This window comes from Paenibacillus ginsengihumi DSM 21568 (genome assembly GCF_000380965.1).
GTDB lineage: Bacteria > Bacillota > Bacilli > Paenibacillales > NBRC-103111 > Paenibacillus_G > Paenibacillus_G ginsengihumi.
This window is the reverse complement of record NZ_KB905553.1, coordinates 78,102-135,772: the sequence shown is the minus strand read 5'-3', so window position 1 is coordinate 135,772 and position 57,671 is coordinate 78,102. Positions and strand designations below refer to the sequence as shown.

48 protein-coding genes (1 of these 48 only partly in view) are annotated in these 57,671 nt (G+C 58.5%); 7 read left to right on the top strand and 41 right to left on the bottom strand.

What is annotated here, in order from left to right:
• The 3 genes from F591_RS27445 to F591_RS0105330 all read left to right on the top strand — a co-directional run.
• On the top strand, positions 1-174 hold the 3' portion of the coding sequence (locus F591_RS27445; RefSeq protein WP_019533559.1) for a hypothetical protein. The gene continues 48 nt to the left of window position 1, outside the view; 174 of the gene's 222 nt are visible here — the last part of the coding sequence; its start codon lies beyond the left edge, outside the window; its stop codon occupies positions 172-174.
• On the top strand, positions 149-1,033 hold the full coding sequence (locus F591_RS0105335) for a YitT family protein (RefSeq protein WP_019533558.1): 885 nt from the start codon (positions 149-151) through the stop codon (positions 1,031-1,033). The genes F591_RS27445 and F591_RS0105335 overlap by 26 nt, the downstream gene beginning before the upstream one ends.
• 166 nt (positions 1,034-1,199) lie before the next feature.
• Positions 1,200-2,474, top strand: coding sequence for an ATP-binding protein (locus tag F591_RS0105330; protein WP_245580983.1), 1,275 nt, complete (start codon positions 1,200-1,202; stop codon positions 2,472-2,474).
• Here the strand turns inward: F591_RS0105330 and F591_RS0105325 are convergent.
• The 10 genes from F591_RS0105325 to alaS all read right to left on the bottom strand — a co-directional run bounded on the left by F591_RS0105325 (position 2,468) and on the right by alaS (position 14,811).
• Positions 2,468-4,279: a peptidoglycan D,D-transpeptidase FtsI family protein gene (locus F591_RS0105325; protein ID WP_019533556.1), complete on the bottom strand. Its 1,812-nt coding sequence runs from the start codon at positions 4,277-4,279 to the stop codon at positions 2,468-2,470. The two genes, F591_RS0105330 and F591_RS0105325, sit on opposite strands and share 7 nt — an antisense overlap.
• A 309-nt stretch (positions 4,280-4,588) precedes the next feature.
• Positions 4,589-6,757 (bottom strand): methyl-accepting chemotaxis protein, encoded by a 2,169-nt coding sequence (locus F591_RS0105315; protein WP_026326385.1) that lies wholly within the window; start codon positions 6,755-6,757, stop codon positions 4,589-4,591.
• A gap of 438 nt (positions 6,758-7,195) precedes the next feature.
• On the bottom strand, positions 7,196-8,491 hold the full coding sequence (locus tag F591_RS0105310; protein ID WP_019533553.1) for a peptidase U32 family protein: 1,296 nt from the start codon (positions 8,489-8,491) through the stop codon (positions 7,196-7,198).
• Between the two features lie 37 nt (positions 8,492-8,528).
• The gene (locus F591_RS0105305) at positions 8,529-9,476 is read right to left on the bottom strand and encodes a peptidase U32 family protein (RefSeq protein ID WP_019533552.1); all 948 of its coding nucleotides are present in this window, start codon (positions 9,474-9,476) and stop codon (positions 8,529-8,531) included.
• A gap of 37 nt (positions 9,477-9,513) precedes the next feature.
• Positions 9,514-10,623, bottom strand: coding sequence for an endolytic transglycosylase MltG (gene mltG / locus F591_RS0105300; protein ID WP_019533551.1), 1,110 nt, complete (start codon positions 10,621-10,623; stop codon positions 9,514-9,516).
• Between the two features lie 95 nt (positions 10,624-10,718).
• Positions 10,719-11,027: a DUF1292 domain-containing protein gene (locus F591_RS0105295; RefSeq protein ID WP_019533550.1), complete on the bottom strand. Its 309-nt coding sequence runs from the start codon at positions 11,025-11,027 to the stop codon at positions 10,719-10,721.
• A gap of 13 nt (positions 11,028-11,040) precedes the next feature.
• Positions 11,041-11,352 (bottom strand): DUF1292 domain-containing protein, encoded by a 312-nt coding sequence (locus tag F591_RS0105290; protein WP_019533549.1) that lies wholly within the window; start codon positions 11,350-11,352, stop codon positions 11,041-11,043.
• 7 nt (positions 11,353-11,359) lie between these two features.
• Positions 11,360-11,776, bottom strand: a complete 417-nt coding sequence (gene ruvX, locus F591_RS0105285) for a Holliday junction resolvase RuvX (RefSeq protein ID WP_019533548.1) — start codon at positions 11,774-11,776, stop codon at positions 11,360-11,362.
• 15 nt (positions 11,777-11,791) lie between these two features.
• Entirely contained in the window at positions 11,792-12,055 is a 264-nt protein-coding gene (locus tag F591_RS0105280; RefSeq protein ID WP_019533547.1) for an IreB family regulatory phosphoprotein, read from the bottom strand.
• Positions 12,056-12,180: 125 nt separating this feature from the next.
• The gene (gene alaS, locus F591_RS0105275; RefSeq protein ID WP_019533546.1) at positions 12,181-14,811 is read right to left on the bottom strand and encodes an alanine--tRNA ligase; all 2,631 of its coding nucleotides are present in this window, start codon (positions 14,809-14,811) and stop codon (positions 12,181-12,183) included.
• Positions 14,812-15,354: 543 nt separating this feature from the next.
• On the opposite strand from alaS, the gene F591_RS0105265 reads away from it, so the two are divergent.
• Positions 15,355-16,008 carry an SGNH/GDSL hydrolase family protein gene (locus F591_RS0105265; RefSeq protein WP_019533544.1) on the top strand — a complete coding sequence of 218 codons (654 nt, stop codon included), beginning with the start codon at positions 15,355-15,357 and terminating at the stop codon, positions 16,006-16,008.
• Between the two features lie 218 nt (positions 16,009-16,226).
• Here F591_RS0105265 and F591_RS0105260 read toward each other — a convergent pair whose 3' ends face one another.
• From F591_RS0105260 to cymR, 5 genes are all read right to left on the bottom strand, one after another.
• Positions 16,227-17,297 (bottom strand): AI-2E family transporter, encoded by a 1,071-nt coding sequence (locus F591_RS0105260; protein WP_019533543.1) that lies wholly within the window; start codon positions 17,295-17,297, stop codon positions 16,227-16,229.
• 223 nt (positions 17,298-17,520) lie between these two features.
• Positions 17,521-17,721, bottom strand: a complete 201-nt coding sequence (locus tag F591_RS0105255) for a hypothetical protein (protein WP_019533542.1) — start codon at positions 17,719-17,721, stop codon at positions 17,521-17,523.
• A 10-nt stretch (positions 17,722-17,731) separates the two neighbouring features.
• Positions 17,732-18,253 carry a PRC-barrel domain-containing protein gene (locus tag F591_RS0105250; RefSeq protein WP_019533541.1) on the bottom strand — a complete coding sequence of 174 codons (522 nt, stop codon included), beginning with the start codon at positions 18,251-18,253 and terminating at the stop codon, positions 17,732-17,734.
• Between the two features lie 73 nt (positions 18,254-18,326).
• The gene (locus F591_RS0105245) at positions 18,327-19,481 is read right to left on the bottom strand and encodes a cysteine desulfurase family protein (protein ID WP_019533540.1); all 1,155 of its coding nucleotides are present in this window, start codon (positions 19,479-19,481) and stop codon (positions 18,327-18,329) included.
• A 45-nt stretch (positions 19,482-19,526) separates the two neighbouring features.
• A complete protein-coding gene (gene cymR, locus F591_RS0105240; RefSeq protein ID WP_019533539.1) occupies positions 19,527-19,946 on the bottom strand; it encodes a cysteine metabolism transcriptional regulator CymR in 420 nt (139 codons plus the stop codon).
• Positions 19,947-20,131: 185 nt separating this feature from the next.
• On the opposite strand from cymR, the gene mnmA reads away from it, so the two are divergent.
• Positions 20,132-21,244, top strand: coding sequence for a tRNA 2-thiouridine(34) synthase MnmA (mnmA, locus tag F591_RS0105235; protein WP_019533538.1), 1,113 nt, complete (start codon positions 20,132-20,134; stop codon positions 21,242-21,244).
• Positions 21,245-21,538: 294 nt separating this feature from the next.
• Here the strand turns inward: mnmA and F591_RS0105230 are convergent, their stop codons facing one another.
• From F591_RS0105230 to F591_RS33370, 16 genes are all read right to left on the bottom strand, one after another.
• Positions 21,539-22,891: a hemolysin family protein gene (locus tag F591_RS0105230; protein WP_019533537.1), complete on the bottom strand. Its 1,353-nt coding sequence runs from the start codon at positions 22,889-22,891 to the stop codon at positions 21,539-21,541.
• A gap of 1,111 nt (positions 22,892-24,002) precedes the next feature.
• Positions 24,003-25,328 (bottom strand): replication-associated recombination protein A, encoded by a 1,326-nt coding sequence (locus F591_RS0105220; protein WP_019533536.1) that lies wholly within the window; start codon positions 25,326-25,328, stop codon positions 24,003-24,005.
• 337 nt (positions 25,329-25,665) lie between these two features.
• On the bottom strand, positions 25,666-26,418 hold the full coding sequence (locus F591_RS0105215) for a tRNA threonylcarbamoyladenosine dehydratase (RefSeq protein ID WP_019533535.1): 753 nt from the start codon (positions 26,416-26,418) through the stop codon (positions 25,666-25,668).
• 27 nt (positions 26,419-26,445) lie between these two features.
• Positions 26,446-28,227, bottom strand: coding sequence for an aspartate--tRNA ligase (gene aspS / locus F591_RS0105210; protein ID WP_019533534.1), 1,782 nt, complete (start codon positions 28,225-28,227; stop codon positions 26,446-26,448).
• A gap of 54 nt (positions 28,228-28,281) precedes the next feature.
• Positions 28,282-29,535 (bottom strand): histidine--tRNA ligase, encoded by a 1,254-nt coding sequence (gene hisS, locus F591_RS0105205; RefSeq protein ID WP_019533533.1) that lies wholly within the window; start codon positions 29,533-29,535, stop codon positions 28,282-28,284.
• Positions 29,536-29,983: 448 nt separating this feature from the next.
• On the bottom strand, positions 29,984-31,960 hold the full coding sequence (locus F591_RS0105200; protein ID WP_040741126.1) for an FAD-dependent oxidoreductase: 1,977 nt from the start codon (positions 31,958-31,960) through the stop codon (positions 29,984-29,986).
• A gap of 64 nt (positions 31,961-32,024) precedes the next feature.
• Positions 32,025-33,560 (bottom strand): coproporphyrinogen III oxidase, encoded by a 1,536-nt coding sequence (locus F591_RS0105195; RefSeq protein ID WP_019533531.1) that lies wholly within the window; start codon positions 33,558-33,560, stop codon positions 32,025-32,027.
• Positions 33,561-33,966: 406 nt separating this feature from the next.
• A complete protein-coding gene (locus tag F591_RS31250; protein ID WP_169445837.1) occupies positions 33,967-34,191 on the bottom strand; it encodes a hypothetical protein in 225 nt (74 codons plus the stop codon).
• Positions 34,192-34,245: 54 nt separating this feature from the next.
• The gene (dtd, locus tag F591_RS0105185) at positions 34,246-34,686 is read right to left on the bottom strand and encodes a D-aminoacyl-tRNA deacylase (protein WP_019533529.1); all 441 of its coding nucleotides are present in this window, start codon (positions 34,684-34,686) and stop codon (positions 34,246-34,248) included.
• A 57-nt stretch (positions 34,687-34,743) separates the two neighbouring features.
• Positions 34,744-36,942, bottom strand: a complete 2,199-nt coding sequence (locus tag F591_RS0105180) for a RelA/SpoT family protein (RefSeq protein ID WP_019533528.1) — start codon at positions 36,940-36,942, stop codon at positions 34,744-34,746.
• Positions 36,943-37,094: 152 nt separating this feature from the next.
• Complete coding sequence (locus F591_RS0105175) at positions 37,095-37,607, bottom strand: adenine phosphoribosyltransferase (protein WP_026326383.1); 513 nt, start codon at positions 37,605-37,607, stop codon at positions 37,095-37,097.
• Positions 37,607-40,075: a single-stranded-DNA-specific exonuclease RecJ gene (gene recJ / locus F591_RS0105170; RefSeq protein WP_019533526.1), complete on the bottom strand. Its 2,469-nt coding sequence runs from the start codon at positions 40,073-40,075 to the stop codon at positions 37,607-37,609. The genes F591_RS0105175 and recJ overlap by 1 nt, the downstream gene beginning before the upstream one ends.
• A gap of 33 nt (positions 40,076-40,108) precedes the next feature.
• Positions 40,109-41,059 carry a cation diffusion facilitator family transporter gene (locus F591_RS0105165; RefSeq protein WP_019533525.1) on the bottom strand — a complete coding sequence of 317 codons (951 nt, stop codon included), beginning with the start codon at positions 41,057-41,059 and terminating at the stop codon, positions 40,109-40,111.
• Between the two features lie 86 nt (positions 41,060-41,145).
• On the bottom strand, positions 41,146-42,060 hold the full coding sequence (gene secF, locus F591_RS30045) for a protein translocase subunit SecF (protein WP_019533524.1): 915 nt from the start codon (positions 42,058-42,060) through the stop codon (positions 41,146-41,148).
• Positions 42,050-43,282: a protein translocase subunit SecD gene (secD, locus tag F591_RS30040; RefSeq protein ID WP_019533523.1), complete on the bottom strand. Its 1,233-nt coding sequence runs from the start codon at positions 43,280-43,282 to the stop codon at positions 42,050-42,052. Before secD ends, secF begins: the two co-directional genes overlap by 11 nt.
• A gap of 173 nt (positions 43,283-43,455) precedes the next feature.
• Positions 43,456-44,241 carry a post-transcriptional regulator gene (locus F591_RS33370; RefSeq protein WP_019533522.1) on the bottom strand — a complete coding sequence of 262 codons (786 nt, stop codon included), beginning with the start codon at positions 44,239-44,241 and terminating at the stop codon, positions 43,456-43,458.
• Between the two features lie 175 nt (positions 44,242-44,416).
• On the opposite strand from F591_RS33370, the gene spoVB reads away from it, so the two are divergent.
• Complete coding sequence (gene spoVB, locus F591_RS0105150; RefSeq protein ID WP_019533521.1) at positions 44,417-45,976, top strand: stage V sporulation protein B; 1,560 nt, start codon at positions 44,417-44,419, stop codon at positions 45,974-45,976.
• 95 nt (positions 45,977-46,071) lie between these two features.
• Here spoVB and F591_RS0105145 read toward each other — a convergent pair whose 3' ends face one another.
• A complete protein-coding gene (locus F591_RS0105145) occupies positions 46,072-46,797 on the bottom strand; it encodes a YetF domain-containing protein (RefSeq protein ID WP_019533520.1) in 726 nt (241 codons plus the stop codon).
• A gap of 210 nt (positions 46,798-47,007) precedes the next feature.
• Between F591_RS0105145 and F591_RS0105140 the strand changes: the two genes are divergently transcribed.
• The gene (locus tag F591_RS0105140; protein WP_019533519.1) at positions 47,008-47,367 is read left to right on the top strand and encodes a TIGR04086 family membrane protein; all 360 of its coding nucleotides are present in this window, start codon (positions 47,008-47,010) and stop codon (positions 47,365-47,367) included.
• Positions 47,368-47,697: 330 nt separating this feature from the next.
• Here F591_RS0105140 and yajC read toward each other — a convergent pair whose 3' ends face one another.
• The 9 genes from yajC to F591_RS0105095 form a co-directional block, all read right to left on the bottom strand.
• A complete protein-coding gene (yajC, locus tag F591_RS0105135; protein ID WP_019533518.1) occupies positions 47,698-48,018 on the bottom strand; it encodes a preprotein translocase subunit YajC in 321 nt (106 codons plus the stop codon).
• 42 nt (positions 48,019-48,060) lie between these two features.
• On the bottom strand, positions 48,061-49,200 hold the full coding sequence (tgt, locus tag F591_RS0105130) for a tRNA guanosine(34) transglycosylase Tgt (protein ID WP_019533517.1): 1,140 nt from the start codon (positions 49,198-49,200) through the stop codon (positions 48,061-48,063).
• Between the two features lie 124 nt (positions 49,201-49,324).
• On the bottom strand, positions 49,325-50,386 hold the full coding sequence (gene queA, locus F591_RS0105125; protein WP_019533516.1) for a tRNA preQ1(34) S-adenosylmethionine ribosyltransferase-isomerase QueA: 1,062 nt from the start codon (positions 50,384-50,386) through the stop codon (positions 49,325-49,327).
• A 9-nt stretch (positions 50,387-50,395) separates the two neighbouring features.
• Positions 50,396-52,582, bottom strand: a complete 2,187-nt coding sequence (locus F591_RS0105120; RefSeq protein ID WP_019533515.1) for a SpoIID/LytB domain-containing protein — start codon at positions 52,580-52,582, stop codon at positions 50,396-50,398.
• Positions 52,583-52,695: 113 nt separating this feature from the next.
• Positions 52,696-53,700, bottom strand: coding sequence for a Holliday junction branch migration DNA helicase RuvB (gene ruvB / locus F591_RS0105115; RefSeq protein WP_019533514.1), 1,005 nt, complete (start codon positions 53,698-53,700; stop codon positions 52,696-52,698).
• Between the two features lie 15 nt (positions 53,701-53,715).
• On the bottom strand, positions 53,716-54,357 hold the full coding sequence (ruvA, locus tag F591_RS0105110) for a Holliday junction branch migration protein RuvA (RefSeq protein WP_019533513.1): 642 nt from the start codon (positions 54,355-54,357) through the stop codon (positions 53,716-53,718).
• Positions 54,354-54,857 carry a crossover junction endodeoxyribonuclease RuvC gene (gene ruvC, locus F591_RS0105105; RefSeq protein ID WP_019533512.1) on the bottom strand — a complete coding sequence of 168 codons (504 nt, stop codon included), beginning with the start codon at positions 54,855-54,857 and terminating at the stop codon, positions 54,354-54,356. Before ruvC ends, ruvA begins: the two co-directional genes overlap by 4 nt.
• Before the next feature lie 1,308 nt (positions 54,858-56,165).
• Entirely contained in the window at positions 56,166-56,864 is a 699-nt protein-coding gene (locus tag F591_RS0105100) for a BofC C-terminal domain-containing protein (RefSeq protein WP_019533511.1), read from the bottom strand.
• 115 nt (positions 56,865-56,979) lie between these two features.
• Positions 56,980-57,671, bottom strand: a 692-nt coding sequence (locus tag F591_RS0105095; RefSeq protein ID WP_040741125.1) for a hypothetical protein, incomplete at its 5' end; no start/stop codon positions are given.

The window sequence follows — 57,671 nt, the reverse complement described above, 5'->3', positions numbered from 1 at the left end:
CTCGTCATACGCAAAAAAACGCTGCAACACCAATGCTCGTCTGCCGAATTCAAGGAGCAGCAGCATTTCCTGGCGGGCCAGAAGGCAGCGATCGATCTGATTATATCAGAGCTTTGCCTGGAATTTGATCTGAAGGAGGAGGATGCGCATGAGTCCGGAAGCACTGCTCAATAAACAGCACCTGCGCTTGACCCGCGCCAAAGTGCTCAAGCGGGTGCTGCTGATGACGATCGGAGCGGCCCTCGTATCGGTCGGTCTGGAAATTTTTCTAGTCCCGAACAAAATTATCGACGGCGGCATCGTCGGCGTCTCCATTATTTTTTCTCACTTGTTCAACATTCCGCTTGGCATTTTTCTTACCTTACTGAATCTGCCCTTCCTGTTCCTTGGCTATAAACAGATCGGCAAGACGTTCGCCGTCTCCACGCTGTTCGCCGTACTGGTCATGTCCGTCGGCACCTCGCTGCTCCATCCGGTAGATCCAATCACGATCGACCCGCTGCTGGCGGCGGTCTTCGGGGGCATCATTCTCGGCGTCGGCGTCGGCCTCGTTATTCGCTCCGGCGGTTCGCTCGACGGGACCGAGATTGTGGCTATTATGGCGAACAAGAAGTCCCCTTTCTCCGTCGGCGAAATCGTGATGTTCATCAACGTGTTCATTTTGTCGAGCGCCGGCTTCGTCTTTGGATGGAACCAAGCGATGTACTCCTTGATCGCCTACTACATTGCCTATAAAATGATCGACATCACCATCGAAGGCTTCGATGAATCGAAGTCGGTGTGGATCATCAGCGACAACCACAAGGAGATCGGCGATACGATCATGTCGCGACTCGGGCGCGGCGTCACCTATCTGAACGGCGAGGGCGCCTTTACCGGCGACTCCAAGCGCGTCATCTTCTGCGTGATCAACCGCCTGGAGGAAGCGAAGCTGAAGTCGATCGTCGAGGAGCTCGACCCCGCTGCGTTTCTGGCTGTCGGCAATATCCACGACGTCAAGGGCGGCCGCTTCAAGAAAAAGAATATTCACTAAGAGCAGGGCTGTCTCTAAAGCCATCGACATGACTTTGGAGACAGCCCTGTTTCGTTCATAGATATATTTTTCATCACTGCGATAGGAAAGTAGCAAAGTTTGTCGAATTAAGAGAAGGAAGTTTACATGACATGCAAGCGTTGAAAGGTGATCGATTTTGAGTCTTGTGAATCAACTGCTGCTGAACACATTGATCGTCATAACCCCGATTTTGCTCTATCAGGTGTTATGGATCGACCGCCAGGAGCATCCGGGCCAGTTTCACAGCGCCCGCATCATTACCGCTGCCTGTATGGTTGTCTCACTGCTGTGCATGGCTTGTCCGTTCGAGCTGTACGAAGGGCTGCAGTACGACTTTCGGCTCGTGCCCCTGACGATCTGCTTCCTGTACGCCGGTACGTTTCACGCGCTCGGGGTAGCGGCAGTCATTGCGCTTTATCGCCTGGTGCTGGGGGGGACTGGCGCTTATCTTCAGCTATTGCTCCTGCCGCTCACCTGTCTGCTGCTGTTCGCAGCGTCGCGGTGGTACTGGAGCGGGGACAAGCGGGAATTGGCGAAAAAAGCGTTTATTCTCGGGGGCGCGCTGTCTTTGGTATCGGTGCTTGCTACCTGGTTTATCCGGTGGTACGAAGGCAGCCCGCTGCTCCCGGCATTTTACGTGTATTTTCCGCTATTCTGCCTGCTGCTGTCCGGCACGCTGAGCCTCGCTGTCCTGCTGATCGAACAGATCAAGAAAAACATAAGGCGCAGAAATCTTTATCACCGGGCCGACAAAATGAACGTGCTCGGCGAGCTGGCCGCATCATTCGCGCACGAGATTCGCAACCCGCTGACGGTCGCCAAAGGTTTTATGCAAATGCTGAAGCACAACGAGCTGCCCGAGGAGAAGCGCAAAATTTATAGCCAGATGGTGCTCGAGGAGCTCATCAAGGCGCAGTCGATCGTGAACGACTATATGACGTTTGCCAGGCCTCAGCTGGAAGCTGTCGAACGGCTCGACGCCAAGCCGCTCATTGAGAAGGCGCTTAAGACGCTGGAGTCGTACGCCCGCCTGAGCAACGTCAGCCTCGATATACAGCTGGACGAGAAGCTGATGATCAATGCCAACAAGGAGAAGTTTATCCAGTGCATCGTCCACCTGTGTCGCAACGGCATCGAAGCGATGCCCGGAGGGGGATGTCTTAAGGTCATCGGCGCCGTGCACAGCCGCAGCGTCTGTATCGACATCATCGACCAGGGCGTCGGCATGACCGAGGAAGAGATCCGCCGTCTCGGCACGCCATACTACACGACCCGCGGCAAAGGCACCGGCCTCGGCATGATGGTCACGTACCGGACGATTCAAACCTTCCACGGGCGGATCGATGTGACAAGCCAGGTCGGCAAAGGAACGTGCTTCTCCATCATGATCCCTTCCGTTCAAAGCGGCTCGTATCATTGAGCGCGGGCGAGCGCATCCATGACCTCGCGAAACAACTTGACGGCCAAATGGCCCGAGGCGTTCTCCGGCCGCTCAGTGACGACGACGGAAACGGCATATTTCGGGTGCTCGGTCGGCCCGTAGCCGATGAACCATTCATTGACGCCGGGCGCGCCATTCTTGAGCTTCACCTGGGCGGTGCCCGACTTGCCTGCCGTATGCCATATGGCGCTTCGCAGCTCCTTGCCGGTACCGTGGTCGACGACCGCTTCCATCCATTCCAGCAGCAATCGGGCCGTCGCCGGCCGAATTCCTTCGGGAGCGCCCTGCAGCTTTGCAGGAGGGAAGCCCTTAAGCAGCCTGTCGTCGCGGAAGCGGATCTCCTTGACGATGCGCGGCGCTGCCGCCTCGCCGCCCCGCAGCAGCGTCACGACCAGATTGGCCGCCTGCAAAGGCGTAACCCGCACGTCTCGTTGTCCGATCGAGGTCTGCACGAGCACGCCGTCATCGGCCGGGTTGGTGCCGCGGCCGTACACCTGCCCGCTGTCCTCGGCATCCCACTGCCGGAAGCCCGCCTCGCCCGGCACGTCGCCTACCCAACCGACCTGCGCCGCCAGACCGAGCTTGCGCGCATACTGCTCCAGCTTGTCGCCGCCGAAGCGGCGCGCCGCTTCGGCGAACGCGATATTGCACGACTGAGCGAACCCTTCCGCGAACGTAATCACTCCGTGCCCGCCTTCTTTCCAGCAAGTAAAGCCGTATTGTCCCAGCTCGCTGCTGCACTCGAACGTATCGTCCGGCTTCACCGCCTTCTCCTCCAAGGCCGCGGCCGCTGTGACCGTCTTAAAGATCGAGCCAGGCACCGCTTCCTTCAGCGCCCGGTTGCTCCAGGCTCCGTCCTCCAGATGAACGTGCTGCGGATCAAAGGCAGGCCTGCTCGCCATCGCGATCGTATCCGCCGTCTGCGCATCCAGCACGACGACCGCGCCGCTTGCAATATGCAGCCGCTCCATCGCCTGCTCGACCTGCCGCTGAATGTCTGCGTCCAGCGTCGTCATCACCTTCACCGGATAGTTAGGATTGGCCGGCCCGCTCAAGCGCAAACCAAGCCCCGGCAGCGTCCGCTTCATACCGTCGGTATACAGCGTCGCTGTCGTCGGTCCGATGCCCGCCAGCCATCGCTCGAACGTCTTCTCCAGCCCGGCGTTGCCGATTTGGCTCGTCAGCCTAAGCTCGCCCTGCCGGAAGCGGTCGGCGAACTGCCGGGCGATGCGCTCCGGATTTTGCCCGATGTAGCCGATCACCTGGCTGGCCGCCTGCCTGGGCCCATATCGCAGCCGGTAATCGATCACGCGGAGGCGGTTCGAGCCGAGCGAGCCGATGCGCTGCGCCTGGTCAGGGGTCAAGGCGACGGGCCGCCCAGCCTCGCTCCACAAGCCGGGGCCGTGCAGCCCTGCCTCGAAGGCCAGCCATCGTTCCTCGGCAATGCCCAGTATGGCCGAAACCGCACGGGCCTGCCGCCGCCGCTCTGCTTCGCCCTCCGCCCCCGCTTCCTCGGCAGGAAAGACCGCAAGGGCCGCGATCGTCTCCCCGGTCAGCGGGCGGCCTAACGCATCGTAGAAATCGCCCCGGCCGCTGTCGGCAACGATGCTTTGTCCCCGCTGAAGCACGGAGTTTTCGACCAGATCGATCTCGCGGCTCGTCCAGCTGCGCGATGCGGCCACCTGGACCCAGAACAGGCGAATATTCCACGCGGCAAGCACTGCGGCAATGATCAGCAGCAGCCAAAAGATGCGCTGCTGGATAGCGCGGCTGTCTTCCTTCATGATGCATGCCTCCTCTGCGACTTCTTCCTTTCAGTATGGACCTGGATCGGTCGCAGCAAACGTCCGGACGCGGTCTCTCCTTTCGCCACGCGCAACTCCCGGCGCGCCCGGTTTGCTGCATGGCGGCGGTCAACCACATGCCGGTCAGCAAACCGGCCATTGCCAGCCGGCCATTGCCGCAAAAGCGCGGTATGGTTCCCTTCAAGAGAAAAAGACCGCCTGCCGCGCATGAAGCGCAGCAAGCGGTCCGGTCGGATTCGCTGGTAATGTATCAGCCGATGATATATCCATTAGAATAAGCCGTTCCGGCTACACCTGGAATTTGGACAGCGTTTCTTTCAAGGAAGTCGACAACTCCTCCAGCTTCTCGGACAACCTGACCAGCCCGGAGCTGATGTTCAGCTGCTCGGAGCTGAGCGAGGCGACCTCCTGCGACGTGGCCGACGATTCCTCGGCAACCGCGCTGACGTTGGACATCGCGTCGGTGAGCACGACCTGCGACGATTCAAGCTGGCTGATCGATTCCGTGACCTCGGACAAGCGTCCGATAAAGCCGCTCATCTGCGACTGCACCTGCTTGAAGATCAGGTCGGTCTCCTTGACCGAGTCGATCTGCTCCTGGAATATCGGATACGCCTCCGACAGCACCTCGACCGTCTCGTCGATCTCCCGCTGAATCGTCTCGGTAATCGAGCCGACGACCTCGATCGACTGGCGCGATTGATCGGCCAGCTTGCGGATTTCGTCGGCGACAACCATGAAGCCTTTGCCTGCCGCGCCGGCCCGCGCCGCCTCGATCGTCGCGTTCAGCGACAAGATGTTCGTCTGCTTCGTAATATTGTTGAGCATGTCCAATATTTTGCGGATCGACCTTGTGCTTTCTTTGAGCTTGTCGACCTTCTCTACCATCGAGCGGGTCATCGTCTCGGTCGCGTTGGTTTTGCTGATGAGCCCCGACATGTAGTCGATGCCCTGCTCGCTCGATTTTTGCACTTCGGCCGCGGCTGTGCCCATCTCGACGTTCGAGCGGACGACCTCTTTCATCTGCACGCTGATATGACCCGTCAGCTCGTTGCCCCGTTCCGCTTCGACCGCCAGGCTCGTCGCTCCTCCGGCGATCTGCTCCGTCGCGGCGGCAATCTCCTGGGCCGCCGTCTTCGTTTGCTTGGATGCGTCCGACAGCTCCGCCGCCGTTAACAACACTTCCTGGGCGGAATGGTTTGTTTGCTGAACAAGCGCCGTAATTTTCTCCATCATCTCATTGAAGCTGAGGCCCAGCTGGCCGATCTCGTCCTGGCGCGTGACGCTCATCCGCACGCGGAGGTCGCCCTCTTCCCCCTGCTTCATCAACGTGCGCAGCTGGCCCAGCGGCCGGCCGATCATGCGCGCCACGAAGAAGCCGATGACGACGGCCAGCACCGCCGCAACGATCGCAAATACCCAGGTCATGATGTAGATAAGCCGGGCGTCCTTCACCAGCTCCTCCACCTTCATCGCCCCGACCAGATACCATCCGTTCTTCGCGGATTGATAATAGACGAGCTGCTTGTCCTGCCGGTCGTTCAACAGCCGGCCCGCCTCGCTGCTCAGCTGCTCCTTGGCAATGCCGAGATCGCTGTCCTGGCCAATCGCTTCAGCATGTTGGGAATAGATGGTCTTCAGCTCCGGCGTAACGATCATCGTTTCGCCGCCATCTCCCATTTGCACGCGCTCCAGCTCCTGAGCGATGGAATCCAGGTTGATCTCCATCAGCAGCGCGCCCTGAACTTCGTTCGACAAGCCGTTCTTGAGCGCGCGGCCCAGGCCGAATACGGCTGTTCCGCGAGAAGAATCTTCCGTATAACCGGATGCGCTGCTTTCCAGCCAGACCACCCTGCCGTTCTCCTCCAGCATCTTGCCGAACCAAGGCTTGTCCTTGACATTGGCCGTGCCGCTCGTCCCCCCGCTGGAGGCGATCACCTCTCCGGATGGACTCATTACATGGATCGCTCTGATCGTTTTGTTCGAATAGGAATAAATATTGAGCTTTTCGACGATCTTTTGGCTGATCTGCAGAAAATCGTATGTGCCTTTGGTCGCGGCAGCGCTCTCCCGAAGCAGCGTCATCAACGACTCGTCAAGCAAAATTTGCAGCGACAAATCCTCGTACACCGCATACATCAGATCCATCTTCTCTCCGGCCTGAACGATCGTCTGCTCGGAAGCATCGCCCACCTTGTTTTGAATGATGCTCTTCGATATATTGTAAGAGGCCAGGCCAACGGTGAGCACGAAAAACAAAATGCTCGCAAAAAAGATAATGAACAGCTTGCCCCCGACCGACTTCATCGGATTGCCGACAGCAGCAAGCCCCGTCAGCTTCCCGCCGCCGGAACCGGGAGCTCCCTCCGGCTTCGCTTGACGGGAAGCCCATAACCCGGCCACCGCTCTCCCTGCTCTCGCCATTCTTGATGTTAACGCTTTCCATCGTTCCCTCACAGGAAGCACCACCCTCATGTGCATTTTTCTAAAAAATGGAATATCGGACCTGGAAATTATCGTGTTCGACACATTTTGTCCTATCCCTTTTTATATCGACAGCCATTCCTCAAAAAATTAGCAACTTTTTACCTACTGGACGAAAATTGCGAAAAAATTTTTTCAAATTATAACAAATAGGGGGCTTATGTCTCTATTGTCAGCGGTCGTCCTAGGCCTATCGTCCTTCGCCATTCTCCCTGTCCGCCGCATTGGCGGGACGAATGACGGGGGCGGCTGCATCAGATCGTTCGGGGAAATGCGCCGAGCAGCTAAAAAAAGCTTCCTCCCGCTCCGTCCGGCCCTGCCAGAGCCGTCCGGTTGACGAAAAGGAAGCTTTGCTGCTTCGATTCGGCACGTTTATCCTGCTAATCGAACCTGCTTATTTCCGCTTTACTCCTACTTTTGTTTCTGCTTTTGTCCGATCTTCTTGCGCATCATATCGAACGGCTTCACCGGCTGGTCGACCTTCATGCGGATCAGCTGCAGCGGGTGACGGGCCGCATCGAGCAGCTGCCCTGCCTCATCGCGCAGCTCGCCGACCGTCTGCTTGAAGAAGGTGCCGCCGGGACCGAAAAACTCCACTTCCTGACCCGGCTTGAAGTGGTTGCGCTGCTGAATGAGCGCCGTGCCGGCCGCTTCGTCATACTCCTTCACGACGCCGACGAAATCGTACGGCGCCGCCTTGTCCTCGGGCTCGAAGATATGATCTTCGTGCCCCGGCATGTCATAGAAGAAGCCCGTATTCAGCGGGCGGTTGGCCGCCTTCTGAATTTCGTACAACCACTGCGGGTCCATCGTATAGCTTTCCGGGTCGGCGAAGTAAGCGTCGATCGCCTGGCGGTACGCGTTGACGACCGTAGCGACGTAATGGACGCTCTTCATCCGCCCTTCGATCTTGAAGCTGTCAACCCCGGAGCGGATCAGCTCCGGCAAGTGCTCGATCATGCACAGATCCTTGGAGCTCATCGAGAACGGATGGTCCCCGTCTTCGAACAGCGGCAGCTCGCGGATGCCTTCCTTGGCATCCTCCGCGGAGACGAACAGATCGTACTTCCAGCGACAGGATTGGCAGCATCCGCCACGGTTGGAATCGCGGTCCGTAAAATGATTCGACAGGACGCAGCGGCCGGAGAACGAGCTGCACATCGCGCCGTGCACGAACACCTCGATCTCCACATCAACATGCTTCTTGATGTCCAATATTTCCTGCATGCTCGCTTCCCGGGCCAGCACGACGCGGTCCACTCCCTCCTCCTTCCAGAACTGCACCGCCTGCCAGTTCAAGGTCGACTGCTGGGTGCTGAGATGAATCTCCAGCTCCGGCGCCACGCGGCGGCACGTCTCGATAATGACCGGGTCGGCGACGATGATCGCTGCCACTTTGGCGTCGGCGATGCCGCGCAAATATTCCTCCAGCCCGGCGATATCCTCATTGTGCGCGAAAATATTGGTGGCGACGAACACCTTCGCACCGTACCGCTCCGCGAACCGGACGCCTTCCCTCATCTCGTCGAACGTAAAGTTGTCGGCATTCGAGCGAAGCCCGTACTGCTGGCCTCCGATATATACCGCATCGGCTCCGTAATGGACGGCGAACTTCAGCTTCTCCAGGCTGCCCGCCGGGGCGAGCAGCTCCGGCTTCTCCAGTCGCACGCGCTTGCCGAGCAGCGCTTCTTTCGACAGCAATGTCATCTGGTCACACCTCGCTTTTGTTTATTATAGGCTAGGATTAATAAACCTGCTCTTTGTAAAAGAAACCGTACGACAGCTCGCGCCGCGGGTCCTGCAGACGGCGAATATCGTCCAGCCACGCTTCCTCGAACGCGTATGCGCTCGGATCGGCGGCGTACGCGTCGATGGCCCTCCGGTACGATCTGAGCACAGTCTCGTTATATTCCGGAGATTTCAGCAGCGCCTCGATCATCAGACTGTCGATGCCGCCCTCCATGAGCTCGTTAAGTGAATCGAGCATGCAGATGTCGTCAGCGCTCATCATATGCGTTCCGTTAGCGTCCTCATATACCGGAAAACGCTCGTTCGGGCGCTCCGGCTCCATCAGGAACAGCCCGTCCTCCGCGGAGCCGCGGACGGAATGGACCCAGGCGTCCTCCGCGCGCCCGAGATGTTCCTTGTAATTGGACAGCAGCCGCCGCTTGGAATGATAAATGTTGGTCATTCCGTGCACCTGCACCTGCGTTTCCATGCGGCCTTCCAGCCGGCGCTTGATCTCCAGCGTTTCGTCCAGGTTCAGCTCGCGCGCCAGCACCACGCGCGCCGCGCCCTTCGAAGCCCAGTAGGAGGCGGTCGCATAGTTCGTCGACGTCATTTCCGCGTTCCAGTGCAGCCTCATGTCCGGGGCCGCCTGCCGGACGGCCATCAGAACCGCCGGATCGCCGAAGACGAGCGCGTCGACGCCGATTTCGCGCAGCTGGCGAATATAGTCAGACAACTCGCCAAGCAGCGCATTGTCCATAATTTTGTTGACCGATACATACACCTTTGCGCCTCGTTCGTGGGCCCAAGGCACCGCTTCGCGCAGCGCCTCCGGAAGGACGTCCCCCGGCAGCCTCATGCCGAAGCGGGCGTCGCCAACCTGCACCGCGTCCGCCCCCGCTTCCACATACCGTCTGATTTCCTCGAACGAGCCTGCGGTGATCATAAGTTCCGGTTTTTTCATCCGTGTCCCCCCGCCTTCGCCAATTCCGATCGTTGGATCATTGCCCTGTCTTCCGGGCGGCGTTCTTGTTGCTTGCTTCAATATTATTCAAATGCTGGTCGTACGTCTCGGCGAACAAATGGCCGTTGCTGCCGTCCTTCTTCGTGACATAGAACAAATAAGGCGTATCCGCCGGATACAGCGCCGCGCGGATCGCGCTCAAGCCCGGGCTGGCGATCGGCCCTGGCGGCAGCCCGGAATGCAAATACGTATTATAAGGGCTCTCCATCTGCAAATCTTTATGATACAGCCGTTCCTTCGGCGTCTCGAACAAATATTGCACCGTCGCATCGATCTGCAGCGGCATATCCCGGTTCAGACGGTTATAAATAACGCCGGCGATGACCGCGCGCTCCTCCTCCAGCACCGCCTCCCGTTCGATCAGGGAAGCGACCGTCAGCAGCTCGTGAAACGTCAGCCCCCTCTCCTCCATCGCGCTTTCCCAGCCTTCCGGCAGCGACTCGAGCTTGCGGTCCAGCTCCTCGAGCATGCGCTGAACGATCTTGCCGGGAGCGGGAATATCGTCCTTGGCCCACTCGTACGTCTCCGGGAACAAATAGCCTTCGAGCCTCACCCGCAGCCCTTCGTCCGCCGGCACCGAGGACGCTCTTCCTGCGGTATAGGACTTCGGCTGCTGGGCCGCCTGGATGAACGCCGCGGCATCGACGCCGATCTCCGCCAGCTTCGCGGCGATCTGGTCTGCCGTGAAGCCTTCGGGGATCGTCACCCGGACCATCTCCTTCTTCACCGTCTCTCCGCGGTTCAGCTGCGAGATGATCTGCGCGTGCGTCATGCCGGGCTTCATCTCGTATTCGCCGGCCTGGAAGCGCCCGCCTTCTTTCTTCCATTTCAAGTACAGGACAAATGCCGACGCGCTGCGGATGATTCCTTTCCGCTCCAGCTGCTCGGCCAAGGCGACGATGCCCGATCCGGGCGGCAGCGATACGCGAACGGCCGTATCCTGCACCGGCGTCGGCAGCAATAGCCGCGAGGCGTACCAGCCGGCGCCCGCCAGAGCGCACAGCGCGATGAGGACGAGCAGCGCCAGCGCCTTGAGCAGCGGCCTTCTTCTGCCTCTATTGGGATGATTCGGTATCGTCTCGTGCAAAATCAGTTACCTCCACGACAACCATAATTGACAGCGGCTCAAAACGAAAAGGAGCGGATCAGCTCCGCTCCGTCAACTTCGCTTCAAGTTGTTCGTCACAACGTTCCGTCGTTCGGAAAAGTCATCTCGTCGTATAACTCGGAGACGGTCTCCCACTCGTCGTCGTCTTCGATTGTCTCCAGCTCCAATTCGCCGGACGAATCGCCGGTGACACGGTAGATTTCCGGCTCGTCGTCGTGGCCCGGGGCTCCCTTCTCAACGACGGCATAATGGTTCTCTCCTAGCATAAACTCCGACAAGATCCGATAAACGACCGACTCTTCGCGCTCATCAAACAAAATAATATCATCTCCGTATGCTTCGCGCAACCGGTTCGTCGGCCGGACATCCGAAAGCTGGTACACCGCAAGGTCCTCCTTACCTGGACTCCTCGTCCTCTTCCTCGTCCATTTCGTCCATCAGCGTGTTGAAGGTTTCCTCGACGATATTCCATTCCTCTTCGTCGTCGATCGTATACAGCTGCAGGTCGTCGCCATCTTCCTCGTAGCGGAAGGCGTACACTTCGTCGGATTCCTCGTCCGCGTCGACCGGAACAACCATCATGTACTTTTTGTCCGAGCCATCCACTTCGAACTTCATGATCACTTCAAATTCCTCTTCGTTGCCTTCGTCGTCCGGAATATAAATGATTTCCGGCTCTTCTTCATGCAGTTGTTCCTCTTTGGACATGTGCCCTTCACCTCTTCGATTGGGAATCCATGTATCCTTGCAATATGAGGGCCGCGGCCATCTTGTCAATCACCTGCTTGCGCTTCTTGCGGCTCACATCGGCCTCCAGCAATGTACGATTCGCCGACACGGTCGTCAGCCGTTCATCCCACAGCCGTACCGGCAAATGTAGTATTTCATGCAAAGTTTCGGCAAATGCCTGACAAATCTCTCCACGCGGACCGATCGTGCCGTTCATATTTTTCGGCAGCCCGACGACGATCTCCGTCACCCCATAATCGCGGACGATCTCGCTTAGCCGCTCGAGATCCTTCTCGGCGCTGCTCCGGCGGATGACCTCCAGCCCTTGGGCGGTCCAGCCGAGCTCGTCGCTGATGGCGACGCCGATCGTCTTGTCCCCGTAGTCCAACCCCATTAACCGCATCGCGCTTCTCCCGGCTCAAGATTTGTGCTGCTGCAGATAGGCGCGAACGAGTTCCTCGATCAGCTCGTCCCGCTCCCGCTTGCGGATGATGCTTCGTGCGTTGTTGTGCCGCGGAATGTAAGCCGGATCGCCGGACAGCAAATAGCCGACAATCTGGTTGATCGGGTTGTAGCCCTTCTCCTGCAGCGCATCATACACCGCCAGAATGATCTCTTTGGGTGAAGATTCGATCTCCTCAGCTTTGACGTTGAACTTCATCGTTTTATCCAACGAACTCATCCCAACACCCCCCGCAAATGCTGTCTTTACTCACATATTCGCCGTCTGCCCGAAAATTCCTGTTGACACGAGGAAAACTTAATAATTTCCTTCTCTCCCGTCCGGCTTGCGGCTGACCGCCTTGGTCAAGCGTTCGGCGCCTTCGCCCGGACGAAGGCTTCCACCTGCTGCAGCGCCTCCTGCAGCTTGCCCGGCTCCTTGCCGCCGGCCTGGGCCATGTCGGGCCGGCCGCCGCCTCCGCCGCCGCAGATCGCTGCGGCCTCCTTGACCAGCTTCCCGGCGTGATAGCCGCGGGCAGTAAGGTCCGGCGTCACCGCGGCGACAAGGTTGACCTTGCCTTCGCTGGCCGCGCCGAGCACGATGATCGCGGAGCCCAGCTTCGCCTTCATCTGGTCGACGATATTGCGCAAGCTGTCCATATCCGCCGCGCTGACCTGCGCCGCCAATACGTTCACGCCGTCCACGGAGCGCACCTGATCGGCCAGCGCTCCTGCTTCGATGCTGCCGAGCTTCGCTTTCAGCGACTCGTTCTCCCGCTGCGCCTCCTTGAGCTGGGCGAACAGCGCTTCGATCCGCTTCGGCACCTCGGCAACATTCGATTTAAGCAGCGCGGAGGCGTCCTTCAGCAGCTGCAGCTGGCTTTCCAAATATTCGTACGCATGGCGTCCGGTGACCGCTTCAATGCGGCGAACGCCGGAGCCGATGCCCGATTCGCCGACGATTTTGAACAGGCCGATCTCGCTAGTGTTGCCGACGTGGCAGCCGCCGCACAGCTCGAGGCTGTAGTCGCCGACGCGCACGACGCGGACGATGTCGCCGTACTTCTCGCCGAACAGCGCCATGGCGCCCATTGCTTTCGCTTCGGCAATCGGCTTGTAGGATATATCGAGCGCTGTGCCAAGCCACACCTGCTCGTTGACCCGGCGCTCGATCTGCTGCAGCTCCTCGGCCGAGATGCTGCCGAAATGGGAGAAGTCGAAGCGCAGCCGTTCCGGAGCGACCAGCGAGCCCGCCTGATTGACATGCTCGCCGAGCACTTCCTTGAGCGCTTTATGCAGCAGATGCGTCGCGGTATGATTTTTGACGATGTCCTCACGCACATCCTTGGCGACAGCCGCCTGCACCTCGGCGCCGTTTCTCAGCACGCCGGATTCCACAACGACCGTGTGCACGTGCTGGCCGTGCGGAGCCTTGCTCACTTCCTCGACCTTCAGCACGAGCTGGTCGCCGGTGATGACGCCGGGATCGCTGACCTGACCGCCGCTTTCCGCATAGAACGGAGTCCGGTCGAGCACGACCTGGCACGTCTCTCCGACGCCGACGAGATCGACCAGCTCGTTGTCGTGAATAATGGCGACCACTTTAGTATTCGTTACCAATTCATTATATCCAACAAACTCGCTTTTAACCGTCAGGTTCGAGAGCGGACCGCCCTGCACCTTCATGCTTTCCGTCTCCTGCCGTGCTTTGCGGGCCCGTTCGCGCTGCTCCTGCATAGCGCGGTCGAACCCTTCGCGGTCGACGGCAAGCCCCTGCTCGGCGGCGAAGTCTTCCGTCAAATCGAGCGGGAAGCCGTACGTATCGTAAAGCTTGAAGGCGTCCGCCCCGGTAATCTGGCTGCTGCCTGCGTCGCGGGCTTTCGCCACCATCTCGGACAAAATCGCCAGCCCGTCGGACAGCGTCTCGTGGAATCTCTCTTCCTCGTTGCGAATCACCTTCTCGATGAACTCGCGCTTTAGCACGATTTCCGGGTAGTACACGCCCATGATGTCGCCCACGACGGACGTCAGCGTATACAGGAACGGCTTCTCCATGCCGATCGATTTGCCGTACCGGACGGCGCGGCGCAGCAGACGGCGGATGACGTAGCCGCGGCCTTCGTTCGAAGGAATCACGCCGTCGCCGACGGAGAAGACTACAGTGCGAATATGGTCGGCGATCACCTTGAGCGCCACATCGTGCTCTTCGCTGCGGTGATACTCGATGCCAGCCAGCTCGCACGTCCGCTGAATGATCGGCTGGAACAAGTCCGTATCGAAGTTGGAGTCCACATCCTGAAGAATGGAAGCGAACCGTTCCAGGCCGGCGCCGGTATCGATATTTTTTTGCGGAAGCGGCGTGTAGCTGCCGTCCTTGTTATGGTTGAACTGCGAGAAGACGAGGTTCCATACCTCCAGGAAACGCTCGTTTTCCCCGCCGGGATAGCATTCCGGGTCGTTCAGATCGCCGTACTTCTCGCCGCGGTCGTAGAAAATTTCCGTACACGGTCCGCACGGGCCTTCGCCGATATCCCAGAAATTGTCCTGCAGCTTGTAGATGCGCTCTTCCGGCAGACCGACGCTCTTCCACAGCTCGACCGCCTCCGTATCCTCCGGATAGACGGTGACAGACAAGCGGTTCGGATCGAAGCCGATCCATTCCGGGCTGGTCAAAAATTCCCATGCCCAGGTGATCGCTTCCTTCTTGAAATAATCGCCGATCGAGAAGTTGCCGAGCATCTCGAAGAACGTGTGGTGCCGGCGCGTCTTGCCGACGTTCTCGATGTCGTTGGTCCGTATGCACTTCTGCGAGTTGGCGATCCGCGGGTTATCCGGCGCAATGCGCCCGTCAAAATAAGGCTTGAGCGGCGCCATGCCCGCATTGATCCACAGCAAGGACGGGTCGTTGTGCGGAACGAGGGGCGCGCTCGGCTCGATCATGTGGCCTTTGCTCTCAAAGAACTTCAACCATTTGGCGCGAATTTCACTGGCTTTCATCTGTTTTCGATCCTCCTTGAAAATAAAAAAGCCCCTGCGAAAACAGGGACGATTGTTGACAATCGCGGTACCACCCTGGTTATTGCGCCCTGTCTGGCTAGGCGCAATCCCTCTGCAGACGGACGATAACGGGTCCGGGGCCGGCGGATTTTGTCCGCGCTCCGAAATGAGCTTCGGTCATTCTTCATTATAAAGGCTCTCGCAGCCGGCCCCGCGCAATCTATAGAATCGCACTGGACCCGAGCCTTCTCTCTGAATAATGGGCTATGACCTACTGAATTTCATCGACGCTTTACTCGTCTTATTCAAAAGAAGCTTATTCCAGAAAATTATAGCGTTCAGCCGCATCGATGTCAACTTCGCCAGCTTCTTCTGCTTGAATCCCAATTAGCGGCTCGCTTCCATCAGCGCTGTTATTTCCCGGGCAATTCTCGACTTGATCCGACAAGTTGTTAAAATAGCAGCTCCGTTTGGCTGTAGCCGGAAATGAAATCGTTTGCTAGAATGAATGGGTAACAACAAATGGGGAGGAGAAAAGTACATATGCTTCTGGAACAAAACGACAAGCTGGTCATGATCGGCGACTCCATTACGGATTGCGGCCGCAAGCACCCTGTCGGCGAAGGCAGAAACGAGGATTGGGGCAAAGGCTATGTCTCCCAGGTTCATTCCCTGCTGCATTCCTTTTATCCGGAGCTCGGCATCCGCGTCGTCAATATGGGCATTTCGGGCAATCGGGTCCGCGATCTGAAAAACCGCTGGCAAACCGATGTGCTGGATTTGCAGCCGCAGTGGGTATCGATCATGATCGGGATCAATGACGTATGGCGCCAATTCGATCAGCCTTTGCAAACAGAAATTCATGTGTATCCCGACGAATACCGCGAAACGCTGGGCGAGCTGGTCGAACGAACGCTTCCGCGCGTCAAGGGCATCGTGCTGATGACGCCGTTTTATATCGAGCCGAACAAGAACGACGCTATGCGCCGCATGATGGACAGCTATGGCCAAATCGTCAAGGAAACGGCCGAGCGCCACGGCACGGTTTTTGTCGACACGCAAGAAGCGATCGACCGGCTGCTCGCGCATTTGTATCCGGCCACCTTGGCCTGGGACCGCGTGCATCCGAACGCCATCGGCCATATGACGCTGGCCCGCGCGTTCCTAAACGGCATCGGGTTCGACTGGAGCCGCTAAACAGCCACACTGGAGCTGGCAACGCCCAGCGATGCCTCCCGCTGCTCGCGCCGGCGGATCTGACAGCGCCCGGCGATGCCTCCCGCTGCTCGCGCCGGCGGACCTGACAGCGCCCAGCGATGCCTCCCGCTGCTCGCGCCGGCGGACCTGACAGCGCCCAGCGATGCCTTCCGCCGCCCGCGCCCGGCGGACCTGCGGCATCCTCGCCATGCCGGAAGCTAAACCGATTTGCGATGAATGTAGTACATGAACAGATGCTGCAAAATCACCTTCATTACCGCAACGAAAGGCACGGCCAATATTAGCCCGAGCACCCCGGCAAGCTCCCCCCCGACAAGCAGCGCAAAAATGATCAACAGCGGATGCAGCTTCAGCGAGCGCCCGACGACCTGCGGCGAAATGACATTGCCTTCGAGGATCTGGCACGTGAAATTGACAAGCAGCACCAGCAGCACGAGCTTGACCGAAATGGTCGAGGCGACGATGAGCGCCGGGGCGGCCCCGAAGAACGGCCCGAGATAAGGGATGATGTTAAATACGGCCACGACGCAGGCCAGCAGCAGCGCATAGGGCATGTCGATCAGCCAATATCCGATGTAGGCCAGCAGGCCGACGATCATGCAGACGAGAAACTGCCCGCGAATATAGTTGCCGAGCGCCGTATCGATGTCGACCAGCAGCTTGACGATCTGCTTGCGATGCTCCTTCGGCACGACGGCAAGCGCCGTTCTCTCTATAAGCTGAAAATCTTTCAAAATATAAAACGCCACGAACGGGACGATAAAAGCGACGAACAGCATGTTGATCGTGCTGCCGATGCCGTCGATATATTGCGAAACCGCCAGCGTGATGCCGTTCTCCAGCTTGGCCAGCGATTGATTCACCGCCGTGCGGATGCTGTCGGGAACGAATTTCAGTTGATTCATATTGTCAACGAAGCTCTGCGCCTTCACGGCCAAAGCCGGCAAATGCTCGTTCAATTCCTGCAGCTGCTTCATAAACAGCGGGATCAAATTCATCAGGATGACCGCGGAAGAAATGATGAACAGAGCGTAGATCAAGAGCACCGACACCGTGCGCGGCACTTTCCGCCTGCTCAGCAACGTGACTACCGGATTCAGGACGTATGAGATGATCATGGCGATCAGGAAAGGCATCGATATTTCCTTTAAAAATCCGTAAATGCCGGCAAGCAGCGGCCGAATTTGCAGCAGCATGTACAGGATGAGCAGGCTGAGGAGCGTATAGACCATGCCAATAAACAGACGGCTCTTTGTGAATTTGTCCACTTAAGCCCACCCCCTCAAGATGAAAATGTTACCGGACTTGCTTGTTACAGTATATGTACAACCTGTCCGTCTTAACCCTGTTCGTCAGCTGGGCATGCCCGCCGCCTTCGCTGCGCCGCTCTCGCCTCCTAACGCAAAACGGCGCCGCCCCTCTCGCTTCCCGTTTCCTTACCGGAACACGGGCGCGAAGGGGCGGCGCCGCATATCGCCTGCAGCCATGCCCTCAGTTCGCATGAACCTGAGGCATTTCTTCTTCGGGGAAGAACAAATCGTCCAGCGAACTGAGCGTGCCGTCCTCCTCTACTTGAAAGACGGACATCTTCTCGCCGTTGACGGTCAATTCAATGAAGCATCCCCAGCAATAAAATTGATGGGAACCGATTTTGCCAATGTCCTTGGAATTGCAGTTTGGACAACGTAACATCCTGATCACCCTATTCTTCATTAGATACGAAGATTTCGTCCAACCGTTCGCCACAGCCTGCAGGCACAATTACCGCATCTTCGCCGATCGTCACCGAATCCGGCAAAGGCAGCCGCTTGCGGCCTTCCCGCAAATCGGAGATAAAACCCTCCGTCAGTTCAAAACCTATTACCTGTTTACCCTCTCCGGGTTCCAAATAAACGTCTTCGATCAATCCTAGCTGCATTCCGTTAGCCGTGAGCACCGGCAAGCCTCTCAGCTTTCGCGGCCCGTCCAGCAGCGTCGCTCCTTCCGCCACGCTTTCGAGCGGCTGGATCGCTTCCTCCTTGCCGATCATGACCGCATCGTCGCCGATGGCGCGTATATGCTCCCAGCAAATGCATGCCGGGCCGGAAAACCACTGCTTCGGTTCCAGCACTATAGCAACGGCCTGCCATTCTTCGCTGAGCAACAAATCTTTGGCTGTCCCGACCTGTTTGCCTGTTGCGGAGCAAACGACCGGCAGTCCGATGATATCTCGGGCACGTTTCAAACGGAACCTCTCCTACGGCAAATGTTATTTTTACGAAATAGGCGTGCCAAGGTTCAGTTAAATAAACATTTGCTTAAACTCTACTACGTAGACGGGCGCAGATCGTTTCAATGATGGTTACAGTTTTCACAATTTGTTCAAGATTAGTGTCTCTACCAAAGCTGAACCGGATGGCGGAAGCCGTAACCTCCCGCGGCAGCTTCATCGCCTGAAGCACATGGGACACCTCGAGCGAGCCCGAAGTGCATGCCGAGCCGCTGGCGGCGGCAACCCCTTCGAGATCCAGGTTCATCAGCATCGTTTCTGTCGCAATGCCGGGGAAGCTCACGTTCAAAATGTGCGCCAGTCTTTCCGTCGGATGGCCGTTCACGACAACAGCAGCTTCTCCGAGCCGGGATATTAGACCGCTCACCATTTCATGACGTATTGTTTCCAAGTTTTGTTGCAATTCATACCTTTCCCGCGCAAAAAGCTCTACGGCTTTGCCAAAGCCGACGATCGCCGGGACGTTCTCGGTTCCCGGACGCCGCTTGCGCTCCTGCTGCCCTCCGTAAATCAAAGGAGCAATATGCGTTTGTTTGGCTATATATAAAGCGCCGATCCCCTTGGGACCGTTCAATTTGTGCGCGGAGAAACTCATCAAATCGACGGGCAGTTCGGCCAGATCGATCGGGACGTGTCCGAGCGCCTGGACGGCGTCGACATGAAACAGCACGCCGCGTTCGCGGGCGAGGCCGCCGATCTCCCGGATCGGCTGCAGCGTGCCTACTTCATTGTTGCCGTACATGATGCTGATCAGTATCGTGTCCGGACGAAGCGCCGCCTCCACATCGGCGGCGCGGACTTGTCCGAACGCATCGACCGGCAAATAAGTGACTTCGAAGCCGAGCTTCTCCAGCCTCTCGCAAGCGTGAAGCACGGCATGATGCTCGATCTGTGACGTAATGATATGCTTGCCGCGATGGGCGTTCGCTTCTGCAGCGCCGAAAATAGCAGTGTTGTCGCTCTCGGTGCCGCCGCTCGTGAACATAAGCTGAGCGGGAGAGCAACCGATGAAGCCGGCGATAACATCTCTCGCCGCCGTCAGGGCGGCCTTCGCTTCCCTTCCGGCCCAATGAGTGCTCGATGCATTGCCGAACCGGCCGGTCATATAAGGAAGCATCGCCTCGACGACCTCCGGGCGCACCGGCGTCGTCGCGGCATGGTCCAAATAAATGCGGTTATTCATCGTATCACCAGCTTAAAATGAAGCTCGGGCCAAGCAGCCCCAAGCTCAAATATAGAACATGTAGCTGTCCCGATCTCCGGAATCTTTAAACGTAATCAAGTCGGACAATGTAGTCGTATCCAGCACCTGGGCGATGCTGTCGCGAATCCGGATCCACAGATCCCGCTTCGCAGGATCGTCTTCCTCCGTAAAGTCGACCGGACTGATCGGCCCTTCAAGCACGCGGATGACGTCTCCCGCAGACAGCTCCTCCGGAGGTTTGGATAATATATAACCGCCATAGGCTCCGCGGACGCTTTTGACCAGACCGGCGTTCCGAAGCGGAGCGACAAGCTGCTCCAGGTAATGTTCGGAAAGCTGATGTTTTTCGGCGATGCTTTTCAAAGAGGTCGGCCCTTCGCCGAATTTAGTCGCAAGCTCCATCATGATTGTGAGTCCGTAGCGGCCCTTGGTCGATATCTTCAAAGAAAGCACCCCGTTTACATTACAAACATTTGTGTATCGTTAATATGTTATCATAAATCGGTATCTTATGGGAGAAAAAACTTGTCGGCTTGATGAATTATTTATCTTCTTGGCCATCCTAATGTATAATACAAGCTATAGCTTTTATATAAGCTACAGTTTTTTCGGAAAGCGAGGGCTGCAAAATGTCCAATAAACCGCGCGTCGTGCTCGGCATGTCCGGCGGCGTCGATTCCTCTGTGTCGGCGCTGCTGCTGAAGGAGCAAGGCTACGATGTCATCGGCGTATTTATGAAAAACTGGGATGATACCGACGAGTTCGGCCATTGCACGGCCGAAGAGGACGCGGAAGACGTCCGCCGCGTTTGCGAGCAGATCGGCATCCCCTATTATACGGTAAATTTTGAAAAACAATACATGGATAAGGTGTTCCAATATTTCCTGGACGAGTACCGCAAAGGGCGGACGCCGAATCCGGACGTCATGTGCAACCGCGAGATCAAGTTCGGGGAATTTTTGCAAAAAGCGCTGGAGCTTGGAGCGGATTATATCGCAACGGGACATTATGCCCGCGTCGATTCCGCAGACGGCAAATACCGCCTGCTCCGCGGCAACGATCCGAATAAGGATCAAACGTACTTCCTGAACGCTCTGAACCAGTATCAGCTGTCCAAGGCGATGTTTCCGATCGGCCACCTGCCGAAGCCGGAGGTGCGCCGCATTGCGGAAGCGGCCGGCCTGGCCACCGCCAAGAAGAAGGACAGCACCGGCGTCTGCTTTATCGGCGAGCGCAACTTCAAACAGTTTTTGAGCCAATATTTGCCGGCGCAGCCCGGCGAGATGCGCACCTTCGACGGCGAAGTGAAGGGCCGTCACGACGGCCTGATGTACTACACCCTCGGCCAGCGGCAAGGGCTCGGCATCGGCGGCTCGGGGAGCGGCGAGCCGTGGTTCGTGGCGGCGAAAGATTTGCGCAATAATATTTTGTATGTCGTTCAGGGCGAGAAGCATCCGGCACTCTACTCGCTCGGCCTGCGCGGCACCGACGTCAACTGGATCGCCGGCGAGCCGCCGAAGGACGAGGTTCGCTGCACCGCCAAATTCCGCTACCGCCAGGCGGACCAAGGGGTTACGGTGCGCTTCGGGGCAGGCGGCGTCTGCGACGTCGTGTTCGACACGCCGCAGAAGGCAGTCACCCCCGGCCAATCCGTCGTCTTCTATGACGGGGAGATCTGCCTGGGCGGCGCCATCATCCATGAGCTCGTGCCGATGGACGCCGAATTCGCCGTTCAAGCCTGAGCGGACTTTAGATAGCTTCCGCCATGCCTAACGCAAAGGCCGCACGCGCAAGCATCCGAGAGCGGATACCCTGCGCATGCGGCCTTTGCCGCTTGGAGTCCAGCCAGAACGGCCGGGCTTGGCGCACCGGCGCCCTTGCCGAACCATCAAGCCCGCCGTCCGTTTTTCCCCCCTAAACCGCCGCCGCTTTCATTTCCTATACTTCCGTCCCTGCCGCCATTTTCTGTACTTCCGTCATCCATTTCGTCCGGACCTTTCATTCCCCATTCCGCCTTCCCTACCGTCATCCGTTCCTCAGTACGTCTCATTCCCCATTCCGCCGGCGTCTTCGGCCTCCCCCAACGCTTTACGTTTCCGCACGACGATGCGGGTCACGCGCAGATGGTCCGTCTCGTCGATGACGAATTCGTGGGCGTCGTCATAGACAATACACTGATTTTTTTGCGGCGGAATGTCGACCTGGGAATAAATCCAGCCGCCGATCGTATCGTAATCGTCGGAGGCGATGGCGAGCCCGAAATAGCTGTTGACCTCCTCGATCAATAGGCGCCCGTCAATGGAATGCGAGCCATCGGCCAGCCGTTCGATTTGCGGCCTCTCCTCGTCAAATTCGTCCTGAACCTCGCCGACGATTTGTTCGATAATATCCTCGAACGTCACGAGCCCCGATGTACCTCCATATTCATCGATGAGCAGAGCCATCTGCATCTTCTTTTTCTGCATCAGCTTGAGCAGCGCGCTGATCTGCATCGATTCCGGCACCTTGGTGATCGCCCGAACGACCTTGCGGATATCGTCGATGCCTTCGTCCGTTCTGAGCAGATCCTTGATGTGCACAAAGCCGATAATGTTGTCCTTGTCCGGATCGCATACGGGGTAACGGGTGTGCATTTCTTCTACCGCGATCGACTTGTTCTTCTCGAACGACAGCTGCGTGTATAAACAGATCATTTCCGTACGAGGAATCATGATTTCCCGGGCGGTCGTCCCGGAAAATTCGAAAATGCTGTCGACGAGCGCCATTTCCGTATTGTCGATCAAACCGCTCCGGTTCGACGCCTTGACGAGCCCGCGAAGCTCATCCTCCGTATGCGCGTAGATGGGTTCCGCTCCCACTTCAAGACCGGTTAAACGAAACAGCATGCCGGACAGCCTGTCGGCCAGCCAAATAACCGGAGACATCGATCGGTAAAAGAAAATGAGCGGACCGGTCGACAAGTTCGCGACCTGCTCCGATTTGCGCATTGCGTAGGCTTTGGGCAGCTGACTACCGACAGCTAGCAGCAAAACAGCGGTCAAAGCGACCGCAGCAATCCAAGAAACGGCCCGAACAGCGGACCCGGGCAGCGGAAGCGGTTCAAGCAGCAGAGCGAGCAGCCCGGCAGCGGTTTGCGCTCCGAACCAGCCGAGCCCCATCGCCGACAGCGCGCAGCCGAGCCGGCAGGCTGACTGGTACGCCTCCGGATTGGAAGCAATCGACCGCGCGAACGCGGCGCGGCGCCCCTCTTTTTTCAGCGACGAAGGATCAAACCGGCCGCCGCGCAGCCGCATGATGGCGTATTCAGCCGCAACGAAAAAGCCGCTAAGCAGCAAAAGACCTGTCGCCAGTCCGACGTTCGTCAGCAGTGGAACCGGATCTATTCCCAATCTTCCCCTGTTTCCCCGCGAGGGAAAGCAGGCCCACCTCCCTGGTTTCCATTCAACAGAAACAACCGCAAAACGTTCAATAATAAACTATACGGTGCGGGAGCAGGCTAGAACGGTTAATTTGCCACGTAGGGGGCGATTTCTTGGTCCTTCCGGGTTCTTCCGTTTTATTTTGGGCCCTTAATTGTTATTCCCGGGTCTTCCGGTTTTTTCTTTTTGCACTTAGTTCCCCTTGGTTGTTTCTTTATCTGATCCTCTGTTTATCATTCCTTATTTTTCCTTTTTGTGCTTTTTTTTATAAAAACCACCTCCCCCTTCATGCTCCTGCCGACTCTATCCCTGTCTCGTTCATATAATCACTATCCCCTTAACTCAGAAAACCGAGCTTGATGACGCTGTCCGGCAATAACTAGCCAGCCGATTAGCGGAACATGCCGCCCCCGGCTCATGACCCGAGCGGCTCCCTCCATCACTCAGCTCGCTTCTGAAAATTATTGATTAACGAAAAAAAGATGAATTTTAGGACACAGATCCATAATAACGGCGCTGGCATTCTATAGTGTCGACAGCTCGCAGTTGCCGGCTTCAAACGTTATTTTAGGATCGTCCTACTCGTCGTGGGCGTTGCATATATCTATATGTCCAGTTGCTAAAATGTCATCTGAGCAAATGGGAGAGTGCTCTAGAAGCATGTGGACTGGAACCAAGCGAAATGACGGGGATCGTGATCATTGGCGACGAGTATGAAGTTCGATTCCTTGTCTGACCGAACGGGATAGTGACTATAGACGACCAATACGGAGTTCGTTCCCTTGTCTGACCGAACGGGATAGTGGCTATAGGCGCGGTCAAAAAGGATTCGACTCCCTTGTCTGAGCGAACGGGATAGTGATTATAGGCGACTAATACGGAGTTCCTTCCCAACCATCCAGCTATTCGCGAGACGATCCGTTAGCAGGCATGCTTCTTACGAAAGCAAGCATGCTTCTTATGAGAGCAAGCATGCTTCTTACGAGAGCAGGCCTGCAGTTATGGCCCGTCATGCCGAAGAACAGCCGGGCGAGATCGCCCGGCTGCGCCGCGATGTCGACTCCGGATTCACAGACCCGGCTTAAGCAGGAGGATCGCCTCCCGGGCTATGCCGCCGCTCCTGGTTTTGTCTGATGCGCTCCTCCATGCCTTGGCGGGTCGCTTCATACAAGCGCATGTGCCGGATCGGATCGGGCAAATATTGCTGCTCGACATAATGGCCCGGATAATCGTGCGGATATTTGTAGCCGGTATGGCCGAGCTTCTCCGCGCCTTTGTAGTGCGCGTCCCGCAGGTGCAGGGGCACCTCGGCCGAGCGGAGCCGCTCCATGGCGTCCATCGTCCGGCCGATCGCCATGGCGACCGCGTTGGACTTCGGGCTCTCGACGGCGAACAGGATCGCTTGGGCGATCACATATTTCGATTCCGGCCAGCCGATCTTATGGTACGCGTCCATCGCCGTCACCGCCTGCACCATCGCCTGCGGATTGGCCAGCCCGATATCCTCGCCGGTCATGACGATCAGCCGCCGCAGGAATGTCATCGGGTCCATGCCAAGCTTCTCCACCGCGTACAGGAACCAGAACAGCGCAGCGTCGCTGGAGCCGCGCAGGCTTTTGTGGAAGGCCGACAGCACGTCGTACTGCGTCGATTCGTCGGCCTTGACCGTCGGGCGGCGAATCGATTCCTCGGCCACCTCCGGCGTAATGCGGACGATCCCGTCCTTGTCCGGCGGCGTCGTGAGCGCAGCCAGCTCGAGCGCATTGAGCGCGCGGCGAATGTCCCCGCCGGCCATGCGGGCGATATGAGCGAGCGCCTCCTCCTCGGCCTCCAACGCCATAAAGCCGAGGCCCCGCTCCTTGTCCGCCAGCGCTCTCTTCATAGCAAGCAGCGAATGCTCGTGCGTCAGCGGCTTCAGCTGGAACAAAGTCGACCGCGACATGAGCGCCCCGTTTACGTGGTGAAACGGGTTCTCGGTCGTCGCCCCGATGAAGATGATCGTGCCCTGCTCCACCGCCGGCAGCAGCGCATCCTGGCGGGACGTGTTGAACCGGTGCACCTCGTCCAGGAACAGAATCGTCTTCTTGCCATACAGCGACCGGTTCTGCTTTGCCTGCTCGATCGTATCCCGCACATCCTTCACGCTGGCGTCCACCGCGTTCAGCCGGATGAAAATGCCGGACGTCCGGTGCGAGATGATATTGGCCAGCGTCGTCTTGCCCGTGCCGGGCGGGCCGTACAGCAGGATCGACGTCACCTGATCGGCCTCGATCGCCCTCCGCAGCAGCTTCCCGGGGCCGACGATATGCTCCTGCCCGATATATTCCTCCAGCGTCACCGGACGCATCCGGTCGGCCAGCAGCTTCCCGGACGGGCTCCGCTCCTCGGCGAGCGTAAACAAATCCATCGCAGTCACAACCTTACTTTTCAAAAATGGGCTCTCCGGCCTCTCATCATCTCTATTATATCACGCTAGGAAATTGGAAAAGCATCCTGCCGAGTACGAGGCGGATTCGGATTTCCTCTAACACGAAGGAGACGGAAAATGTTGCAATTTTTGCGGAATTCGTCACCTCATGTGCGGGTGTGCCTGGAGTGGGGCAACGCCAATGCAGAGCTCGGGCCCTAACGCAGGGTTCCTGCACTAACGTAGGGTTCCAGCGCTAACGCAGGGTGCAAAGTATAAAAAGGCATAGCCGCCCGTCAGCCCGGATGCAGCTATGCCTGTGCTTGTATGTCTGTCGTTATTTCAAGCCTGCCTTCGCCAGCAAATCCCGCACGGCGACGCTGACCATGATGAGGCCGGCTACCGGCGGCACGAACGCGTTGCTTGCGGGCGGCTGCTGCGCCTTGCGGATTTCCGGGGCGTTCTCCGGCACGATGCGCTGCGTGACGTCGGTGCGCGGCTTGATCGGCTCCTCGGTGGAGAAGACGACCTTCACACCCTTCTTGATCCCTTCCTTGCGCAGCTTCGTGCGGATCACCCTGGCAATCGGATCGACCGTCGTCTTTGAAATATCGGCGACCTGAAAGCGGGACGGGTCCATCTTGTTCGCCGCTCCCATGCTGGAGATGATCGGAATTTTCCGGCGCAAGCATTCCTTGATCAAGTGGATTTTGTACGAGATCGTATCGGACGCATCCAGCACATAATCAAGCGGGTATGCGAACAGCTGCTCCGCCGTCTCCTCGGTATAGAACATGCGCAAGGAAACCGCGTCGCAATCGGGATTGATCAGCTTGATCCGATCCCGCATCAGGTCCGCCTTCGGCTGACCGACCGTTGTCGTCAGCGCGTGAATCTGCCGGTTGACGTTCGTAATATCGACGACGTCCTTGTCGATCAGAATGATCCGTCCGACGCCGGTGCGGGCCAGCGCCTCGGCGGCGATCGAACCGACGCCGCCGATGCCGAGGACCGCCACCGTGCTGTTCTTCATCACCTCCAGCCCTTCCGGGCCGATGGCAAGCTCAGTCCTTGAAAACTGGTGCAGCATATATCGTTAACTCCTTTGCTCCCGGTTTTAGGCTTTCGCCGCCGGCTGTTTGAGCGCGAGGCGGATCGACAACTGCTCAAGCTGCTTGTCGTCGACTGTCCCCGGTGCGTCCGTCAGCGGGTCCGTTGCGCTTGCCGTCTTCGGGAAGGCGATCGTCTCGCGCAGGTTGGAGCGTCCGGCCAGCAGCATGACGATCCGGTCGAAGCCGAAGGCGATGCCGCCGTGCGGCGGAGTGCCGTATTCGAACGCTTCAAGCAGGAAGCCGAATTTTTCGTAAGCTTCCTCGGTGGAGAAGCCGAGCGCTTGGAACATTTTCTCCTGAACCTCGCGCTGGTAGATCCGCATCGAGCCGCCGCCTACCTCATAGCCGTTCAGCACCAGGTCGTAGGCTTGGGCGCGAATTTGCCCCGGGTCCGTATCGAAGTAGCCGAGATCCTCTTCCTTCGGACGCGTGAACGGATGGTGTTCGGCGACCCAGCGCTTCTCTTCCTCGTCGTAGCTCAGCAACGGGAAGTCCACCACCCAGGCGAACTTGAACTGGCTCTCGTCGATCAAGCCGAGGTCGCGGCCGATCTTCAGCCGCAGGTTGCCGAGCACGTCCGCCACCACCTTCTTGTTGTCGGCGGAGAACAGCAACAGGTCGCCTTCCTCTGCGCCAAGGCGCTCCTTGAGCGAGGCGATTTCGGCTTCGCTGAAAAACTTGACGATCGGCCCCTTCCATTCGCCGTCCTTCACTTGAATCCAGGCCAGGCCCTTGGCGCCGTAGCGGGCGGCGAAAGGCAGCAGATCGTCGATCTCCTTGCGGCTCCACGCCGCGCAGCCTTTGGCGTTCAGCGCCTTCACCTGACCGCCCTTCTTCGCCACGTCGGCGAATACTTTCACGCCCGATGTCTCCACCAGATCGGTCACGTCGACAAGCTCCAGGCCGAAGCGAAGGTCCGGCTTGTCGGAGCCGTATTTGCCGATCGCGTCGGCATAGCTGATGCGCTGGAACGGACGCGGAATGTCGACGCCGACCGTTTCCTTGAACAGGCGCGCAACGAGCTGCTCCATCAGATCGAGCAATTGATCCTGCGACAGGAACGATGTCTCGATGTCCACCTGAGTAAATTCCGGCTGGCGGTCGGCGCGCAAGTCCTCGTCGCGGAAGCAGCGAGCGATCTGATAATAGCGCTCCAGGCCGCCGACCATCAGCAGCTGCTTAAAGATTTGCGGCGACTGCGGCAGCGCGAAAAATTCGCCCGGATGCACGCGGCTCGGCACGAGATAATCGCGCGCGCCTTCCGGCGTGCTCTTCGTCAAAATCGGCGTCTCGATCTCCAGGAAGCCGTTCTCGTCGAGGAAATCGCGGAAAATTTTGGCCGCTTTGGAGCGGAGCATCAGCGTCTTCTGCATCTCCGGACGGCGCAGGTCGAGATAGCGGTATTTCAGCCGCAGCGATTCGTCGATCTCGATGCCGTCTTCAATGAAGAACGGCGGGTTCTTGGCGGCGTTCATAATCTCGATTTCAGTGATGCGCACCTCGATCTCCCCGGTCGCCAGGTTCTCGTTCACGGTCTCCGGGTCGCGCTCGACGACTTTGCCCTTAACAGCGAGCACGTATTCGTTGCGAACGCGGTCGGCGATGGCATGCGCCTCCTGGGAAAACTCCGGATTGAATACGATCTGCACGATGCCGCTCCGGTCGCGCAGGTCGATGAACAGCACTCCGCCGAGGTCGCGGCGGCGCTGTACCCAGCCGTTCAAGGTGACGGTCTCGCCGACATGCGCTTTTGTCAGGGAGCCGCAGTGATGTGTTTTCAGCAGCATAGTATAGTTACCTCCCAATGTGATGGAAAATGGATGAACAGCATTTAACGTCAATTATTTCTTCGCCGCGATGGCTTCGGCAAGGCCTGCCAAGGGCAGCGTCTCCTGCTCGCCGGTCGCCATCGACTTGACGGCAATCTCGCCGCGGGCCAGCTCGTCGTCGCCGAGTATAGCGACATAGCGGGCGTTCAGCCGGTCGGCGGACTTCATCTGCGCCTTGATTTTGCGGCCGAGGTAATCCCGCTCCGCCTTCAGGCCGCGCAGCCTTAGCGTCTGCAGCAGCTTCACCGTCTCCCGCTCCGCGGCCTCGCCGAGGCCGATCACATACACGTCAAGCGGCGGCTCCGCCGGCATGTCGACGCCCTGCGCCTCGAGCACGAGCAAGATGCGCTCCAGGCCGAGGCCGAGACCGACGCCGGGACGATCGTTGCCGCCGATTTGGCCGACAAGGCCGTTATATCGGCCGCCGCCGCCGATCGTATCGATCGCGCCGATGCCCGCCGCCTTGTACTCGAAGGCGGTGTGAGTGTAATAATCAAGTCCGCGCACAAGCCGCGGATTGATGCGAAACGGGATGCCCATCGCCTTCAGATGCGCCTGCACCGCTTCGAAGTGTCCTGCGCATTCCTCGTCGAGATGCTCCAAAATCGTCGGCGCGCCTTCGCCGTACGCCTGATCGATTTTGCAATCCAACAGGCGCATCGGATTGCGGTCGTAGCGGGACTGGCAGTCCTTGCACAGCTTATCCTTGACCGGAGCGAAGAAGCGCTGGATATGCTCGCGGTACTTGGCGCGAACGGCCGGCGTGCCGACGGAATTGATCTCCACGGTCACGTCCTTCAGCCCGATCTCCCGGTAGAACGTATAGCCGAGCGCGATCACCTCCGCATCGAGCGCCGGGTCCTCCGAGCCGAACGCCTCGACGCCGAACTGATGAAACTGCCGGTAGCGTCCCGCCTGCGGGCGCTCGTAGCGAAACATCGGTCCGATATAATACAGCTTGCTGATGTCCGGCTCGCCGTACAGCTTGTTCTCGACATAGGACCTGACGACCCCTGCCGTTCCTTCCGGCCTCAGCGAGAGCGAGCGATCGCCCCGGTCCTGGAACGTATACATCTCTTTCTCCACGATGTCGGTCGTCTCGCCTACCCCGCGCTGGAACAGCTCCGTCAGCTCGAAGACGGGGGTGCGAATTTCCCGGTAATTGAAACGCCGGCACAGCTCCCGCGCCTTGCCCTCGAGATACTGCCACTTCTCCACGGCGCCCGGCAGCAAATCCTGCGTGCCGACCGGCTTTTGAATACTCATAAGCGCGTCACTCCTTCCTTTCCGTTACATACTAAAAAGCCTCCCGCCCCCGATGCGATCAGGGACGAGAGGCCGTTATCGCTGCCGTTATGCATTTGGCAACCCAAGCTCCCGCGGTACCACCCACGATTTGAACGTTGCGTCGCGACCATGCATAGCCGCTCCGATCCGTTCACTCTCTGCGCGGTTAACGCCCGCTGACGCAATCGGCTACTGCACGGCTGATACGGGTTCGCCGATTGTCCTCCGGGAGGTCTGTTCATCCGCTTAGCATAAGGAGGCTTGCAGCCGGGTCCTCCCTCTCTGGCTATGCAACGTACGGACTACTTTGTCCCATCATCGGAACTGGGATGTACAATTACGTTCATTCTAATATCGAAAATTTCCAAAGTCAAGCACATGCGCGCATTTTGTCGGATTTTACAATAAACCCGGGCTTATCCGCTCATCATTTGCCGCCAAGCGCCGCATGATACGCGTCCTTGATCAGCAAGTACGTGTCGCCGTTCGTCAGCGCCTGCCGGTTCGCGATGAGACGCGTCGTCTCCTGCGTGATGATGCCTTTGGCCAGCAGCTTGTCCAGCGTTCCTTGCTGAGGCGCCTCCTCCTGGAACACCAGCGCGATCATGCGCGCCGCCGTCTCCAGATCGATCGGCTGCTTGGCGAGCTCCTGCGGACTGGAGCCCTTGGGAACGGCCCCGGACGGGTCGCCGGCCAACACCTCGGGCTTCGCCTTGCGCATGCCGTTCAGCTGATTCATCATCCGCTGCACGTTCGACTTGGCGTCGAGCGCGAAATCGTTGTTGTAGCCGCCTGTGGCCAGACCCAGCATCACCGCCGCCTTGAGCCCTTCGTACGACTTATGCTTCATGAACGGCTGAGGCTCCAACTGGAACGGCTTCAGCGCCATGCCCTGCGCGTTCAGCGTATCCTGCAGCTTGGCGATCGTTTCCTTGGAAGCGGACATCTCGCGGAACGTCATGCCGCTGTCCATGGCCAGCTTCGCCGCGGCGCCGGCCGCTTGAGCGGTAGCCATACCGACCGGAATGACGCGGGCGCTGCCGTGCGGCAACGTATCGAAGCTCGCGGAGCGGCCGACGACGAGCAGCCCGTCCACCTTCTGCGGGACGATGCTGCGGAACGGGACGGCGTACTGCTGCGGAACGGAGACGACCGCTCCGGTGTCCGCCGGGGACAGCCGCTGAATGTCCACAGGATAAGAGCCGAAGGCGATGCGATCCCATTGGTCGCGGTTCTCCAGCACGTCGATCATCGTCAGGCGATATTCGCCCTGAATATGCCGCGTCTCGCGCACATACAGCTCGGGAGCCGTTGCGTCCAGTTCAACCCCGGACAGCTCCGGATACTTGTCCTTCATGTATTGGACAATGAGCGGCAATTCCTTCTTGGCCAGCTCGAACGCTTCCGCCCGCGATGCGGGATCGGTTCCGTCGATGCCGAAAATTTGCAGCGCGTTGATCAAAATCGTGTTGTTGTTCTGCCGCCCGACGTTGAGTCCGCGCATGGCGACGCGTTCCTTATTGGCCGGGGGGTAATCCTTCATGTCCTTATATCCCCAGATGCTCATTTCATTCGCGCCGGTGCCGTCGTCGTTGTCGTTCCAAGCCCGCTGCTGCATCTTCTTCCATACGTCCGGCGTCACGTTCTTGAGCCGGAAGACGAGCGTGACGGCCATTCTCGCCTGCTTATCGCCCAGATCCTCGCGGCCGTATGTATACGGCACGCCTGCCGCCGCGGCAATGTCGGCGTCCTGCGTCGCGTCGATGACCGCTTTGGCGGATATCGTCCGCTCGCTGCCGTCCGCCAGCGTGACCGCCAGCCCGGTAATTACAGCCTCTCCTCCGCTATTATCCACGACAGGCTCCATTTTCTTCGCCATGAGCACGACATCGATATTGCTTTCCTTGGCAACCATGTCGTTGAATGCGTTGGCCGCCGTCGTCACGTCGAACGAATCGCCCTCGATCTTGGCATACCATTCCGTAAACAAGCCTTGGTTCAAAATTTCACGCGACTGCAGCAGCCCCCGGTCCGGCGCATAGTTCATATCCAGACTGTTGAGCCAGCCGAGCGTCATAAGCCCGCCCAGCACCTCGCGGTCCCGGCCGTCGATGAGCAGCGTCTTGAGCCCGTTGCGCGCACCGGACACGGCAGCCGCTACGCCCTCCGGATCGGTTCCGACCACGATCAGGTCGTAGGCGTCCTTCGGCTCCTGGACCGTCTGAACCTGCTTCAGCTCCTGCGGCTTGCCGACATGCGGCTCCGTTCCCACAGAACCGACTTTTCCTTTGCTGGCCCAACCATAAGCGAGCGCGCCTAACGCCGCAACGGCGACCAGCAGCGCAATCAGCAGGATGTATCCCTTCCCGTTGGCATTGCGGTATTTCCCCAATTGCTGTGACATGTAACACCTCGAATAAATTCATAATGATGGCTGCCGTGCAGCGTCTGCCGCCATCGCAGCGGCTTTACCGACGCTCCGCGGCGAAATACGCCTCGTTCAGCAGCTTGATTTTTTTGGCGATATACTCCTTGTACGACTGATTGTAGACCGCCGGCTCCTTCGGATTCGGGAACCGTTCGATCTTTTGCTCGTAGCTTCCCTCCTGCTCCGTCTTCGGGAACAGCACCTTGCTGACGGCGCCGCAGCCGAGGCCGATCACCGTCTGGCGCTCCTCCATCATCAAAATGTTGTACAAGCTTTCGCGGCCTTCCAGCGCATAGCCGACATTCTCCTGGTTGCCGAGAATATTTTTTTGACGGTACATGTAATACGGCTTGTAGCCGCGCTGCTTTGTCCATTCGGCCGCGGCGCGAATCATTTCGGCAATTTCATCGCGCTCCGCCACCTCGTACTGCTCCTTGTTCTTCGTCATGCGGGAAGCGCGCTTGAACGAGAGCGTATGCACGGTAAGCGATTCGGGCATCAGCTCGCCCGTCTGCTCCAGCGTCCTCGCCAGCTGCTCCATTCCTTCGTTCGGCAGCCCGATGATCAGATCCATGTTGATGTTGTTCATGCCCATCTCCCGGGCCAGCTTGAATTTCTCCACCGTCTCCGTCACCGTATGATGCCTGCCGATGGCATCGAGCGTCGCCTGGGTGAAGCTTTGCGGGTTAATGCTGATCCGGTCGGTTTTCCACCGTTTCATCACTTCGATCTTGTCTTCGGTAATCGTATCGGGGCGCCCCGCTTCCACAGTCAGCTCGCGCACCTTGTCCATGGGGAACGAATCGTGCAAGGTGTGAAACAAAGCGTCCATCTGCGCCGCGGTAATGCTCGTCGGCGTGCCGCCGCCCCAGTAGACGGTCGTCACGCCAAGCCCGGCCTCCTTCACCCAGCGGCCCATCTCGCGAATCTCCTCGTGCAGGCCCGCGAGGAAAGCTTCGACAGAGCCGTTGTTGCCGCGGATATCATAGGCAGGGAACGTGCAGTACGCGCATTTCGTCGGGCAAAAAGGAATCCCGATATACAGGCTGATCTCCCGGTCCAACCGGAACAGATCGGGAATAACCTTGAGCTGCCGCTCAGCAATGTCGGTCAGCAGCTCGACCTTCGGCTCGGACACGAGGTATTCCTCGCGCAAAATGCGCCTGCACTGCTCCATGCTGCGGCTCATCATCAGGTTGTGCAGCAGCTTCGTCGGCCGGACGCCGGTCAGAATGCCCCACGGCTGCTCAAGGCCCGTATATTGGCTGAGCACCTGCAAAAGCCCGTAGCCTGCCGCCCGCTTGACCGAACGTTTGCGCTCCTCTGCTGTCGCGCCTGCCTCCCGCTCGTGACGGGACCGGAACGTCATGCCGCTGGCCGTCTCCGTCAGCTCGATCTCGGCCATGACGCGGCCGGGCCCGGAGCCTTCGCCGATATCGACGCGAACGCGCAGCGCCGCGTCTTCTCCCGCTTCGTAGATCAGCTCCGTCTCGTCGAAAAACAGCCTGCAGATGTTGAACATTTCATTACCGTGTCCGGTTTCGCCGGTTCGCTCGATATATATTTTCAAAGCCATGTCCCTCCGTTAACGTTCGCAAAAACTAGACACTAGTGTAGCATATTTGGCCCGCGCGAGGAAACACGGCACACGGCGAACCGCCGGAGGCCACTAAGGTATACGAAAAAGAAACGGAATTGGTTGCAAATTTCGGCAAATGTCCCCACTCTCGCCAAAAACGAAGCTCCTTTCCTGACAAGCTCTATTGTAATATGAAGCCGTTAACGACGCTTTACAGAATGTTTAAGAAAAGTTAACGGTCATGCCGCCAGCCATAAGCCGCGTCCGAATGGCGATTCGCTTTCCGTATATGCCGAGGGCCCCCTATGCAAAGGACCGCCTGCTGCCTTTCCGGCAGAAGCGGTCCGATTGAATGAGGCGACAATGAAGCTTGCCGCGGCGGCAGCCCGGGAACCACCGAATATTATCTGGGAGGCTTGCGGGGCGTTTGCTTCATCTGCTCCTGCTGCGACGTGTATTCGCCGCTGAGCTCCGCTCCGATCCATCCGGCCGCCTCGATAGCGGCGTGGTCCGCCAGCTGTCCGGGGACGAGCTGCGTCTCCGGCCGGGCGGCTAGCGTTTGTTTGAGGCTGCGGTACATGGCGGTCGCTCCCTTGGGGCTGATGTCTACGAATGACATTGTTCCCAAAAGAGCCGCCGCTTAACCCGCGACCCTGCTGCTGAGCAAGCTCCCGCTAACGGGTCAGCGGCTGTCCACGATAAGCGTAACCGGGCCGTCGTTAACGAGGGACACTTCCATCATCGCCCCGAACGTGCCTGTCTCGACGGTCAGCCCAAGGCCGCGAAGCAGCTCATTGAACCGCTCATACAGCGGCTCCGCCTGCTCCGGCCGCGCTGCCGCCATAAAGTTGGGCCGCCTGCCCTTGCGGCAATCTCCGTAAAGCGTAAATTGCGATACGGATAATATTTGCCCGCCGGCCTCGAGAACCGACCGGTTCATCTTGCCTTCCTCGTCCTCGAAAATGCGCAGGCCGGCAATTTTCTCGGCCAAGAACGAAGCGTCCCGCTCCGTATCGTCGTGCGTCACGCCGACCAGCAGCACGAGCCCGCGTTCGATGCGGCCAACCGTCTGCTGCCCGACCTTCACCTGCGCAGGACCGCTTCGTTGAACGACCACTCTCATGCCTGTTCATTCCTTCTTCGGATTTATGTTTTCGCCGGTAGTTCGACACAGCAATCGTCAGCTCTGCATAATGCGCTGAACGGAGTAAACGTCCTTCACCCGTTTGATTTTCTCGACGACGGAATGCAGGTGATCGATGTTGCGGATCAGAATCGTCATATGAATCAGCGCCATCTTGTTCTTGTCCGAGCGTCCCGTCACCGCCGAAATCATCGTCTTGCTCTCGGATACGGCCTGCAGCACCTCGTTCAGCAGGCCGCGGCGGTCATGTCCGGTAATTTCGATCTCGACGTTGTAGTTGGCTTCGATATGATCGACCCATTCGACCTCGATGATGCGGTTGCCTTCCTCGCCGTTGTCGGGAGCCGGAATGTTGGTACAGTCCGCGCGGTGCACCGACACGCCGCGCCCCCTCGTAATATAGCCGACGATCAAATCGCCGGGCACCGGGTTGCAGCAGCGCGCAAACCGCACAAGCAGGTTGTCCACTCCTTTGACCCGCACGCCGTTCGTCGGACGGCCGCGCCGTTCCTTGTCGCCCTGCGGCGCCTTCACTTCCTTGACCTCGCTCGTCAGCTGCATCGCCTGCGCCTGGGCTTCCTCCGCTTCCCGGCGAAGCTTCTCGGTCAGCCGCGTGACGATCTGGGCCGAAGTGATGCCTCCGAAGCCGATGGCCGAGTACATATCCTCGATCTCGTTAAAATTAAACTTCCTGGCAACCTCCATCAGCTCGTCGTCCTTCATCAGGGCCGCCGGCTCGTAGCCGAGCCGGCGAAGGTCGCGCTCCACCGCTTCCTTGCCCTTCAGCACGTTCTCCTCGCGCTTCTCTTTTTTGAACCACTGCCTGATTTTCGTGCGCGCGTGCGACGACTGGGCGATTTTGATCCAATCCTGACTCGGCCCGTACGAATGCTTGGAGGTTAATATTTCCACAATGTCGCCGGTTTTCAGCGGATGATCGAGCGGCACGATGCGGCCGTTCACCTTGGCGCCGATCGTTCGATTACCGACCTCCGTATGGATGCGGTAGGCGAAGTCAAGCGGCACGGAGCCGGCCGGAAGCTCGATCACTTCCCCCTTCGGGGTAAAGACGAACACGAGATCGGAGAAAAAATCCATCTTCAGCGATTCGACGAACTCCTGGGCATCCTGCGTCTCGTTCTGCAGCTCGAGAATTTCGCGGATGAACTTCATCTTGTCCTCATAGCTGCCGCTTGGCACCGCCGTGCCTTCCTTGTACGCCCAATGCGCCGCCACCCCGTACTCGGACGTCCGGTGCATTTCGTAGGTGCGAATCTGTACCTCAAGCGGCTCGCCCTTCGGTCCGATCACCGTCGTATGCAACGATTGGTACATGTTCGGCTTCGGCATTGCGATGTAATCCTTGAAGCGGCCAGGCATCGGCTTCCAGAGCGTATGAATGATGCCGAGCGTCGCATAGCAGTCCTTGACGTTGTCGACGATGATCCGCAGCGCCAGCAGATCGTAGATTTCGTTGAACTGCTTGCTCTTGACCGTCATTTTTTTGTAGATGCTGTAGATATGCTTGGGCCTGCCGGAGATGTCGCCGTCGATGCCCATCTCCTTCAGCTTCTCCCGAACGGTGTCGATTACGTCGTTTATATACTGCTCCCGCTCTGCGCGCTTCTTCTGCATCAGATTAACGATGCGGTAATACTGCTGCGGATTCAGGAAGCGAAGCGCGATATCCTCCATCTCCCACTTGATGGCGGATATGCCAAGCCGATGGGCGATCGGACAAAAAATTTCGAGCGTCTCATAAGCGATCCGCCGCTGGCTTTCCTCCGACTGGAATTTCAGGGTGCGCATATTGTGCAGCCGGTCCGCCAGCTTGATGAGGATGACCCGAATATCCTGAGCCATGGCCACGAACATTTTGCGGTAGTTCTCGTTCTGATGCTCTTCCTTGCTTTTGAACTTGATCTTCTCGAGCTTGGTCAATCCGTCCACAATGGCGGCGCAGGTTGGGCCGAACTTGTCCCGGACCGTGTCGAGCGAGACTGTCGTATCCTCCACCACGTCGTGCAGCAGCGCGGCAATGATGGACGTGGTGTCCATCTGCATGTTGACCAATATTTCCGCCACGGCCAACGGGTGCAAAATATAAGGCTCGCCCGATTTGCGCACCTGTCCCGCATGCGCCTGATCCGCAAACTCGTAGGCCTCTTTGATCCGTGTCAGATCCTGTTCGCGCAAGTAGCTGGATGCCTTCTCAAGAAGCGTTTCGATCCCCATCCGTCCATCCATTCCTTAAATCGATTTTTAACCATTATGCCCTTGAACGGGCCGCCCCGTCAACTATTCGCAGGCTGACGGCCGCATTTCTCCTGAATTTGCGCAAAAAAACAGACCCGGCCCCGAATCGGATAGCCGAGTCTTGTTCCCATTTAATAGGAAACTAATGTCATGACGTCGATGCCGCTAAGCTTGTCGCGCCCGCTTAAATCGGTCAATTCAATCAGAAAAGCGGCGCCGACCACCTCGCCGCCAAGCTGCCTGACGAGATTGACGGATGTGGCGATCGTCCCGCCTGTCGCCAGCAGGTCGTCGGCAATCAGCACCTTTTGGCCAGGCTGAATCGCGTCTTTATGCATCGCCAGCTTGTCCTTGCCGTACTCCAGCGCATAATCGGCCTCGATCGTCTCGCCGGGCAGCTTGCCGCTCTTGCGGATCGGCACGAAGCCGACGCCAAGCGCCACCGCCAGCGGCGCCCCGATGACGAAGCCGCGCGCCTCGGGACCGGCAACCAGATCGATTTCCCGCCCCTTCAGGCGTTCCGTCAGCTCGTTGATCACTTCCCGGTATACGGCGCCGTTCTTGAGCAGCGTCGTAATGTCCTTGAAGCTGATGCCCGGCTGCGGATAATCTTCGATAACGCGAATATACTCTTTAAAATTCATCATGATACGATTCCCTCCATCATGGGTCGGTTGTTGATCGTTTGCCGCTTCTGCGGCGTCAGCAGCGCAGCCAGCTCCTTCGCCGACGAGTAGGACAGCGTCTGTTCCGCTTCCGCCCGCTTCATTCGGCTTTGGTAAAGCGCGGACGAGCCGAGGTCCTTCTTGACGGACGAAGGCACGATCCGGTATGTATCCTGTTGGGCATCTTTGTCCATTAGGCCGAGCTCGGCAAACACGTCCAGAATGAATTGAACGATTGCCGGGGACAGCCCCGAGCGCTTGGACAATGCCTGCACGTAAACGCCCGGGCCAGGCGGCAGCCGCAAGCTTGTTCCCCGCTCCAGCGCCAGCGCGATCTGATACACCGTCTTGAACATGTCCCGCGTCGGCATGACGGAGGCGGAGCTTCCACTCCGGGACAGATCGGTAAATACCGCATAGTAGCGCTTGACCGCCGCCGCCTCGGCCGTACAGCTTTGCAGCTGCTCCAGGCTGTCCGGCATCGTATAGAGCACGATGTCTTCCGCCGCCGCCAGCGGATAGCGGGCCGCCGCCTCATTCAGCGGCTCGGCCACGCCTGCCGGCGAAACGCGCCATAGCGCTACCGGCAGCCGCAGCGGGGGCGAAGCGGCGCTGCCGCCGAACAGCAGCACGGCCGCCGGCTGACCCGCCCCTTTCGCTCCGCCGAGGCGCCCGCACAGCTCCGCCAGCTTGTCCGCGGGCCGGCCGCTGCCGCGCCAATCGAACAGCTGCACATGCGGCACGGACAGATCGCGAATCATCACCTGCGGCTTGCGCACGCCGTTCCACTCGTTGATCGATACTTCGCCAAGCACGTCGATCTCGGCAGAGAGGCTGAGCCAATCCGCCAGCTCTCCCTTATTGAAGCCGACGGCGTCGATGGCCGCAGCTTCCTCCGCTTCGCGGGGCTTCAGCGCCAGCTTCAAGTGCTGCTTCTCCTTGCCCATCGTCCGCATGCCGTCAAGCTTCAGCCCGCGAAAGACAAGGCGCGGCGTCGGGTTGCCCATGCCGAACGGGGCGAGCCGCTCCAGCTGGCGGATCGCTTCCGTGCTGACGTCGGCCAGCGAGCACTCCATATCCGCTGTCAGCAGAGGAACGAAGTCCTCCTCCGTCAGCCACTCCTCCGCCAGCCGGCACAAGCGGCGCTCCAGCTCGGGCAGATGCTGGCGCGAAAGCGTCATGCCGGCCGCCATCTGATGGCCGCCGAAATGGTCCATCAGGTCGTGGCAGTGGGTCAGCGCACGGTATATGTCAAAGCCGGCGATCGATCTTGCCGAGCCCTTGGCCATTCCGGTTTCGGGATCGATGCCGAGAATGACAGTCGGGCGGTAGAACCGTTCCACGACGCGGGAAGCGACGATGCCGATAACGCCGACGTTCCAATCCTCGCAGGAGAGCACGATCGCCTTGGGCGGCTCGCCTCCTGCCATGCGCTCCTCGACCATGGATATTGCCTGCCTGGCCATCTCCTCCACGATGCGCTGGCGCTCCTTGTTGAGCTCGTCCAGCTCCCGCGCCAGCGCTTCCGCTTCCTCGCGGCGGTCTGTCGTCATTAGCCGTACGGCCGAATCGGCGGAAATAAGCCGGCCGCTGGCATTAATCCGCGGCCCCAGGGCAAAACCGATATGCGTCGCGCTCACTTCCCCCACGGGAATGCCGGAGACGGCGAGCAGCGCCTTCAGCCCGGGGCTGGATGTCGAGCGCATCCTCTCCAGCCCCTGCCTGACGATGATGCGGTTTTCTCCAACCAGCGGCATCAAATCCGCGACCGTGCCAATCGCCGCATATTCGAGCAGCTCTTCCGGCCACCGCCCGGTCAATGCCTGGGCAAGCTTCAGCGCCACGCCGACGCCGGCAAGCTGCTTGAACGGGTACGGACAGCCCGGCTTCTTCGGATTGACCAGGGCGTAAGCTTCGGGCAGCGTCTCCGGCGGCTCGTGATGATCCGTCACAACGACGTCGATGCCGAGCCGGTTGGCGCAAGCAATCTGCTCGACGGCGCTGATGCCGGTATCCACCGTGACGATCAGCTTAACGCCGGATTCCGCGGCTTGCTCCACCGCCGCCTCGTTGAGGCCGTAGCCTTCTTGAATCCGATGCGGAATGTAATAATCGTAATCGCATTCAAATTGGCGGAGCAGGTGAACCATCAGACTCGTGCTGCTGACCCCGTCCGCATCGTAATCGCCGTATATGCGAATTTTTTCGCCGCTGTCTATCGCCCTCCGAATGCGTTCGACCGCCCGGTCCATTCCGTCCAAAAGGAACGGATCGTGAATAAGATCCGTTCCTCCGAATAAAAAGGCCGCCGCCTGTTCCTCATCGGACAGGCCGCGAACCGTCAGCAGCCTCGCCAGCAGGAGAGGGATGCCCAGCGCCTCCGCCAGCTTCGCCGAAGCCGCTTCGTCCGCTTCCTGGACGCTCCATCTTCCTTTCGATTGCAGCATGAGGGCATGACTCCTTCCTTCCCGCAAGCCGAGCTAGTGCAGCAGCGTCGGGTAATCGTCTTGGCCGGAATCGGCATTTTTGTACGGATATCCGGCATCGTAAGGATTGACATGAATGAAAACGTCGGAGACGTGGCTGAATTTCTTCATCAGCGTATATTTGACCGTTCTGGCAATGTCGTGCCCTTCCTGAACGCTAATTTTCGGGTTGACGCTGATCTTCACGTCGACGATGACGTAATGCCCATGCTCGCGGGCGCGAAGATCGTCGACGGCGATAACGCCCTTGATGCGCTGCACCGTTTCCAGCAGGTCGGCCGAATCCTCTTGGTGCAGCACATGATCCATCGTGCTGTGGACCGCTTCGGCCGCGAGGCGATAGCCCATCTTCAGGATCAGCACGGCAACGACGAGGCCGGCGAGCGGGTCCAAATAATACAAATATGTATTTCCCAGGTAATGGCCGACCATAGCCCCGCCGACGCCCGCCAGCGCGGCTACCGACGAATACACGTCGGAGCGGTGCTCCCAGGCGTTGGCGATCAACGCCTGGCTGCCCAGCCGCTTGCCGAGCCGGTATTTGTATTGAAACATCGCTTCCTTCACGATGATGGAAATGCCAATCACAATAACCGCATAGCCTTTCGGCGGCTCCAGATCGCCGGTATAGATCGCTTTGACCGATTGCACGGCGATCTCCAGGCCGACAACGAGCATCAGTACCGAAACGACGATAGCAGCGATCGGTTCCGCTTTGCCATGACCGTAAGGATGGTCTTCATCCGGCGGCCTTTGGGCCGCTTTCAGGCCGACAAGCACTGCGCACGATCCGGCAACATCCGAAGCCGAATGGAACGCATCGGCGATCAGCGCCTTGCTTCCCGAGAAGTAACCGGCGGTTCCCTTCATGACCGCAAGGGCTATATTGCCGAAGATGCCGAGCCAAGCGCCTAATTCCGCTTGCTTGAAACGTTCCTTCGTCATGAGCCATTCCTCCGTAAGCATAATAAGGCCGTGGAATCATTCGTTTCACACGGCCGATATGATCGATGAGGCTTTGTCGGTCCCGCTCAGGCTGCCGCTTTCTTGCCTGCGCTTTTGCCGGGCCATTTGTGCTTGAGGACCAGCCACAAGGGGCTTGCAATAAAGATGGACGAGTACATGCCGCTGGCCAGCCCGATAATGATCGCCAGCGAGAACATGCGAATCGCCGGGCTTCCCATAATAAACAGGAACACGGCGGCGATCAGCACGGTGACGACCGTATTGATCGAACGGGTCATCGTCTGCCACACGCTGTCGTTGACGATTTTGGCCAAATCGTCGAATGTCTTCTTCTTGGCGAAGCGCATGTTCTCGCGAATGCGGTCGAAGATAACGATCGTATCGTTGATCGAGTAGCCGATGATCGTGAGCACGGCGGCGACGAACGGGAGGTTGACCTCCCAGCGGAAGATCGAGAACAGGCTGATGACGATGAATGCATCGTGCAGCAGAGAGACGATGCCGGCGACGGCAAAGCGCCACTCGAACCGAATAGCGACATAAGCGGCGATGAACACGCTCGCGATCAGCACGGCCCATGTCGCTTTGGTCGCCAGCTCGGCCGCCAGCTCCGTATCGACCGTATTCTCCTCTTTGGAAACATTGTCGCCGTATACCGCCTTGAAGCTCTCTTCAATCGATTTGACCTGGTCGGGGCTTAGCACCTGCTCGAATCGGGCGGTTACCCTGTCGTTATTGTCGCCGCCGACGACGATCGTCGCCGCCTGAAGCCCGGCCTTGCCGATAAGATCGGCGGCCTTCGCCTGATCGATGGCCTGGCCCGCCGCCGTTATGTCCAGCGTCGTCCCGGATTTGAAATCGACGCCGCGATTCAAGCCGAAGATCGCCAGGCTGAGAATGCCCAAAATCGTAACGACGATAGAAAACGTAAAATATTTCTTCCGGTGCTTGACGACATCGAAGCTCCATTTATAGCGCATTGATTTCCGACTCCTTTACTCCGAAATAGCCCGGCTTTTTGACCAGATTGCTGCGAATCAGCAAGTGCAGCAGCCATCTGGAGAAAAGGACGTTCGTCAGAATGCTCACCAAAATCGTGAAGATCAGCGTAAGCGCAAACCCTTGGATGGCTCCCGACCCGAGAAAATACAGAACCGCGCCGGCGATGATCGTCGTCAGATTCGCGTCCAGAATGGTGCGGAAGGAGTGGCGCGACCCGGCCTTGAGCGACGACAGAACGCTCTTGCCGCTGCGCAGCTCCTCTTTGATCCGTTCGTAAGTAATGATGTTCGCGTCGACCGCCATGCCTACCCCTAGCACGAAGGCGGCGATGCCCGGCAGTGTCAGCGTAGCGTTCATGAGGTACATAACGCCGAGCGTCATCCAGGCAAACGTGATGATCGAGATGCTGGCCACGATTCCCGGCACGCGATAGACGATCAGCATGAACAGCAAAATAACGACCGAGGCGATGAGGCTGGCCCGAACCGTCTGCTGCAGCGACAGCTGTCCGAGCGAAGCGCCGACCGACTGCGTATATTTCTCCGTCAGCTTGAGCGGAAGCGCGCCGAGGTTGATCGTATCCGCCAGCTTCTTCGCTTCGTCGTACGTGGCGCTCCCCGTAATCGTCGCCTGACCGTCAGACAGCACTTGCTGAACGACCGGAGACGACAGCAGCGTTTCATCCAGGTAAATGGACAAGGGCTGTCCGAGCAGCTTCTGCGTCACCTGCCGGAATTTCTCCGGGTCCTTCACCTTAATGGACACGATCGGCCGGTTATACTGGTCAAAGCCCACTTGCGCTCCGCCTTGCACGAAATCGCTGCCGACCATCTCCTTCGTGCCGTCCGGCCCGCGGAACGTGAGTTCGGCCGGCTTTTTCAAAATCGCCCGCACTTCTTCTTCATTGGCCACTCCGGCGATGCGGACGCGAATGCGGTCCTGCCCCTCCGTCGTCACCTCAGGCTCGCTGACGCCCGATCGATCCGCGCGTTCCTGCACGCTTCGCGCGGTTTCCAGCAGCGATTCCTTGGTGACCGCTTGTCCCGCTTCGATCGGCTCGGCGACGTACAAAATTTCAAAGCCGCCCTTTAGATCAAGTCCCAGCTTGATATTTTTGACCAGCGAAGGACTCGTAAAAGCGATGGTTGCAAACACGATCACAACGATGCCTAGGAAAGCGACAATTCGTTTGATATCCATACTGTTCTCCTTCCGTACTCAATAGCCCTATTATACCTACCGCCCAAAATCGAGTCAATTTGTCGAAATTGCTGTGGGCAGCCAAAATAAAGCCCGAAAACCGCGGCGCCATCAGGCGGTTATCGGGCTTTATGCAGCTATAGGCCGAAAGCGGCAGACACGGCAGCGCCCCTTCAAAAACGGCCCTCCTTATAAATGCTCATCGTCACCCAGTTCATAAACTGGGTCACCTTCAGCGACAATATATCGTTGACGATCCGGTGCAGGGGAGGCGTCCCTGTCTTGCGGTATTTGTCGCTGACGCATTCCCAGATCTCTTCGCCGGTGACGTGCTCATAACCGAGCATGCGAAATTCCTGCGCCTTGCTGCGGCAAAGATCGGCGATGCCCCAATTCAAATCGTCTTCGTCCAGCGCCGCCTCCGTTTCCCCGGCGCCCTCGCCGCCGGGTGGCTCCGCCAAAGCTCCGGCCATCTCCGCCTCATGCGTCGCATGCTCCGAAACGCCGAAGCTCCCGGCCTCGGCTGGATTGCGCCTTCTTCCGCCCATGGCGTCCGGCTCATCTGCAGCGCGCAACGCATCGGCCGCGCCTCCCGCCTCTTCTATAGCGCGCACCAGCTCGCATATGACATCCGCCTCATCTGCAGTGCGCAACGTATCGACCGCGGCGTTCGGCTCTCCTGCAACGCGCATCATATCGCTCGTAGCGTCCGGCTCATCCGTAGCGCGCTCCGTATCGCTCGTGGCGGCCGCCTCATCCGCAGTGCGCGCCGTATCGCTCGTGGCGGCCGCCTCATCCGTAGCGCGCGCCGTATCGACCGCGGCGCCCGTCTCTTCTATAGCGCGCACCAGCTCGCATATGGCGTCCGCCTCATCCACGGCATGCTCCCGTTTGCGGGTGGCCGCGTTATCCGTGACCCGCTCCGCTTGCGGCTCGATCTTCCGGCCTTCATCGCTCATCGTTCCATCCCTCCCGGGCTATTAAGCGTCAATCCCTAATCATTCGCCGTTCGGTCCCCGCATTCCTTCTTCGGCAACCGGAAATCGCCTGCCAAAAAATGTTGCATGCCGCGGGACAGGCTGCATATCCATGTAATGATCGGACAAAACCCGGAAGGAGAAAGAAGGACGACAAGTGAGCAAACAATCGTTTATTCAAGGAACGCTGATTCTCCTTGCCGCCGGTATCGTCAACCGCATCCTTGGCTTTATCCCGAGAATTACGCTTCCGCGGGTCATCGGAGCCGAAGGCATCGGCCTGTACCAGATGGGCTGGCCTTTGCTCAGCGTCATTTTGACGCTCGTGACGGGAGGCATTCCCATCGCCGTCGCCAAGCTGGTCGCCGAAGCCGAGGCGGAAGGAAACGAAGCGAGAGTCAGAACGATCTTTTGCACAGCGATGGCCATTTCGGGAGTCATCAGCATCTTCTTCTCTGGCCTCAGCCTGCTTGCCGCACCCTGGATCTCGACATTCGTACTCACGGACGCCCGGGTATACTACACGTTTCTGTGCATGACTCCCATCATCCTCATCGTAGGCATCTCCTCCGTTTTCCGCGGTTACTTTCAGGGAAGGCACAACATGATACCGACTGCGGTTTCGCAGATCGCGGAAACGCTGGTTCGCATCGTAGCCGTGCTCGTGTTTGCCTGGTGGATGCTGCCGCGCGGCGTCGAGTATGCCGCTGCCGGAGCGATGACGGGGGTGCTCGCCGGCGAAATTTGCGCGCTGACCGTGCTCGCTCTGCAGTATGTGCAGAACCGTCAGCCGCTGGAGCGCGTTCATGGCCGTATCGGTTCGGGAAGCACCGTCCGGCGCAGTCAGCTGGCGCGGATCGTCAAGCTCGCTCTGCCGGTTACGGGCAGCCGCCTGGTCGGGTCGTTCTCTTATTTCATAGAATCGATCATCATTATCCGGAGCCTGGCCGTTGCCGGCATTGCGGCAGGCGTGGCGACAGCGCAGTACGGCGCGCTGCAGGGCATGATTTTCCCGCTTCTGCTATTGCCCGGCGCGCTGACAACCTCGCTGTCGGTCGCGCTTGTGCCGAACTTGTCGGAGGCGGCGGCCCGCAACGATATGAAGACGATTCATATGAGGCTGTCGCAGGCGCTCAAGCTTGCCCTGACTGCAGGCGCGCCGTTCGCCATGATCATGTTCGTATTGGCGGAGCCGCTCTGCCTGTACTTGTACAATCAGCCGGAAGTCGGGACGATGCTGAGGATGATGGCGCCGGTGGCGCTGTTCATTTATTTTCAGGGGCCGCTGCAGGCGGCACTGCAGGCATTGGAAAGACCGGGAAGCGCCTTGATGAATACGGTCGCCGGCTCGCTGGTCAAGCTGCCGCTCATCTACCTGCTTGCCAGCCGGCCCGAATTCGGCATCCTTGGCGCCGTTCTCGCCATCAATATCAACATAGTGCTTGTCACGATGCTGCATTGGGGAACCTTGTCGAGACTGCTTCAGTTTCGCATGCCGGCCGCCGACTTTCTGAAAGCCGCCGCGGCCGTCGGCTGCGCCGCACCGATCTGTTACGCCGTTATGCACACGCCATGGACAGACATCGGCTTGATTCGTTTCGCCATGGCCTCCGCATCGGGTTTTGCGGCTTATCTCATCGTATGCCTGCTGCTGCGTCTGATCGACCGGCATGACGTCGCGCGCCTCATTGTACTCGTGAAACGTTTTGCCAAATAATCTGAACGACCCTGAAGGTTCAACAAAGCCCGTCCGGCGAAAAGGTGACGGCTGATGGCATAAAAACTCGCTTGTCACCGGCGGTCCAATTCGGTCTATTTTTTGCGGTCGATAAACCAACGGCCGCGATGATCGTACGTGCACAGAAACACGTCCTTGAAATCGTGGATGCCTTTTTCCCGAAGCTGCGATTTTAACCAAAATCTCGTTTTGCCCAGCTTCTCCAGATTGATGTCCTGAACTTTTCCGTCCATAATCAGGGGCAGCGGAAGCCCTTCGTAACGGACCAAAGCCTGTCCCTCGACGTGGCCGGATTCTTTCGATTCCTTAGACTCCTTAGATTCCTTAGATTCTTTAGGTTCCTTAGGTTCCTTCGGCTTCTCGACCACAGTCAATTTGCCGGACGTCTCAAGAATCGCGAACTCCACGTCTCCCACATTCACGATTTTGTTTTCCCTAAGCTGGAGCAGCAGGTCGTCCAAATTGTAGCGCTGCTTTCTCATCTTCTCGCGGTCGATTTTCCCGTTGTTGATGAGCAGCGAAGGGCTGCCGTCAAACCAGCGGCGAATCCACTGGCTTTTGAGCGAAAGCCAGGCGATCAGCAGTTGGACGACAACGAGCGTAGCCATGGGAAGAAAGCCTTCCAGCAGCGACTTGTTCAAATCTTCCAGCACAAATACAGCTATCTCGGCGATCATAATGGAGATGACAAGATCGAAGACGGACAGCTTGCCAATCTCCCGTTTTCCCATGATCCGCATGGTCACAAAAACTAAAAAATAGACCAGCAGCGTTCGAAATACAAGAGTCATCCATTCCATAACCATCTCTCCCCCGCAAGCTGTAAAGCTATTGTGGCCCCCGCTCCGCCGAGTTATGATACGGGTTTCGTGCCAAATTGTTGGAAGGGCTGGAGGAATCCGAAAGCATTTGGAGCGCTCCTGTTTCTACTACAACCTGTACTAAAATGCGCTGCGAGCCCATACAATGGGGATAAAAGACGAGCTGCAGAAAAGGAGGTGGAACGCGCGATGAACGCTTCCCCGCTTTTATCCGGACTGATGTATTCCATTCTCTACATGCTGATCGGCACGCTGCTGGCCTCGCTGCTATTGCTCGGCACGAGCATTCCCGAAAGCTCCTGGATGACGCTGACGTTCTGCATTCACGGCATGGCCATGCTGGCAGGCGGATTCATTTCCGGCAAACGCAGCGGGCAAAAGGGCTGGTATTACGGCGGAACGCTCGGATTGCTGTACAGCGTAACGGTATGGATTGTCGGTTTTCTTGCCTACGACGCCGGATTTTCCGTGCAAACGTTGTATTTGCTTCTGCTGGCGCTCGGTCTCGGCGCGATCGGCGGTATCGTTGGAGTCAATATGAAAAAATAAAGAGGTGTATCGACGTCCAACATTTTCCGGGCATCCGAAAATCCGTCTCGTACCCGCAGGATGCTTTGGGCACCTCTTTCGATCGACCCGCTGGGAGCCCCGTCGAACGGGAGCCTGTGGGGGCGTTAAACGAAAAAAGAACGTTCTCCCTCATACACAAGGAGCCCGTTCTTGTTGCGCATTCGGCCGCATGCTGACGCGGCTTTTTTTAACGTTACGGAAAGTTTAACTTTGCTGAAGCGATCAAGCGAAGCGCGCTTTCTGTGCCAAGAAAAACGACCGCAAAACCGCGGTCGCTCATCCTTGAATGGACATCGATAGACGTTTTTCTTATTTGCTTCCGGCTTGCGAAGAAGAGCTGATGGAGTTGATCGCCGACCGCTCAAAGGTCAGCTTCGTCACATCGTTGACGCGAAGCACGACGGTATCGTCGGTCAATTCCACGATCGTGCCGTGCAGCCCGCCGATGGTCACAACTTTATCCCCCTTTTGCAATGCGTTAAGCATCTGGTTGCGCTCCTTCTGGCGCTTTTGTTGGGGGCGAATCAGCAGGAAATAGAGCACGACGAACATCAAGACGAGCGGTCCGTAGGTAAACATTAAGCCCTGCAGCCCATCTACCGGCTGATTGCTTGCCGCCGCTAACAACATTGTGATTCCTCCTTCGACGCGTGGTTATATGTATAACTAAGGCTAAAACCCCTTGCTGTTCTCATCGATGCCGTATTTCTCGAAAAATTCGTCGCGGAAGTCCAGCAGCCGGTCTTCCCGAATCGCCTGGCGAACTTGTCTCATCAGCTCCAGCAAAAAATGCAGGTTATGATATGTCGTCAGACGAATGCCGAACGTCTCGTCCGCTTTGATCAGATGCCGGATATAGGCCCGGCTGTAGTTCTTGCACGTATAACAGGAGCATTCCGGATCGAGCGGCCCGAAATCGTCCTGGAACTTGGCATTGCGCACGACAAGCCGCCCCGAGCTGGTCATGACCGTTCCGTTGCGGGCAATGCGCGTCGGCAGCACGCAGTCGAACATATCGATACCGCGAATGGAGCCTTCGACAAGCGCATCGGGCGACCCGACGCCCATCAAATACCGCGGCTTGTTATGCGGCAGCAGCGGGGTAGTTACTTCCAGCATTTCGTACATCAAATGCTTCGGTTCCCCGACGCTCAAGCCTCCTATAGCATACCCCGGGAAATCCATGGAAGTCAACTCGGCCACGCTCTGTTTGCGCAAGTCCGCGTACATTCCTCCCTGAACGATCGCGAACAGCGCCTGCTCGCCAGGCCGGGCATGCGCCTTGAGGCACCGCTCTGCCCAACGGGTGGTGCGTTCCAGCGACTGCTTGGCGTAGCTGTGCTCCGCCGGATAAGGCGGGCATTCGTCGAACGCCATCATAATGTCCGAGCCGAGCGCGTTCTGAATTTCGATCGATTTTTCCGGCGAGATGAACAGCCTGTCGCCATTCAGATGCGAACGAAATTCGACTCCTTCCTCGCTGATTTTGCGCATCTCGCTCAGGGAGAACACCTGGAAGCCGCCGCTGTCGGTCAATATCGGGCGATCCCAGTTCATGAATCCGTGCAGCCCGCCCGCGCGGCTGACGATCTCATGTCCCGGCCGCAGAAACAGATGGTACGTGTTGCTCAGAATGATCTGGGCATCCATCTGTTTCAGCTCTTCCGGGCTCATCGTCTTCACGGTCGCCTGCGTGCCGACCGGCATGAACGCCGGCGTCTCGATCGTCCCGTGCGGCGTATGCACGCGCCCGAGACGGGCGCCGGATTGCTTGCACGTTTTGATATGTTCATAAGTTACAACTGCCAACATCGCTCACTTCTTTCGTCAATAACTTGCCGCCGCTTGCGCCTGCGCCTTGAACCCGCCGGGCTCCGGCCTTAGCGGACGCCCCTGTCCGGGGAGCAGGGGGAGCTGACCCGCACGGAAATAACCGCTAATAAATGAACATGGCATCCCCGAAGCTGAAAAACCGGTACTCCCGGCGAACAGCCTCTTCATAAGCGGCGAGAATATGCTCCCTGCCTGCCAATGCGCTGACGAGCATGAGCAGGGTGGATTTGGGCAAATGAAAATTGGTCAGCAGCGCATCGACGACCTTGAAACGGTAGCCGGGGTAGATGAAAATGCCGGTCCAGCCGCTCCCGGCCGCCAGCGTGCCGTCTTCGGCAGCCGCCGATTCGAGCGTGCGCGCGGATGTCGTGCCGACTGCAACGATGCTCGCGCCCCGCTGCCGCGCTTCGTTGATCCGCCGCGCGGTTGCTTCCGGGACGACATAGTATTCCTCGTGCATCTCATGCTGCTCGACCGTCTCTGCAGACACCGGCCGAAACGTGCCCAGGCCGACGTGCAAAGTGACATAGGCTAATTGTACGCCTTTTTGTTCCAGCCTATGCAGAAACTCCCTGGTGAAATGCAGGCCGGCCGTCGGCGCCGCCGCGGACCCTTCATGCCGGGCGTAGACGGTCTGGTAACGCTCCTTCTCCTGCAGCTGTTCCTTGATATATGGCGGCAGCGGCATCGTGCCAAGCCTGTCCAATATTTCATGGAAAACGCCCTCGTACTCGAAACGAAGCGTCCGGCTTCCCATTCCCCCGTCCTCTTCCACAACGGCCTTCAGCAGCGGTTTCCCCGCATCCGCTTCTTGTCCGGCGCCGGAGGCCGAGCCGAAGTGAATCGTCGCGCCCGGCTTCAGCCGCTTGCCGGGGCGCACCAGCGCTTCCCAGCGATCGCCGTCCAGCTGTTTGAGCAGCAAAATTTCCGCTTTTGCCCCGGTGTCCGCTTTCACGCCAAAAAGCCGGGCTGGAATGACCCGCGTATCGTTCAACACGAGCACATCCCCGGCTTTCAAGTACTGCTCCAATTGTTCGAACCGTTGATGGCCGATCTCGCCCGTCCGCTTGTCCAGCGTCAGCAGCCGCGAAGCCGTTCGTTCGGCTAGAGGCGACTGGGCGATCAGCCTTTCCGGCAAATGAAAATCAAAAGCGTCGACCCGCATCGTTTCTTATCATCCTTTGAGGATTGAGACTCCAGTGTAATAGGTCTGCAATATTTTTTTGTAGTCATAGCCCTGTTCCGCAAGGCCTCTTGCCCCCCATTGGGACATGCCCAGTCCGTGGCCGAAGCCGGTTCCGCGAAACACATACTGCGGCTCCGCTGTCACCGCCCTCACCTTCCCGTCGCCGCTAAGCACATAGGAGGTTCCGCTTTGCGCCGAAGGGCGGTCGGCATTGGCAGATAACACATAAGGACTTGACATCGACGGCGACTGGTTCCTTACGGAATCGTTTGCACCTAATATAGTATACCGTCCCGTTTCTTCAATTTCAAACAAAGTGCTCGGCAGGCCGTTCAGCAGCGACCGATAGGCGTCGGGATATTTGGGCTTCAGCGCCTGGCCGTTGGCGGACACCTCGATTGCCCGGCCGGACGGGCCGCGCTTCGTCACCTCCAGCCGCTCCAGCGGGCCGTTCACTTTGACCTCCGAGCCTGCGTTGATGGTTTCCTTGAGCTGCGCGGCGGTGAACGGTCCGCGAATCCATTCGTAAGGGTTCGATTCGGTCACCTTGTCGATCACGACGAACCGGTCGGTCAGGCCGAGCTGGAATACCGACGCATTCCCCTGATTATCGACGTACGGTGCGGGGCGCACATTGAGCGCCGGCTCTGTCGATTCGTAGTAAGGCAGCCCGGCCGGGTTCGTTGCCCCGGTATCTCTCGCGTAGTCGGAATGGACGTATCCCGACTTGCCGTTCGGCAGCACGATGCGGTACCAAGGCTTCTTCGACGCTGCGGCCACTTCGTCCGGCGATTCGATGCTCTTGAAATAGGACACCGGATTGCCCCATACCTCCGTCGACTCCGCCGTCCGCCCGCCTGCACTGGAGGAGAACAGCGGCTCGATCAGCCCGCCGCCGTGAACAAGCACCTCGCCGGCCGTTTCCTGAACCGCTGTGACGATATCCGGAGCTTCCGCTTCCACGCCCTTATATACCTGATCCATCGTCGTGTCGGATACATGCGCGATCTGATATTTCGTTCCCTGCCTCAGCGCGAAGGTGCGGGCGGCGACGGCCTGCGCCTTGAGCGCTTCCTCGGGCCAGCCTGTCATCAGCTCGGAGCCGACGACCGAGGCGACGTACTGCTCGAGCGGCAGCTCGTTCACGACGGCCAACTTCCCGTTCAGCTTTGTCAGCTCGATGCCGCCGCGGTACGAACGGCCGAAGCGCTCCTTCACCTGGATCGCGCCGTCCTTCCCGTTCGGCTCCGCCCACAGCTTGGGCTCCGTGCCGCCGATGGCAAGTCCTGCGCCGGCGGTCGTTCCGTCCGCGGTCACCGCATGCTCGGTCCGCTTCAGGACGTATGCCTCAGACGGGTCGTGCGCCGTCAGCGCAAGGCCCGGCACCGCCGCCGCCAGCCGGCTGCGCAGCGCCTGCAGGGCGCTCTCGTCGGCCTCGCCGCCGACGAGCACGGCGTAAGCCGGCTGCGCCGCCGGGCCGGCGACGACGGCTACGTCCGCGTCGAAGCCGGCTTGCGCGATGGCCGCCGCCTGCTTGGCCGCGTCGGCCGCCGCGGCGAACGTGCCGGCGGCCAGCCGCAGCGGGCCGGCAATGACCGGCGGCCAGCCGCCGGTCATTGCCGCCGCCTTCTGGGCCGCCGCGGCGGCCGCTTCCTTCGTCGGATAAGGACCGACGAACACTTGCCAGGCCGTCTGCCGGCTCTTCTCGCGCTCGATCAGCTGGGCGGCGTTCCCGCCGGCGGCCAGCTTCTGCGCGAGCGACCGCGCCTGCGCGGCGTCGCCCGTCTCCAATAGCAGCGCCGAATAGCCGTTCGCGTCATAGATGCGGACAGGCTCCTTCGGCGCTGCCTGATAGACAGGCGGCCCGCCCGCAGCTGACCGCAAGCGGAGCGTCATGCCGCTCTCGGACGATAAGGTAGCCGCCTGGGTGACGGCGCTGTACTTGCCCGATTCGATAAACAGGGCGACGCGGATCGCCTCCACATGCGGCACGGAGACCACTTCTGCCCGCGCCGTGCCGATGCCGCCGCCTGCACTGCTCCCCGGCCATACGCCGGCCGCCCCAAGCAGCAGTCCGGCCAGCAAAAGAACGGCGGTTCTGCGCAGTCTGCGGGCCGGGGAATTCCCCGCTTTCCTCCCGCTGCCGTTGTCGCCGTTCCGCTCTTCCCAATGCATAGCTGTTGCTCCTCTCGCAATATATCCTGATCATTAGGCGGTGACCTTCAGCAATGTGTCAGCGCCGAAAAAAAGGTGACGACCGATGACGAAACGTCATTGGTCATCGGCGTCTAATTCTTGGAAGGCATCGGAATGCCTAAATGACGATAAGCGGATTCGGTAGCCATTCGGCCGCGCGGCGTCCGCTGCAAAAAGCCGATCTGCAGCAAATACGGTTCATACACATCCTCAATCGTCTGGCTCTCTTCCCCGATGGAAGCGGCGATCGTGTCCAATCCGACCGGCCCGCCCTGAAAATGGTGGATAATGGCGCGCAGCATTTTATGATCGATCTCGTCCAGCCCGAGCGGATCGACCTGAATGCTCGACAAGGCGGTTCGGGCAATCTCTTCCGTAATGATGCCGTCCCCCTTCACCTGGGCGAAATCGCGCACCCGCTTCAGCAGCCGGTTGGCGATCCGCGGCGTTCCCCGCGAACGCATGCCGATCTCGCGCGACGCTTCCCCGACGATCTGCACCTGCAAAATTTCCGCTGCCCGGCTGACAATGTAGGCCAGTTCGTCCACGGTATAATATTCGAGCCGGCTGACGACTCCGAAGCGGTCGCGCAGCGGCGCCGACAGCAGCCCGACGCGCGTCGTCGCGCCGATCAGCGTGAAGGGCGGCAGATCGAGGCGGACGGAGCGGGCGCTGGGCCCCTTACCGATAATGATATCGAGGGCAAAGTCCTCCATCGCCGGGTACAGCACCTCTTCCACCGTCCGGTGCAGCCGGTGGATTTCGTCGATGAACAGGACATCGCCTTCCTGCAAATTCGTCAAAATCGCCGCCAAATCGCCCGGCCGTTCGATCGCCGGTCCCGACGTCGTCCGCACGCCTACGCCCAGCTCATTGGCGATAATGTTCGAAAGCGTCGTTTTGCCGAGCCCGGGGGGGCCGTACAGCAGCACATGATCGAGCGCCTCCCGGCGCATTTTTGCCGCTTCAATATATATTTTGAGATTTTCCTTCGCCGTCGACTGGCCGATATATTCGGCCAAATATCTCGGTCTCAGGCTTAATTCCATCGCCTGCTCTTCCATCATGAGATGGGCCGATATAATGCGGTCTTCCATGATGCTCTACTCCTCTCACTTCACCAGCGACTGCTGGTACAGCGCCTGCAGCGCCAGCTTGGTCACCGCGTCGGCCGACTCGCCGCCCTTCAGCTTCGGTCTCACCGTCTCTCCCGCCCGGTCCGCTTCCGCTTCCGTATAGCCCAAGGCCATCAGGGCCGCTTTCGCCTCGCCCCAAGCTCCCGCTTCCGGCTCCGGCGTCTCGAGGCCGGCAGGCCCCCAGCCGCCATCGTCCGTCACCCCTGCCGCAGACGACCAGGCGCCGAGCTTGTCTTTCAGATCGAGCACGATGCGCTGCGCCGTCTTTTTGCCGATCCCCGGCAGCTTGGTCAAAAATCCGAGATTCTCCTGGCGAATGGCGCCGATGATCACTTCAGGCCGGCCGCCTGCCAGAATGCCCAGCGCTACCTTAGGCCCGATGCCTGTCACGTCCAGCAGCAGCCGAAACAGCGACTGCTCCTCGCGGGTGGGGAACCCGAACAGCATATGGGCGTCCTCGCGCACATGATAATGAATGTACATCGTCACTTCCTCCGAATCCTTCGGCTGCACCGCAAAAGGATTGGAGCAAAACACGCGGTATCCGACCCCGTGAACGTCCAAGACGATGTAGTCGGTTTCCCGATGAGCCAGCTGTCCTCGCAAAAAGTCGATCATCGCTTCAATACCTCGTTCAATTTTTGTTGAAAACCGGAAGAATGCGCATGGCAAACAGCGATAGCCAGGGCGTCGGCGACATCGTCCGGCTTCGGCACAGCCTGCAGCCTGAGCACCATTCTGACCATTTCCTGCACCTGTTTCTTCTCCGCCTTGCCGTACCCGACGATCGCCTGCTTCACCTGCATCGGCGTATACTCCGAGACGGTCAGCCCTTTCTGCACCGCAGCCAGCACCAGCACGCCTCTGGCCTGGCCGACCGTCATCGCCGTCGTCACGTTCCGGTTGAAAAACAGCTTCTCAATCGCCAGCGCTTCCGGCTTGTATGTATCAATGAGCTGCCCGGCGGCCTCGTATATTTGCTTCAGCCGCAGCCCTTCCTCCGTATGAGCCTCCGTCTGAATCGAGCCGTATTGCACCGGCACAATCTTGCTTCCCTGCTTGTCGACCAATCCGAAACCGACAATGGCGATCCCGGGGTCGATCCCCAAAATTCTCAAATACCCGCACTCCCGTCATATCCCGCCGCCGCTCTTCCCTTACAGAGCCGCTGTCGTTCTTCCTCGCAATATAGCGAACATATGTATTTACCTGACATTATATCAAAATATGAAGGCATTGAACATCAATGATAGATTCCGAGCGTAAAAATCCCGCGCCCAGGTGCGCTCGGGCGAAGTTTTCGACGGGGATACCCGGCCGCAGGCCTGGTCAATTCCGCGATATCGGTCGAGCTCTATGTTAGCGCGCGAGATCTACGCTAGTGATCGGACTCTATGTTAGCGCGCGTACTCTACGTTAGCGATCGAACTCTACGTTAGCGTGCGAGCTCTACTTATCGTGCAAGCTCTACGTTAGCGGTGGAACTCTATGTTAGCGTGCGAGCTCTACGTTAGCGTGTAAGATCTGCGTTAGCGTGTAAGATCTGCGTTAGCGTGTAAACTCCGCCTTATCGTTCGAACTTCGCGTTAGCGCGGCCCCTACCCGGGCACACTCGGGCACATGAGACGACGAATCCTGCAAAAAATACAACATTTTCCGTATCCTTCGCCCTATAGAAAGGGTAATGTTGTATTTCGTACAACAATTTGGGCGCAATTAGCTTCAAACCCGGGAGCATCGCCTGAAATGTTGCACATTCTACAATATTAAGTCGTAGATAGGGGGTATCCTACCGTTTTTGTTGTACAAAATGCAACATTTGCCGACTCTCTTGAAAATAGCCCACAGTCCGCAGCCCATTCTCATCTTCTGATAGTTCAGCGCAAGCGGCATAGGCCGCAGGTGACGACCGATGACGAAAGAAGCGATCGTCATAGGCGTCAATCTTGAAAATTCAGCGGTGAACCCACACGTTGCATTTTCAACACCGCAGGTGACGACCGATGACGAAGGAAGCGATCGTCATAGGCGTCAATCATGTAAACAGCACCGGGGTTGCGGCCCCTTCCAGAGCTGTCCCTTCCCGCGCTTCTGCCGAAGCTTCCGAATTGCTAACGCTAGTGACAAACGCTATTTTGCTGAATCGAGCCCTTTTTTAAAATGCAACGCAGGCTGGGTAGCGCTATTTTGTCCAAAACACCCATTCTTGTCGCCCAAAATGCCGAATAAGGCCGCTCACTTGCGTTACAATTTCAAATCGAGCGTTTCGAGTAAAATAAGCTCTGTGGCTTGCGTTAGCTTAAGGTCTGCCCGGCAAAAAGTGAGCCCACGGCCAGCGGAACGCCAATCATTACCGAGCCCAAAAATGACAAAAAATCCAGACGCATAAAGAACGCATCTGGATTTCGCTTCGTCCGTATGGAAGGTCAGCGGCCGGGAGAGGCCTTCATCACTTTCTCCGTCTCTTCGATGGCAAAATCGCTGAAAGTGGACAGAACGCTGTTATATTCGGCCAGATCGGTGATGCGGATCCCCCTGTAGAGCTGCTGGACGGTATCTCTGGGCAACGAGCTTTCCAAATACTCGATATTGAGCTGGAAAAACGTCCGGATGACGTTGCCCTCTGTTCCCGGCACGCCTTCAAAAAGAGACAGATTCCCCTGATCGTCGAGTCCGAAATAAGCATTTTCCTTGCATTGGGGCGAGAGATCTTCCACGTGCTCGGTAAAATAAATTTTCTCTTCATTCCCCAGGCTTACGGTCGATTCCGGATGCTCTCTGTAATAAGTGAGCACGTCCGCGGCGCTCATGGGGCCGAGATGCTGGATCTCCTCGCCGCAGACGTAAATTTTCCGGGCAAAAGCTTCCCTTTGTCCTTCCATTCGGTCAATCATCTGCAATACTTCTTCCTCCGGTTGGGTCCGTTCCGATACTTGCCGGCTTAACACCATGCGCTCCGCCGGCTCACTTTCGTTTTCGGCGCCGATTCGGGCATACCATGCGTATCCTCCCGAAGCGATGCCGACCGCAAGCATCACAAGAGCCAAATTCAGCCAACGCCGTCGCCAGCGCAGCTTTTTTTTCAATTGCTTTTTCAACTGGTTCCAGAAGCTGAGCATGCTCATAGCGATCCCCTCTAGTTTTTATCTCTATTTTTCCCACGCTCCTGAAGGAATATACAGCAATAACCAAGGACCGGGGATAGACCTCCGGTCCTTGCTTACGGTTCGCTCTCGCTATTTAACCGTTAATCCACGGGTAGCTTGTTTTGGGGTAGCTGTAGCTGCGGCGGCTTGCTTTGCGCTCAAGCAAACGGTTGATCGCCGCTTTCGCCGCGTCTCGCTGCCTCTGTTTCTTGCTGCGCTTGGCCGGCGTTTTGCGCTTGGCCGCGGAACTTGCCGACGGTTGGCCGGAAACGGATATTTTGGCGATATCCGGGTTTTCTTCATCGCCCCGGCTATTGTTGTCCCCATCCCAGGAATTATGATCCCATCCGTTATCCCACGGATAGCCCGCCATGCCGGGCGCATGCATAAAGTGGCTGTAGTAAGGGCCGCTCATCATCGGGTAGCCGCCCATGGGATAATAAGGCGCTCCGAACCCATACGGTTGATACGCCCCGGTTACCGGGTGATTGCTCTGCGCGGCCATCACGTTCGGGTCATATGCTCCTCCGACCGGATAGTTGCTTTGCGCGGCCATCACGTTCGGGTCATATGCTCCTCCGACCGGATAGTTGCTTTGCGCGGCCATTACGTTCGGGTCGTATGCCCCCGCGACCGGGTAGTTGCTCTGCGCGGCCATCACGTTCGGGTCGTATGCCCCCGCGACCGGATGGTTGCTCTGCGCCGCCATCACGTTCGGGTCGTATGCCCCCGCGACCGGATGGTTGCTCTGCGCGGCCATCACGTTCGGGTCGTATGCCCCCGCGA

Bases quoted from the DNA above. Each gene is read 5' to 3' on its own strand.
- F591_RS0105335 (WP_019533558.1), top strand. From the start codon at position 149: ATGAGTCCGGAAGCACTGCTCAATAAACAGCACCTGCGCTTGACCCGC.
- F591_RS0105325 (WP_019533556.1), bottom strand. From the start codon at position 4,279: ATGAAGGAAGACAGCCGCGCTATCCAGCAGCGCATCTTTTGGCTGCTG.
- F591_RS0105310 (WP_019533553.1), bottom strand. From the start codon at position 8,491: ATGACATTGCTGTCGAAAGAAGCGCTGCTCGGCAAGCGCGTGCGACTG.
- F591_RS0105305 (WP_019533552.1), bottom strand. From the start codon at position 9,476: ATGAAAAAACCGGAACTTATGATCACCGCAGGCTCGTTCGAGGAAATC.
- F591_RS0105290 (WP_019533549.1), bottom strand. From the start codon at position 11,352: ATGTCCAAAGAGGAACAACTGCATGAAGAAGAGCCGGAAATCATTTAT.
- ruvX (WP_019533548.1), bottom strand. From the start codon at position 11,776: ATGCGGTTAATGGGGTTGGACTACGGGGACAAGACGATCGGCGTCGCC.
- F591_RS0105280 (WP_019533547.1), bottom strand. From the start codon at position 12,055: ATGAGTTCGTTGGATAAAACGATGAAGTTCAACGTCAAAGCTGAGGAG.
- alaS (WP_019533546.1), bottom strand. From the start codon at position 14,811: ATGAAAGCCAGTGAAATTCGCGCCAAATGGTTGAAGTTCTTTGAGAGC.
- F591_RS0105265 (WP_019533544.1), top strand. From the start codon at position 15,355: ATGCTTCTGGAACAAAACGACAAGCTGGTCATGATCGGCGACTCCATT.
- F591_RS0105255 (WP_019533542.1), bottom strand. From the start codon at position 17,721: ATGTTACGTTGTCCAAACTGCAATTCCAAGGACATTGGCAAAATCGGT.
- F591_RS0105245 (WP_019533540.1), bottom strand. From the start codon at position 19,481: ATGAATAACCGCATTTATTTGGACCATGCCGCGACGACGCCGGTGCGC.
- mnmA (WP_019533538.1), top strand. From the start codon at position 20,132: ATGTCCAATAAACCGCGCGTCGTGCTCGGCATGTCCGGCGGCGTCGAT.
- F591_RS0105220 (WP_019533536.1), bottom strand. From the start codon at position 25,328: ATGGATTTGTTTACGCTCGCCGAGGAGCGGAGCCCGTCCGGGAAGCTG.
- F591_RS0105215 (WP_019533535.1), bottom strand. From the start codon at position 26,418: ATGCTGCACCAGTTTTCAAGGACTGAGCTTGCCATCGGCCCGGAAGGG.
- aspS (WP_019533534.1), bottom strand. From the start codon at position 28,227: ATGCTGCTGAAAACACATCACTGCGGCTCCCTGACAAAAGCGCATGTC.
- hisS (WP_019533533.1), bottom strand. From the start codon at position 29,535: ATGAGTATTCAAAAGCCGGTCGGCACGCAGGATTTGCTGCCGGGCGCC.
- F591_RS0105200 (WP_040741126.1), bottom strand. From the start codon at position 31,960: ATGTCACAGCAATTGGGGAAATACCGCAATGCCAACGGGAAGGGATAC.
- F591_RS0105195 (WP_019533531.1), bottom strand. From the start codon at position 33,560: ATGGCTTTGAAAATATATATCGAGCGAACCGGCGAAACCGGACACGGT.
- dtd (WP_019533529.1), bottom strand. From the start codon at position 34,686: ATGAGAGTGGTCGTTCAACGAAGCGGTCCTGCGCAGGTGAAGGTCGGG.
- F591_RS0105180 (WP_019533528.1), bottom strand. From the start codon at position 36,942: ATGGGGATCGAAACGCTTCTTGAGAAGGCATCCAGCTACTTGCGCGAA.
- F591_RS0105175 (WP_026326383.1), bottom strand. From the start codon at position 37,607: ATGAATTTTAAAGAGTATATTCGCGTTATCGAAGATTATCCGCAGCCG.
- recJ (WP_019533526.1), bottom strand. From the start codon at position 40,075: ATGCTGCAATCGAAAGGAAGATGGAGCGTCCAGGAAGCGGACGAAGCG.
- F591_RS0105165 (WP_019533525.1), bottom strand. From the start codon at position 41,059: ATGACGAAGGAACGTTTCAAGCAAGCGGAATTAGGCGCTTGGCTCGGC.
- secF (WP_019533524.1), bottom strand. From the start codon at position 42,060: ATGCGCTATAAATGGAGCTTCGATGTCGTCAAGCACCGGAAGAAATAT.
- secD (WP_019533523.1), bottom strand. From the start codon at position 43,282: ATGGATATCAAACGAATTGTCGCTTTCCTAGGCATCGTTGTGATCGTG.
- F591_RS33370 (WP_019533522.1), bottom strand. From the start codon at position 44,241: ATGAGCGATGAAGGCCGGAAGATCGAGCCGCAAGCGGAGCGGGTCACG.
- F591_RS0105145 (WP_019533520.1), bottom strand. From the start codon at position 46,797: ATGGAATGGATGACTCTTGTATTTCGAACGCTGCTGGTCTATTTTTTA.
- F591_RS0105140 (WP_019533519.1), top strand. From the start codon at position 47,008: ATGAACGCTTCCCCGCTTTTATCCGGACTGATGTATTCCATTCTCTAC.
- yajC (WP_019533518.1), bottom strand. From the start codon at position 48,018: ATGTTGTTAGCGGCGGCAAGCAATCAGCCGGTAGATGGGCTGCAGGGC.
- tgt (WP_019533517.1), bottom strand. From the start codon at position 49,200: ATGTTGGCAGTTGTAACTTATGAACATATCAAAACGTGCAAGCAATCC.
- queA (WP_019533516.1), bottom strand. From the start codon at position 50,386: ATGCGGGTCGACGCTTTTGATTTTCATTTGCCGGAAAGGCTGATCGCC.
- F591_RS0105120 (WP_019533515.1), bottom strand. From the start codon at position 52,582: ATGCATTGGGAAGAGCGGAACGGCGACAACGGCAGCGGGAGGAAAGCG.
- ruvB (WP_019533514.1), bottom strand. From the start codon at position 53,700: ATGGAAGACCGCATTATATCGGCCCATCTCATGATGGAAGAGCAGGCG.
- ruvA (WP_019533513.1), bottom strand. From the start codon at position 54,357: ATGATCGACTTTTTGCGAGGACAGCTGGCTCATCGGGAAACCGACTAC.
- F591_RS0105100 (WP_019533511.1), bottom strand. From the start codon at position 56,864: ATGAGCATGCTCAGCTTCTGGAACCAGTTGAAAAAGCAATTGAAAAAA.